The organism is Mycobacterium sp. 29Ha (genome assembly GCF_032883055.1).
Lineage (GTDB): Bacteria > Actinomycetota > Actinomycetes > Mycobacteriales > Mycobacteriaceae > Mycobacterium > Mycobacterium gallinarum.
In genome coordinates this window covers 1-56,008 of record NZ_JAMQTI010000019.1, presented here as the reverse complement: position 1 = coordinate 56,008, position 56,008 = coordinate 1, and the positions used below count along the sequence as shown (strand labels likewise).

At 66.3% G+C, this 56,008-nt stretch carries 56 protein-coding genes and 4 pseudogenes (1 of these 60 cut by a window edge); 25 read left to right on the top strand and 35 right to left on the bottom strand.

The window, feature by feature from the left end; all coding sequences use genetic code 11:
- The 3 genes in view from M1248_RS22755 to pcaH are tightly spaced (each overlapping or abutting the next) and all read right to left on the bottom strand, a layout consistent with a single transcriptional unit that may run on beyond the window.
- Positions 1 to 1,168 carry the 5' portion of a lyase family protein gene (locus M1248_RS22755; protein ID WP_317149798.1) on the bottom strand. 35 nt of this gene lie to the left of the window's left edge, so 1,168 of the gene's 1,203 nt are visible here — the first part of the coding sequence; it begins with the start codon at positions 1,166 to 1,168; its stop codon lies beyond the left edge, outside the window.
- Positions 1,165 to 1,728 carry a protocatechuate 3,4-dioxygenase subunit alpha gene (pcaG, locus tag M1248_RS22750; RefSeq protein ID WP_317149797.1) on the bottom strand — a complete coding sequence of 188 codons (564 nt, stop codon included), beginning with the start codon at positions 1,726 to 1,728 and terminating at the stop codon, positions 1,165 to 1,167. The genes M1248_RS22755 and pcaG overlap by 4 nt, the downstream gene beginning before the upstream one ends.
- Positions 1,728 to 2,516, bottom strand: a complete 789-nt coding sequence (gene pcaH / locus M1248_RS22745; RefSeq protein ID WP_163727236.1) for a protocatechuate 3,4-dioxygenase subunit beta — start codon at positions 2,514 to 2,516, stop codon at positions 1,728 to 1,730. The genes pcaG and pcaH overlap by 1 nt, the downstream gene beginning before the upstream one ends.
- Positions 2,517 to 2,586: 70 nt before the next feature.
- On the opposite strand from pcaH, the gene M1248_RS22740 reads away from it, so the two are divergent.
- On the top strand, positions 2,587 to 3,336 hold the full coding sequence (locus M1248_RS22740) for an IclR family transcriptional regulator (protein WP_163727233.1): 750 nt from the start codon (positions 2,587 to 2,589) through the stop codon (positions 3,334 to 3,336).
- 55 nt (positions 3,337 to 3,391) lie between these two features.
- On the opposite strand, the gene M1248_RS22735 is transcribed toward M1248_RS22740, so the two are convergent.
- The 3 genes from M1248_RS22735 to M1248_RS22725 form a co-directional block, all read right to left on the bottom strand.
- On the bottom strand, positions 3,392 to 4,750 hold the full coding sequence (locus M1248_RS22735; protein WP_317149796.1) for an MFS transporter: 1,359 nt from the start codon (positions 4,748 to 4,750) through the stop codon (positions 3,392 to 3,394).
- Positions 4,751 to 4,759: 9 nt separating this feature from the next.
- Positions 4,760 to 5,653 (bottom strand): shikimate dehydrogenase, encoded by an 894-nt coding sequence (locus M1248_RS22730; protein WP_163727228.1) that lies wholly within the window; start codon positions 5,651 to 5,653, stop codon positions 4,760 to 4,762.
- Between the two features lie 98 nt (positions 5,654 to 5,751).
- Positions 5,752 to 6,393, bottom strand: a complete 642-nt coding sequence (locus tag M1248_RS22725) for a TetR/AcrR family transcriptional regulator (RefSeq protein WP_163727225.1) — start codon at positions 6,391 to 6,393, stop codon at positions 5,752 to 5,754.
- 92 nt (positions 6,394 to 6,485) lie between these two features.
- On the opposite strand from M1248_RS22725, the gene M1248_RS22720 reads away from it, so the two are divergent.
- The gene (locus tag M1248_RS22720) at positions 6,486 to 8,312 is read left to right on the top strand and encodes a bifunctional sugar phosphate isomerase/epimerase/4-hydroxyphenylpyruvate dioxygenase family protein (RefSeq protein WP_317149795.1); all 1,827 of its coding nucleotides are present in this window, start codon (positions 6,486 to 6,488) and stop codon (positions 8,310 to 8,312) included.
- A gap of 6 nt (positions 8,313 to 8,318) precedes the next feature.
- On the opposite strand, the gene aroQ is transcribed toward M1248_RS22720, so the two are convergent.
- The 4 genes and pseudogenes from aroQ to aroC form a co-directional block, all read right to left on the bottom strand.
- Positions 8,319 to 8,780: a type II 3-dehydroquinate dehydratase gene (aroQ, locus tag M1248_RS22715; protein ID WP_163727220.1), complete on the bottom strand. Its 462-nt coding sequence runs from the start codon at positions 8,778 to 8,780 to the stop codon at positions 8,319 to 8,321.
- Complete coding sequence (gene aroB / locus M1248_RS22710; protein WP_163727217.1) at positions 8,777 to 9,865, bottom strand: 3-dehydroquinate synthase; 1,089 nt, start codon at positions 9,863 to 9,865, stop codon at positions 8,777 to 8,779. Before aroB ends, aroQ begins: the two co-directional genes overlap by 4 nt.
- Positions 9,866 to 10,004: 139 nt before the next feature.
- A pseudogene (locus M1248_RS22705) lies at positions 10,005 to 10,505 on the bottom strand (shikimate kinase); the annotation flags it as partial.
- The gene (aroC, locus tag M1248_RS22700) at positions 10,505 to 11,740 is read right to left on the bottom strand and encodes a chorismate synthase (RefSeq protein ID WP_317149794.1); all 1,236 of its coding nucleotides are present in this window, start codon (positions 11,738 to 11,740) and stop codon (positions 10,505 to 10,507) included. The pseudogene M1248_RS22705 and the gene aroC, both read right to left, overlap by 1 nt.
- 129 nt (positions 11,741 to 11,869) lie before the next feature.
- On the opposite strand from aroC, the gene M1248_RS22695 reads away from it, so the two are divergent.
- The 4 genes and pseudogenes from M1248_RS22695 (at position 11,870) to M1248_RS22680 (ending at position 14,018) form a co-directional block, all read left to right on the top strand.
- On the top strand, positions 11,870 to 12,382 hold the full coding sequence (locus tag M1248_RS22695) for a DUF1097 domain-containing protein (RefSeq protein ID WP_163727210.1): 513 nt from the start codon (positions 11,870 to 11,872) through the stop codon (positions 12,380 to 12,382).
- Positions 12,379 to 13,116 (top strand): nitrile hydratase subunit beta, encoded by a 738-nt coding sequence (nthB, locus tag M1248_RS22690; protein WP_163727207.1) that lies wholly within the window; start codon positions 12,379 to 12,381, stop codon positions 13,114 to 13,116. The genes M1248_RS22695 and nthB overlap by 4 nt, the downstream gene beginning before the upstream one ends.
- Entirely contained in the window at positions 13,113 to 13,733 is a 621-nt protein-coding gene (gene nthA / locus M1248_RS22685; protein WP_163727205.1) for a nitrile hydratase subunit alpha, read from the top strand. Before nthB ends, nthA begins: the two co-directional genes overlap by 4 nt.
- Positions 13,730 to 14,018 (top strand): annotated as a pseudogene (locus M1248_RS22680) (nitrile hydratase accessory protein). Before nthA ends, M1248_RS22680 begins: the two are co-directional and overlap by 4 nt.
- Before the next feature lie 13 nt (positions 14,019 to 14,031).
- Here M1248_RS22680 and M1248_RS22675 read toward each other — a convergent pair.
- From M1248_RS22675 to M1248_RS22635, 9 genes are all read right to left on the bottom strand, one after another.
- Positions 14,032 to 14,646 carry a TetR/AcrR family transcriptional regulator gene (locus tag M1248_RS22675; protein ID WP_232076086.1) on the bottom strand — a complete coding sequence of 205 codons (615 nt, stop codon included), beginning with the start codon at positions 14,644 to 14,646 and terminating at the stop codon, positions 14,032 to 14,034.
- 30 nt (positions 14,647 to 14,676) lie between these two features.
- Positions 14,677 to 15,168 (bottom strand): DUF3237 domain-containing protein, encoded by a 492-nt coding sequence (locus tag M1248_RS22670; protein WP_317149793.1) that lies wholly within the window; start codon positions 15,166 to 15,168, stop codon positions 14,677 to 14,679.
- Positions 15,165 to 15,572 (bottom strand): nuclear transport factor 2 family protein, encoded by a 408-nt coding sequence (locus M1248_RS22665; RefSeq protein ID WP_317149792.1) that lies wholly within the window; start codon positions 15,570 to 15,572, stop codon positions 15,165 to 15,167. The genes M1248_RS22670 and M1248_RS22665 overlap by 4 nt, the downstream gene beginning before the upstream one ends.
- 25 nt (positions 15,573 to 15,597) lie before the next feature.
- On the bottom strand, positions 15,598 to 16,029 hold the full coding sequence (locus M1248_RS22660; RefSeq protein ID WP_163727194.1) for a prepilin peptidase: 432 nt from the start codon (positions 16,027 to 16,029) through the stop codon (positions 15,598 to 15,600).
- Between the two features lie 16 nt (positions 16,030 to 16,045).
- Entirely contained in the window at positions 16,046 to 16,855 is an 810-nt protein-coding gene (locus M1248_RS22655; RefSeq protein WP_317149791.1) for a shikimate dehydrogenase, read from the bottom strand.
- Between the two features lie 6 nt (positions 16,856 to 16,861).
- Positions 16,862 to 18,133, bottom strand: coding sequence for an endolytic transglycosylase MltG (locus M1248_RS22650; protein ID WP_317149790.1), 1,272 nt, complete (start codon positions 18,131 to 18,133; stop codon positions 16,862 to 16,864).
- The gene (gene ruvX / locus M1248_RS22645; protein WP_317149789.1) at positions 18,126 to 18,665 is read right to left on the bottom strand and encodes a Holliday junction resolvase RuvX; all 540 of its coding nucleotides are present in this window, start codon (positions 18,663 to 18,665) and stop codon (positions 18,126 to 18,128) included. Before ruvX ends, M1248_RS22650 begins: the two co-directional genes overlap by 8 nt.
- A gap of 4 nt (positions 18,666 to 18,669) precedes the next feature.
- Positions 18,670 to 21,369, bottom strand: a complete 2,700-nt coding sequence (alaS, locus tag M1248_RS22640) for an alanine--tRNA ligase (protein WP_163727178.1) — start codon at positions 21,367 to 21,369, stop codon at positions 18,670 to 18,672.
- A gap of 139 nt (positions 21,370 to 21,508) precedes the next feature.
- Positions 21,509 to 21,910 (bottom strand): secondary thiamine-phosphate synthase enzyme YjbQ, encoded by a 402-nt coding sequence (locus M1248_RS22635; RefSeq protein WP_163727175.1) that lies wholly within the window; start codon positions 21,908 to 21,910, stop codon positions 21,509 to 21,511.
- 122 nt (positions 21,911 to 22,032) lie between these two features.
- Between M1248_RS22635 and M1248_RS22630 the strand changes: the two genes are divergently transcribed.
- Positions 22,033 to 22,341 carry a GlsB/YeaQ/YmgE family stress response membrane protein gene (locus tag M1248_RS22630; protein WP_163727172.1) on the top strand — a complete coding sequence of 103 codons (309 nt, stop codon included), beginning with the start codon at positions 22,033 to 22,035 and terminating at the stop codon, positions 22,339 to 22,341.
- Between the two features lie 63 nt (positions 22,342 to 22,404).
- Here M1248_RS22630 and M1248_RS22625 read toward each other — a convergent pair whose 3' ends face one another.
- The 4 genes from M1248_RS22625 to M1248_RS22610 form a co-directional block, all read right to left on the bottom strand.
- On the bottom strand, positions 22,405 to 22,878 hold the full coding sequence (locus tag M1248_RS22625; RefSeq protein ID WP_163727169.1) for an SRPBCC family protein: 474 nt from the start codon (positions 22,876 to 22,878) through the stop codon (positions 22,405 to 22,407).
- Positions 22,875 to 23,237, bottom strand: a complete 363-nt coding sequence (locus tag M1248_RS22620) for a metalloregulator ArsR/SmtB family transcription factor (protein WP_317149788.1) — start codon at positions 23,235 to 23,237, stop codon at positions 22,875 to 22,877. The genes M1248_RS22625 and M1248_RS22620 overlap by 4 nt, the downstream gene beginning before the upstream one ends.
- A gap of 165 nt (positions 23,238 to 23,402) precedes the next feature.
- A complete protein-coding gene (locus M1248_RS22615) occupies positions 23,403 to 24,728 on the bottom strand; it encodes a replication-associated recombination protein A (RefSeq protein ID WP_317149787.1) in 1,326 nt (441 codons plus the stop codon).
- Between the two features lie 36 nt (positions 24,729 to 24,764).
- Positions 24,765 to 25,604, bottom strand: coding sequence for a DUF3097 domain-containing protein (locus M1248_RS22610; RefSeq protein WP_317149786.1), 840 nt, complete (start codon positions 25,602 to 25,604; stop codon positions 24,765 to 24,767).
- Positions 25,605 to 25,627: 23 nt separating this feature from the next.
- Here M1248_RS22610 and M1248_RS22605 point away from each other — a divergent pair, with 23 nt between their 5' ends.
- The 4 genes from M1248_RS22605 to M1248_RS22590 are packed head-to-tail and all read left to right on the top strand — an operon-like array spanning position 25,628 to position 28,273.
- Entirely contained in the window at positions 25,628 to 26,203 is a 576-nt protein-coding gene (locus tag M1248_RS22605; RefSeq protein ID WP_317149785.1) for a hypothetical protein, read from the top strand.
- 13 nt (positions 26,204 to 26,216) lie between these two features.
- Positions 26,217 to 27,005, top strand: coding sequence for an SDR family NAD(P)-dependent oxidoreductase (locus M1248_RS22600; protein ID WP_410506721.1), 789 nt, complete (start codon positions 26,217 to 26,219; stop codon positions 27,003 to 27,005).
- Positions 27,006 to 27,020: 15 nt separating this feature from the next.
- Positions 27,021 to 27,500, top strand: a complete 480-nt coding sequence (locus M1248_RS22595) for a nuclear transport factor 2 family protein (RefSeq protein ID WP_083123517.1) — start codon at positions 27,021 to 27,023, stop codon at positions 27,498 to 27,500.
- Entirely contained in the window at positions 27,497 to 28,273 is a 777-nt protein-coding gene (locus tag M1248_RS22590; protein ID WP_317149783.1) for an SDR family oxidoreductase, read from the top strand. Before M1248_RS22595 ends, M1248_RS22590 begins: the two co-directional genes overlap by 4 nt.
- Here M1248_RS22590 and M1248_RS22585 read toward each other — a convergent pair.
- The 5 genes from M1248_RS22585 to M1248_RS22565 are packed head-to-tail and all read right to left on the bottom strand — an operon-like array spanning position 28,270 to position 37,236.
- On the bottom strand, positions 28,270 to 29,355 hold the full coding sequence (locus tag M1248_RS22585; RefSeq protein ID WP_317149782.1) for a putative zinc-binding metallopeptidase: 1,086 nt from the start codon (positions 29,353 to 29,355) through the stop codon (positions 28,270 to 28,272). The genes M1248_RS22590 and M1248_RS22585 overlap by 4 nt on opposite strands.
- On the bottom strand, positions 29,348 to 30,286 hold the full coding sequence (locus tag M1248_RS22580; RefSeq protein WP_163727141.1) for a transglutaminase N-terminal domain-containing protein: 939 nt from the start codon (positions 30,284 to 30,286) through the stop codon (positions 29,348 to 29,350). The genes M1248_RS22585 and M1248_RS22580 overlap by 8 nt, the downstream gene beginning before the upstream one ends.
- A complete protein-coding gene (locus tag M1248_RS22575; RefSeq protein ID WP_317149781.1) occupies positions 30,283 to 32,946 on the bottom strand; it encodes a circularly permuted type 2 ATP-grasp protein in 2,664 nt (887 codons plus the stop codon). Before M1248_RS22575 ends, M1248_RS22580 begins: the two co-directional genes overlap by 4 nt.
- Positions 32,946 to 36,263 (bottom strand): transglutaminase family protein, encoded by a 3,318-nt coding sequence (locus M1248_RS22570; RefSeq protein WP_317149780.1) that lies wholly within the window; start codon positions 36,261 to 36,263, stop codon positions 32,946 to 32,948. Before M1248_RS22570 ends, M1248_RS22575 begins: the two co-directional genes overlap by 1 nt.
- A gap of 43 nt (positions 36,264 to 36,306) precedes the next feature.
- The gene (locus tag M1248_RS22565; protein WP_163727135.1) at positions 36,307 to 37,236 is read right to left on the bottom strand and encodes a DUF389 domain-containing protein; all 930 of its coding nucleotides are present in this window, start codon (positions 37,234 to 37,236) and stop codon (positions 36,307 to 36,309) included.
- 31 nt (positions 37,237 to 37,267) lie between these two features.
- Between M1248_RS22565 and M1248_RS22560 the strand changes: the two are divergent.
- A pseudogene (locus M1248_RS22560) lies at positions 37,268 to 37,503 on the top strand (hypothetical protein).
- Here the strand turns inward: M1248_RS22560 and M1248_RS22555 are convergent.
- Positions 37,500 to 37,970 carry a winged helix-turn-helix transcriptional regulator gene (locus M1248_RS22555; protein ID WP_163727132.1) on the bottom strand — a complete coding sequence of 157 codons (471 nt, stop codon included), beginning with the start codon at positions 37,968 to 37,970 and terminating at the stop codon, positions 37,500 to 37,502. The pseudogene M1248_RS22560 and the gene M1248_RS22555 sit on opposite strands and share 4 nt — an antisense overlap.
- A gap of 94 nt (positions 37,971 to 38,064) precedes the next feature.
- On the opposite strand from M1248_RS22555, the gene M1248_RS22550 reads away from it, so the two are divergent.
- Complete coding sequence (locus M1248_RS22550; RefSeq protein WP_317149779.1) at positions 38,065 to 39,246, top strand: thiolase family protein; 1,182 nt, start codon at positions 38,065 to 38,067, stop codon at positions 39,244 to 39,246.
- Positions 39,247 to 39,300: 54 nt separating this feature from the next.
- Here M1248_RS22550 and M1248_RS22545 read toward each other — a convergent pair whose 3' ends face one another.
- A complete protein-coding gene (locus M1248_RS22545; RefSeq protein WP_163727127.1) occupies positions 39,301 to 39,723 on the bottom strand; it encodes a nitroreductase family deazaflavin-dependent oxidoreductase in 423 nt (140 codons plus the stop codon).
- Positions 39,724 to 39,778: 55 nt separating this feature from the next.
- Between M1248_RS22545 and M1248_RS22540 the strand changes: the two genes are divergently transcribed.
- Positions 39,779 to 40,570, top strand: coding sequence for an SDR family NAD(P)-dependent oxidoreductase (locus M1248_RS22540; RefSeq protein WP_317149778.1), 792 nt, complete (start codon positions 39,779 to 39,781; stop codon positions 40,568 to 40,570).
- Here M1248_RS22540 and aspS read toward each other — a convergent pair.
- Positions 40,567 to 42,345, bottom strand: coding sequence for an aspartate--tRNA ligase (aspS, locus tag M1248_RS22535; protein ID WP_317149777.1), 1,779 nt, complete (start codon positions 42,343 to 42,345; stop codon positions 40,567 to 40,569). The genes M1248_RS22540 and aspS overlap by 4 nt on opposite strands.
- Before the next feature lie 73 nt (positions 42,346 to 42,418).
- On the opposite strand from aspS, the gene M1248_RS22530 reads away from it, so the two are divergent.
- From M1248_RS22530 to M1248_RS22520, 3 genes are read left to right on the top strand one after another with little or no spacing between them, the layout of a single operon-like run.
- Positions 42,419 to 43,300: an oxidoreductase gene (locus M1248_RS22530; RefSeq protein ID WP_317149776.1), complete on the top strand. Its 882-nt coding sequence runs from the start codon at positions 42,419 to 42,421 to the stop codon at positions 43,298 to 43,300.
- A complete protein-coding gene (locus M1248_RS22525) occupies positions 43,186 to 43,758 on the top strand; it encodes an SRPBCC family protein (RefSeq protein WP_317149775.1) in 573 nt (190 codons plus the stop codon). Before M1248_RS22530 ends, M1248_RS22525 begins: the two co-directional genes overlap by 115 nt.
- Before the next feature lie 36 nt (positions 43,759 to 43,794).
- On the top strand, positions 43,795 to 44,295 hold the full coding sequence (locus M1248_RS22520) for an SRPBCC family protein (RefSeq protein ID WP_410506720.1): 501 nt from the start codon (positions 43,795 to 43,797) through the stop codon (positions 44,293 to 44,295).
- 3 nt (positions 44,296 to 44,298) lie between these two features.
- Here M1248_RS22520 and M1248_RS22515 read toward each other — a convergent pair whose 3' ends face one another.
- Together M1248_RS22515 and M1248_RS22510 are read right to left on the bottom strand one after the other, a co-directional pair.
- Positions 44,299 to 44,544 carry a hypothetical protein gene (locus M1248_RS22515; protein WP_317149773.1) on the bottom strand — a complete coding sequence of 82 codons (246 nt, stop codon included), beginning with the start codon at positions 44,542 to 44,544 and terminating at the stop codon, positions 44,299 to 44,301.
- A gap of 249 nt (positions 44,545 to 44,793) precedes the next feature.
- Positions 44,794 to 46,308, bottom strand: coding sequence for a carboxylesterase/lipase family protein (locus M1248_RS22510; protein ID WP_317149772.1), 1,515 nt, complete (start codon positions 46,306 to 46,308; stop codon positions 44,794 to 44,796).
- A 75-nt stretch (positions 46,309 to 46,383) separates the two neighbouring features.
- Between M1248_RS22510 and M1248_RS22505 the strand changes: the two genes are divergently transcribed.
- From M1248_RS22505 to M1248_RS22490, 4 genes are read left to right on the top strand one after another with little or no spacing between them, the layout of a single operon-like run.
- A complete protein-coding gene (locus M1248_RS22505; protein ID WP_317149771.1) occupies positions 46,384 to 47,271 on the top strand; it encodes a neutral zinc metallopeptidase in 888 nt (295 codons plus the stop codon).
- A 57-nt stretch (positions 47,272 to 47,328) separates the two neighbouring features.
- A complete protein-coding gene (locus M1248_RS22500) occupies positions 47,329 to 48,006 on the top strand; it encodes an MBL fold metallo-hydrolase (RefSeq protein WP_317149770.1) in 678 nt (225 codons plus the stop codon).
- Positions 48,006 to 48,539 (top strand): DinB family protein, encoded by a 534-nt coding sequence (locus M1248_RS22495; protein WP_174262021.1) that lies wholly within the window; start codon positions 48,006 to 48,008, stop codon positions 48,537 to 48,539. Before M1248_RS22500 ends, M1248_RS22495 begins: the two co-directional genes overlap by 1 nt.
- A complete protein-coding gene (locus tag M1248_RS22490) occupies positions 48,523 to 49,356 on the top strand; it encodes a mycofactocin-coupled SDR family oxidoreductase (RefSeq protein WP_317149769.1) in 834 nt (277 codons plus the stop codon). The genes M1248_RS22495 and M1248_RS22490 overlap by 17 nt, the downstream gene beginning before the upstream one ends.
- Here the strand turns inward: M1248_RS22490 and M1248_RS22485 are convergent.
- Positions 49,353 to 50,237, bottom strand: coding sequence for an acyl-CoA thioesterase (locus tag M1248_RS22485; RefSeq protein ID WP_317149768.1), 885 nt, complete (start codon positions 50,235 to 50,237; stop codon positions 49,353 to 49,355). The two genes, M1248_RS22490 and M1248_RS22485, sit on opposite strands and share 4 nt — an antisense overlap.
- Before the next feature lie 78 nt (positions 50,238 to 50,315).
- On the opposite strand from M1248_RS22485, the gene M1248_RS22480 reads away from it, so the two are divergent.
- The 4 genes from M1248_RS22480 (at position 50,316) to M1248_RS22465 (ending at position 54,782) form a co-directional block, all read left to right on the top strand.
- The gene (locus M1248_RS22480) at positions 50,316 to 50,981 is read left to right on the top strand and encodes a TetR/AcrR family transcriptional regulator (RefSeq protein ID WP_317149767.1); all 666 of its coding nucleotides are present in this window, start codon (positions 50,316 to 50,318) and stop codon (positions 50,979 to 50,981) included.
- Between the two features lie 111 nt (positions 50,982 to 51,092).
- Positions 51,093 to 52,313: an amidohydrolase family protein gene (locus M1248_RS22475; RefSeq protein WP_317149766.1), complete on the top strand. Its 1,221-nt coding sequence runs from the start codon at positions 51,093 to 51,095 to the stop codon at positions 52,311 to 52,313.
- 79 nt (positions 52,314 to 52,392) lie between these two features.
- Complete coding sequence (locus M1248_RS22470) at positions 52,393 to 53,529, top strand: acyl-CoA dehydrogenase family protein (protein WP_317149765.1); 1,137 nt, start codon at positions 52,393 to 52,395, stop codon at positions 53,527 to 53,529.
- On the top strand, positions 53,526 to 54,782 hold the full coding sequence (locus M1248_RS22465; RefSeq protein ID WP_163727090.1) for an acyl-CoA dehydrogenase family protein: 1,257 nt from the start codon (positions 53,526 to 53,528) through the stop codon (positions 54,780 to 54,782). Before M1248_RS22470 ends, M1248_RS22465 begins: the two co-directional genes overlap by 4 nt.
- A 92-nt stretch (positions 54,783 to 54,874) precedes the next feature.
- On the opposite strand, the pseudogene M1248_RS22460 reads toward M1248_RS22465, so the two are convergent.
- Positions 54,875 to 55,922: pseudogene (locus M1248_RS22460) on the bottom strand (Rv2578c family radical SAM protein).
- Positions 55,923 to 56,008: the final 86 nt, after the last annotated feature.

The following is a 56,008-nucleotide window of genomic DNA, read 5'->3' as shown; positions in this document are numbered from 1 at the left end:
GCAGCGCGGAGTCGACGAGCTGTTCGGCAGCGCCGACGTATTCCGCTGCCGGAGCATGTCCGGTCAAGGCCGCCATGGTCTGCTGCTCGGCTAGCACGCCGTCGCCGGCGGCGGCCAGATTCGCGGTCGCGCGGGTCGCGTCGATCTGCAGTCCGGCGAGGAGTTCGGTCGTGTGGGCGGCGGCGACGACGGTGCGCCGCGCCAACGTCCGCAGGGTGGCCCATTCGGCATGCCATGCGCCGTCGGAGCGTTCGTCGACGGACATCGCCGATGCGGTGTGCAGCGTGGCGGCCAGCGACGGTGCCGTCATCGCGGTACGGCGGATCAGGACCGAGCGCACCGGATTGTTCTTGTGGGGCATGGTCGAAGACTTGCCCCCGCCCGTCTCGGCCAGCTCACCGATCTCGGGCCGGCTGCTCGTCGCGACATCGCTGGCGATGTATCCCCACGCGTCGCAACAGCCGACCAGCCCATCGCCGATCCGGGTGATTGCAGATCGCGAGGTGTGCCATGGTGGCGCCGGAGCCAGTCCCAGCGCGCTTGCCACCGAGTCGCCCAGTCGAATCGCATTTTCCGCCGATCCGCTCAGCTCAACGGCGGCGGCCAAGGTTCCCACGGCACCCCCGACCTGGACCGGCACCCTCAATTCAGCCAGCGGTTCCGCGGCATCCAGCACCGCGCACAACCACCGGGCCAATTTGACGCCCGCGGTGCTCGGCAGCGCGGCCTGTGTGAGTGTCCTCGCGAGCATCGGTGTGGCACGGTGCTTCTCGGCGAGGTGCGATAACGTTCGCAGCTGATCGACGAGTTCCTCGCGGAGGCGAGCGAGTACATCTCGGATGCAAACCATCAGCGCGGTGTCGACGACGTCCTGGCTCGTCAAACCCCGATGTAGCCACTGCGCGGCTGGCTGGGCCGCGCGGGCCCGCAACAGCGCAACCAACGCGCCGACCGGGTTGCCGTCGACATCGGCGTCGCGCGCGAGTGGCTCGAGGTCGTCCTCGGCGACAAACCCACGGAGATCGGTCCGCGCCGACTGCGGCGCGATGTCGGCATCGACGAGCGCATCCAACCACGCGTGTTCGACCGCGACCATCGCGTCCAGCAACGCGCGATCGCTCATCAGATTTCCGGCGCGATGGTCGCCGGGCCAGAACAGGTCGGTCACGGGCGATGCCCCGGATAACTGAGGAAAACGGTCTCGCCGTCATCGCCTTGGAGGTTGATGTCGAACTTCAGACCCGTATCGTCGCGAGTCGCGATCAGGGTCTGACGGCGATGCGCGGGAAGCGAACTCAGCAGTGGATCGTTCGCGAGCCGATCACCGGGCAGGTACGCGCGGGTGAACAGGCGATTCAGCAGTCCGCGGGCAAACACCGTGACGAGAATGAACGGTGCCGAGCCCGGAGCGGACGCACCGGGCAGCACGGTGGAAAAGCTGTAGCGGCCCGCATCATCGGTGGCGGCGCGGCCCCAGCCGGTGAACGTCCAGCCGTCGCGGCGCAACGACCCGGTGGCGGAGGGAATCTCGCCGTCGGCGTCGGCCTGCCAGATCTCCAGCAGCGCATCGGGAACCGGGTTGCCGGCCCCGTCGGTTACCAGGCCGTGGAACTGGATGGCGCCGGGCGACCCAGGCGGCACAAGCTCGTTGCACCGTTCGAACGGCAGTGCATAGCCGTAGAACGGTCCGACTGTCTGTCCCGGCGTCGCGGTCAGCAGTGTCGACATCAGCGATCGGCTCCTTCGTCGACGGGCGTCCGGCTCGATCCGGTCAGCACGATGTCCCACCGGTAGCCGGTCGCCCACTCATGGGTGGTCACGTCGTGGTCATAGATGGCGACCAACCGATCGCGCGCCTTCTGATCGGTGATGGACTGATAGATGGGGTCGAGGGCGAACAGCGGATCACCGGGGAAGTACATCTGGGTGATCATGCGCTGCGTGAATTCGGTTCCGAATAAGGAGAAGTGGATGTGGGCAGGCCGCCACGCGTTGTGGTGGTTCTTCCACGGATAGGGTCCGGGTTTGATGGTGGTGAATCGGTAGTTGCCGTCGTCGTCGGTGAGGCAACGGCCTACGCCGGTGAAGTTCGGGTCGATCGGCGAAGGATGCTGGTCGCGCTTGTGGATATAGCGCCCGCCCGCGTTGGCCTGCCAGATCTCCACCAGTTGGCCGCGCACTGCCCGCCCGTCGCCGTCGACGATCCGGCCTGTCACCACGATTCGTTCGCCGATGGGCGCGCCAGTGTGCTGGATCGTCAAATCGGATTCGAGCGGATGGACGTCACGCGCACCGAAGCACGGTGTCCACAACTCGACGCCTTCGGGATCGACGTGATGCAGGTCCTTCGTCGGGTGGCGCAGCACGCTGCTCCGGTACGGCGGGTAGTCGAGTCGCGGCTGCGTCTCCTCGACACCCGACCGCTGATAGGCCGACTCGATCGCGGCGATCTCGCTGCTCACCTCGGCCTGACTCGCCGAGGCGCTGTCCGAGTTGGCGGTGGGCGTAGCTGTCATGATGCGCACACTATCCCTCCCTTTCAGTTGTCGTGAAGACTAGAATTCCGCTCAGCGGAAGGATCAGAGAATGGCAGGCAACACCTCGACACCCGGAGTGACCGTTGCTGCACGTTTGCTGTCGATCATCGCCGCGTTCGACGAGCAGCACCGCAGCCTGGCCCTCTCGGAGCTTGCTCAGCGCGCGGGCCTGCCGTTGCCCACCACGCACCGGCTCGCCGCCGAACTGGTGACCGGCGGTGCGCTCGAGCGCCGGACAGACGGTCGCTTCGAGGTCGGCAGGTTGTTGTGGAGCGCAGGTCTGCTGGCGCCCGTCGAGGGCAAGTTGCGCCAGGTTGCCGAGCCTTTTCTGCACGACGTCTACGCGGCGACCATGGCCACGGCGCACCTGGCGATTCGCGAAGGCGCAGAGGTGCTCTACCTCGAGCGGATGATGGGCCGCACGTCCGTGCCGATCGTCAGCAGCGCCGGGAGCAAGCTGCCCATGCACTGCACCGGGGTCGGGAAGGTCCTGCTCGCGCATGCGCCGAAGGAAATTCAGGATCAAGTGTTTGCCAGCCTGACCCGTGTCACTCCGTTCACGATTGTCGCTCAACCCGTCCTCGCGGGGCAGCTCGAGCGCGTCCGCCGAGACGGGGTGGCGACGACGAACGAGGAGATGTCGCTCGGTGCGTGTTCGCTGGCCGTTCCCGTGGTCCGTGCGTCGGACGGCACCGTGGCGGCGGCGATAGGCGTCGTCGTGCCGAACCTCAAACGTGATCGGCAGCGACTGCTCGGCGCCCTGCAGGTCGCCGCGCGCGGCATCGGCCGCTTGCTGTGACATTCCCGCCCAGCTTCGCCCGCCCGCTGACCCACAGGGCGCCATGACAGCACTCTCAGTGATCGACGAGTTGCCGCGCCGAATCGGGAACCTTGGTGCCCAGCAGGGCGGTCGGCACGTCCTTGGTTTCCCGCGCCGTCAGCGCGGCAGCACTGGCGATGAGGCAGACCACCGCGGTGAAGATGCTCGTCGCCACCCAGCCGCCTTCACTCACACCACCGAGTGCGGTGACGATCGCGGGCGCGAAACCCGCCACCAGGAAACCTAATTGGGTGCCGATCGCGAGTCCGGAGAAACGGACCTTCGTGGAGAACATCTCGCCATAGAACGCCGGCCAGACCGCGTTGGCTGCGGCGTAGCCGAACGAGAAGGTGGCTATCGCCAACGCGAACATCAGCACGTCGTTGCCACCGCTCATCGAGAGCAGATAGAGGGGCATCAGCGCCGCGGAGGACAGCGCACCGTAGATGAACACCGGCTTGCGCCCGATGCGGTCGGCGAGCTTTCCGAACATCGGCTGAGTGCCGAGTGCCACGATGTTCGCGACGACCACCAGCCACAGCGTTTCGTCCGCGTTCAGGCCCATCTTCTTGCCGTAGGCGATGGCGAGGTTGGCGAACACCGTCGAGACGGCGGCGATGAAGGCGCAGAAGATCACCCGCAGAACGTCGCGCCAGTGATCTCGCATCAGCGGCTTCAGCGGCATCCGGGCGATGCTGCCTGCGGCTTTGGCCTCGGTGAATTCCGGCGTCTCGTGCAGTCGGCGACGGATGAAGTAGGCGACCACCACCACAACGGCGCTGAGCCAGAACGGGACCCGCCAACCCCACGAGAGCAGGTCATCGTCGGGCAGCGCCACGATGGGGATCACCACGAGCGAGGCCAAAATCAAGCCGCCCTGTGTGCCCGTGAGAGTCCACGAGGTGAAGAAGGCCCGCTGGTTATCGGGTGAATGCTCGAGCGTCAGCGAACTTGCACCGGCCTGTTCGCCTGCGGCCGAGAACCCTTGGAGCAGGCGGCACGTCACCAGGAGTATGGGTGCGAGCACTCCGACCGACGCATACGTGGGCAGACAGCCGATCGCGAAGGTCGACGCGCCCATGAGGAGCAACGTGAACATCAACACGTTCCGGCGTCCGATCCGGTCGCCGAAGTGCCCGATCACGAACGCCCCCACCGGCCGCGCGATGTAGGCGACCCCGAGCGTGGCGAAAGACTGGGCCAGGGCGACCGTCTCGTTTCCCTCGGGGAAAAAGATCTTCGGAAAGACCAGCGCCGCAACGAAACCGAAGACGAAGAAGTCGTAGTACTCGACGGCGCTGCCCATGAAGCTGGCCAGCGCGGCCTTTTTCGGCGTGCGTTCAGGCGCGCCCGCGGGCACCCCATCGGGTGCGTTGCTGTCGATGACGCTCATGGGTTCCTCCTAGTTTCCTTCTGAAGTGGTGCTGACCGTCGGGAATTCACCGACAAGGCTTCGGAAATGACGTGACATACGAGCGGCGTCCGGGGTGATTCCGGTGATCAGCTCGAACGCGGTAGTGGCCTGGTGCACGGCCATGTGGCCACCGTCGAGCGTTTGGCAGCCGACCTCACGCGCGGCCGTCAGCAGCGCGGTGTTCAGCGGCCGATAGACGACATCGGCGACCCACAGCCCGGGGTGCAGCAGTCCCGCATCGAACGGCAGGCCCGGATGGTCGGCCATTCCCGTCGGTGTGCAGTGCACGACGCCGTCGCTCACCGGCAGCAGCACCGACAGCTTGTCGAACTCCGATGCCTCCACGCGTGCACCGGGGTGTCTGTTCGCCAACTCGCGAGCCAGGGCGGTGGCTCGCTCGACGTCGAGATCGACGATGACCAGATGCTCAGTGCCGATATCGAGGAGCGCGTGTCCCACCGCGGCACCTGCCCCGCCCGCGCCGACGAGGGTGACGCTGTCCGTGGCGGCACCGGGCAAACCCTCACCGAAGCCGGTGCCGAAGCCAGGAGCGTCGGTGTTGTAGCCGACCGTGCGGTGCGGCTCGAACACCACGGTGTTGACAGCTCCGAGTGCAGCGGCGCCGTCGTCGAGTGCGTCGAGGTGCTCGATCACCAACCGCTTACAGGGATGGGTGACGTTGAGCGCGTTGTAGCCGAGCGCGCGGGCCCACTCCAGAACCTCGCCGATGCGTTCGGGCGCGATACCGGAGGTCGTCAGATCGACGGTCCGGTACACGTAGTCGAGGCCGTTCGCGCGCGCCTCGGCCATGTGCAGCGCCGGTGTCAGCGACGGGCCGACGCCCTGACCGACGAGGCCGACGAGATATGGGCTGGAACTCACAGTGCACCGTCCTGATTAATGTACTAACTAGTACGTACGTCGAGTAGAACACTGTGGTGCGCGTCTCGTCAAGGCTCAGATGTGAGGCAGCTCGCCGATCAGCGAGCGGTCAGCCAGCCGACGACGACGTCGCCGATCATGCGGCGCAGATGCGCACGCTGCCCGACCTCGGTGAAGTCGACGTCGAAGAGGAACCCGAACGTGTATCGGTTGGCGACCTGAAAAACGCAATACGCGCTGATGACCAGATGGACGTCGAGGGCGTCCACGTCGTCGCGGAAGACGCCCTGCGCGTGGCCCCTGGCCAGGATCTGGTCAAGCAGCGAGGTGGCCGGCTGCGCGAGCGAGCGCAGCGAATCGAGGCGACTGATGAACTGGCCGCGGTGAATGTTCTCGATCGACACCAGCCGGATAAACGCCTGGTGATCGAGGTGATGATCGAAGGTCAGCTCGGCCAGTCTGCGCATCGCCACGACCGGATCCACGTGGTCGACCTGCAGTCGTTGCTCGGCTTCTCGAATGCCGCGGTAAGCATTCTCCAGCACCGCCATGTAGAGCTGTTCTTTACCGCCGAAGTAGTAGTAGATCATCCGCTTGGTCGTACGGGTGCGCTCGGCGATGTCGTCCACGCGGGCGCCCGAGTAGCCGGACTCGGCGAAAACCTCCGTCGCGACCGCGAGCAACTCCGCACGCGTACGTTCGGCATCGCGCTGCAGCTCCGGGCGGGACTCGGCGGTCACCTTCGGCAGCTTACTTGCACGTGCGCCGCATTCAGCGGAACCTCTTCCATACTAATTAACTAATTGGTACATTAGCCTCGAATGGAGGCACCATGAAGACGTCCATCGCCACCGTCTCGATCAGCGGCTCGCTCACCGAGAAATTGCATGCCTGCGCGGAGGCCGGACTCGACGGTGTGGAGATCTTCGAACCCGACCTCATCGCCAGCGATCACAGTCCCGAGGAGATCCGGAGTCTGGCCCGGCGCCTGGGCCTGTCGCTCGATCTCTACCAGCCGCTGCGCGATATCGAGGGCGTCGACGAGGCGACGTTCGCCGAGAACCTCCGTCGCGCCGAAGCCACCTTCGTCACGGCGCGACGGTTGGGCATCGAGACGGTTCTGGTGTGCAGCAATGTCGCCACCGCCACCGTCGACTCCGACGAATGCTCCGCGGACCAACTCCGCCGATTGGGTGACCTGGCGCAGACATTGGACATCAAGGTCGCGTTCGAGGCGCTGGCATGGGGGCGTTTCGTCGACGACTACCGCCGCGCCTGGCGCATCGTTGAGCTGACCGACCACCCGGCGGTCGGACTGTGTCTGGACAGCTTCCACGTCCTGTCCCGCGGTCACGACACCGCGGCGATCGAGAGCATCCCCGGCCACAAGATCTTCTATCTGCAGCTTGCCGACGCGCCGGCGTTGTCCATGGACGTGCTGTCCTGGAGCCGGCACCACCGGCTTTTCCCCGGCGAAGGCGACTTCGATCTCACGACCTTCGTATCGCGTGTGCTGGCGGCCGGATACGACGGACCGCTGTCGTTGGAGGTCTTCAACGACACGTTCCGCCAGACCGACCCCGATCGGACCGCGGTGCACGCACTTCGTTCGCTGGTGTGGCTTCAGGACAAGCTGGCCACGAAGGTGACCGCGGCGGATACCACGCGCTTGCGTTCGGTCACAGATGCCAAGCCTCCCAATGGCTTTGACTTCGTCGAGCTGAAGGCCGAGGACACCACCGAGATCGAAGTCCTGCTGGAACAGCTCGGTTTCACCCCGCGTGGCCGCCACCGGACCAAACCGGTATCCCTCTGGGTCGCAGGCGATGCGCGCGTCATCCTCAACGAGCAGCAGGCGCGGGATCTGGACCCGCAGGTCGCCGCCATCGGCCTCCAGGTGCCCGATGCCGATGCGACCACGCGGCGGGCGGAGGACCTGATGGCCGCGCCGGCCTACCGCCGCACGTACGCCTCTGAGCAGCCGATGGGCGGCGCCATCGCGCCAGACGGGTCCGAGATCTTCTGGGTCACCGCGCCACCGACTGGGCTGTCACCGGCGTGGGTCGACGAGTTCGAGGGCGGCATGCCACTCGACACCGACACGACGGTGCGTGCCATCGACCACGTGAACTTTTCACAACCCTGGCAGACCGCCGACGAAGCGGTGCTCTTCTTGACGAGCATCTTCGGGCTCACCGCCGAAGTGCCGACCGAGGTGGCCGCACCCACCGGGTTGGTGCGCAGCCAAGTCATGCGCACCGTCGACGGCGCGGTTCGATTGCCCCTCAACGTCGCCCCGCAAGTGCTGGACGACTCCGGCATGCCCCAGCACATCGCCTTCGCATGCTCTGACGTCTTCGCGGTGGCACGCCGCGCCCGTGCGCGTGGGTTGCCGTTCCTGTCGGTTCCCGACAACTACTACGACTATGTCGCAGGCCGTTTCGGCGTGGCCGCCGATGCGGTCGCAGCGCTGCGCGAACTCGACCTGCTCTACGACCGAAGCCCCGACGGCGAATTCATCCACTTCTACACCCGCACGGTCGGTTCGGTCTTCTTCGAGTTCGTCGAGCGACGCGCCAATTACGACGGCTATGGCAGCGACAATGCCCCCGTCCGGCTCGCCGCGCAGCGGGCAGGACGCTTCAGCTCGCGGCGATGACTCGGCCTACGTGGCGCCGGCGATGAAGCGCAGCGCCGCCAGGTATCCCTGAACACCCAATCCGGCGATCACTCCCGTCGCGACGGCGCTGATGTAGGAATGGTGCCGGAACTCCTCGCGGGTGTGCACATTCGTGATGTGTACCTCGATCAGCGGCGCCCGCAGCTCCGCGCACGCATCACGGAGGGCAATCGATGTGTGCGTCAGCGCACCGGCATTCAGAATGACCGGATCCCCCGCGTCGGCCGCCGCGTGGACGAAATTGAGCAGCTCTGACTCGGAGTCACTCTGTCGCACAACCGCTTTCAGACCGAGGTCCTCGGCTTCGCTTTCGATCTGCGCGACCAATTGTTCGTGGGTGGTGTTTCCGTACTTCTCCGGCTCGCGGCGGCCGAGCCTGCCGAGGTTGGGCCCGTTGAGCACGAGGACGGTCTTCGCCGGCGGCGGCGTGGCCTGTGTTTCGCTCACTGCTGCTCCCCCTTTCCGATCACCGAATAGGCGGCCGCGAGGAGCGACGGATCCGGCCCCTCCAGGCGACCCGGCTTGCCAAGTCCGTCGAGCACGACGAAACGCAACACACCGGCGCGGGTCTTCTTGTCGCCTGCCATGTATTCCAGCAGCTGAGGCAGCGCGTCGGGATCATATTCGACGGGTAGACCCAGCGCCGTCAGCACGGACTTGTGCCGGTCGGCGGTGTCGTCGTCCAGGCGGCCGGCCAGCCGGCCGAGCTCGGCGGCGAACACCAGACCCACCGATACCGCTGCGCCGTGGCGCCATTTGTAGCGCTCCCGTCGCTCGATCGCGTGAGCGAGCGTATGGCCGTAGTTGAGGATCTCGCGCAGCTGCGACTCCTTCTCGTCGGCGGCGACGACCTCGGCTTTGACGGCGACCGCACGCCGGATCAGCTCGGGGAGCACGGTGCCGGTCGGATCGACGGCGGCCCCGGGATCGGCCTCGATCAGATCGAGAATGACCGGGTCCGCAATGAAACCCGCTTTGACGATCTCGGCCATTCCAGCGACGAGTTCGTTGCGCGGCAACGTTTCCAGCGTGGCGATGTCGACGATCACCGCGGCGGGCTGATGGAACGCACCGACGAGGTTTTTTCCGGCATCGGTGTTGATACCGGTCTTGCCGCCGACCGCGGCGTCGACCATGCCGAGCAGAGTGGTGGGCACGTGCACGATGTCGATGCCGCGCAACCACGTCGCCGCGGCGAAGCCGGCGACGTCGGTGGCCGCTCCCCCGCCGAGGCTGACGATCGCGTCCCTACGGCCGACGCCGATGCGACCAAGCACTTCCCAGATGAACCCCAGAACCGGTAGATCCTTTCCCTTCTCGGCGTCGGGGATCTCGATTCGATGTGCGTCGGTTCCGTTGTCCGCCAAAGCTTTCCGGATGACCTCCGCGGTCTGAGCGAGCGTCGGCTGGTGCAGGATGGCGACCTTGTGCCGTCCCGCCAGGGTGCGTTCCAGCTCGCCGAGCAGCCCGGTCCCGATGATCACGGGATACGGCGGATCGACGTGCACGTCGACGGTTATCGGTTCACTCATGGGGACCCGCAGCTCTCTTGGCCGCCAGTTCCGCAGGCGACGGGGGCGCCTCGGTTGTCGGGGCCGGTGTCAGCGTCGTGGGACTGCGACGCCATGGTGGACGACGCCGGCGCCGGTGCTGTCGCGACGTCTCGGAATTCTCCAGCCGCTCCACGATGTAGCGCACGACCGCGCCCGGGTTGCGACGGTTGGTGTTGACCCGAATGGTCGCGACCCGTCGATAGAGCGGGACTCGCTGCTGCATAAGCGCTTTGAACTTCTCACCACGGTCTCCACCGGCCAACAGCGGCCGCACCGTGGGGCCGTTGGTGCGGCGCACTCCCTCCGCGGCGTTGATCTCTAGATAGATGACCGTGTGACCGGCCAGCGCCTCGCGCACCCCGGCGGTGGTGACCGCGCCGCCGCCAAGTGACAGCACACCGTCGTGGGTTTGGAGCGCCGACCGGATCACGTCCTCTTCGATGCGACGGAACTCAGCCTCGCCGTCGGTGGCGAAGATGTCGGCGATGGTGCGGCCGGTGGTCTCCTCGATGGCGACGTCGGTGTCCAGCAGCGCGAGATCGAGTGCCTTGGCCAGCCGACGGCCGATGGTCGACTTGCCCGACCCGGGCAACCCGATCAGCACCGCTCTAGGAGCCATCAGCCCGACGCCTGAACCGGCTGCGAGGACGGTTCGCGCTCGGCGTCCTGCAGCATTCCCCGCGTGCGCACCGCACGCAGGTAGCTGTCGACGTTGGAACGCGTCTCCGACAGCGAGTCGCCACCGAACTTCTCCAGCGTCGCCCGCGCCAACACCAGCGCCACCATGGTCTCGACGACGACACCGGCCGCGGGCACCGCACACACGTCGGAACGCTGGTGGATGGCGACGGCCTCGTCACCCGTCGCCATGTCGACTGTGGCGAGCGCCCGCGGCACGGTCGAGATCGGCTTCATCGCGGCTCGCACCCGCAGCGGCTGCCCGTTCGTCATCCCGCCTTCGAGGCCGCCGGCCCGATTGGTCGAGCGCATCACACCGTCGGCGCCGGGGTACATCTCGTCGTGGGCCACACTGCCGCGGCGGCGCGCGGTCTCGAAGCCGTCGCCGATCTCCACGCCCTTGATTGCCTGGATGCCCATGACCGCGCCGGCCAGTTGGCTGTCGAGGCGGTTGTCACCGCTGGTGAAGGAGCCCAGGCCGACGGGCAGCCCGTGGACGACCACCTCGACGATTCCCCCGAGTGTGTCACCGTCCTTCTTGGCCGCCTCGATCTCGGCGATCATGGACTCCTCGGCGTCCTTGTCGAACGCGCGCACGGGACTCTCGTCGATCCCGGTCAGATCGGAGAACTGCGGCGGCGGCCCGTCATAGGGCTTCGAGGCGCCGATCGAGATCACATGCGATAGCACCTCGACGCCCAGGGTCTCGCGAAGCAATGCCCGGGCGAAGGTGCCGGCGGCCACGCGGGCGGCCGTCTCGCGTGCGCTGGCCCGTTCCAGGACGGGCCGAGCGTCGTCGAAGCCGTACTTCAGCATGCCTGCGTAGTCGGCGTGGCCGGGCCGCGGACGGGTCAGCGGCTCGTTGCGGGCGCTGTTTTCCAGTTCGGCGGGGTCGACCGGATCGGCCGCCATCACGGTTTCCCACTTGGGCCATTCGGTGTTGCCGATCTCGATGGCGATCGGACCGCCGAGCGTGACGCCGTGCCGGACCCCGGCGAGCATCGTGACCTGGTCTTTTTCGAACTTCATCCGCGCGCCGCGGCCGTAGCCCAGCCGGCGCCTGGCCAGCTGGCCCGCGATGTCGTCGGAGGTCACGTGGATGCCGGCGATCATGCCTTCGACGACGGCCACCAGAGCGCGGCCGTGGGATTCACCAGCTGTAGTCCATCGCAACACGCGTCCCATCTTCCCATAGCTCACTGCCCGCGATTTCCACGCCGATACCGGCGCTGAGCGGGTGTTTGCGCGTGTAAATCGCAACGTGGGCGATACGCGTGGGAAACAGCACCGCGCGAACCTACTTTCATGGATTCAAGATCCGCGTTGACGCTGAGCATCGGGGTGTTGGGCGGGCTGGCGGTGGCCCTGACCGCGGAGGTCATCACCGTCCCGATTTGGGTGGTCTTCCTGACGTGGGCGTCGTTCTTCTTCGTCGGCGGCGGCGTCACCGGATGGGTGCGATCACTGTCGAGCAACCTCGTCGGGGTGCTGATCGCATCGGCAAGCTTGTACGCCGCGCACCTGATGGGCGGCAGCCTCTGGATGACCGCACTCGCCGTCGGCGTCGGCAGCGCCGTGATGGTCCAGGCGTCATGGGTGCCGCTGCTGTCGACGACACCCGCGGTCGTCGTCGGATTCGCGAGCACCGTGTCGACGGTCGCCGGAACCGGCAACACGATCACCGTGACGTCCATTTCGCATCCGGGGCTGGTTGCGGCCATGGCCTGCCTACTCGGTGCGTCGTTCGGGCTGCTGTCCGAATACGTCGCGAACGTCCTCACCCGTGAACCCGCGAAGGAAGGCAGCCCGGCGCAATGAAACTGCAGCACTATCTCGGAGGCCTCGAAGGACTCCCCGAACCTTTGAACCTCGAGAAGCGCGTGTTCGTCGAGGACTGGGAGCAACGGATCTTCGGCATTCACGTGGCGATGATGGGGTTGTCCAATCATCTCGGGGCGGCGTTGCCGCAGTATCCGATCGACGACGTGCCGACATCGTTCAAAGACGAGTGGACCTGGGCGAGTCTGCGCACCGGCGCGGAGGCGATGAATCCGTTCGACTATTTCAAGTTCCGCTACTACGAGAAGTGGCTGGGCGGTATCACCCAGTTCTTCATCGATCAGGGCTATGTCACCGAGGACGAGTTGTCTTCGCGGCAAGCCGAATTGGCGGCCGAGAAGGCACCGGCCGCTCCGGAGCCGGAAGCTGCGATCGACGATCAGGTAGTCGAATACCTGCGCAAGGGCGATAGCCCCCGCCGCGACGTCGCCCATCCGAAGTTCGCCGTCGGTGACCGCGTCCGGATCACCAATGTGCCCGCAGCCGCCCACACCCGCCTACCGGGCTATCTACGGAAACGCGAGGGCACCATCGAGCGGATATTCGAAGGCGACTACGGCTATTTCGTCCACACCGGAGACGGCATCGGCGATCCGATGCCGATCTACATCGTCGCGTTCAGTCCCGACGAACTCTTCGGCGAACGCGCCGAACCCGGAGCGCTCACCATCTACGCCGAGCTGTTCGAGGCATACCTGGAAGGAGTCCAATGAGCGACCAGTTCGCCTACCCCCCGGACCGCGAGGCCGCGAGCGCCGCCAAAGTCGCTGCGCTGGAATCACTTCTGATCGAAAAGGGCGTGATCACCGGACAGACCGTCGACAAGGTCCTTTCCTACTTCGAGTCGGAGATGACACCGCTCAACGGGCGCAAGATCGTGGTGAAGGCCTGGACGGATCCCGACTTCGCCGCTCGCGTCGTCGTCGACACCCCGTCCGCGATCGCCGAACTGGACCTGCCCGACGGCATGGCGGGCGCCGAAGGTGAGCACCTGCAGGCCGTTGCGAACACTCCTGGAATCCACAACCTCATCATCTGCACACTCTGCTCGTGCTTCCCCTGGCCGGTGCTCGGTCTGCCGCCTTACTGGTACAAGGATCCGGTGTTCCGGTCCCGGGCCGCACGCGAGCCGCGCAAGGTGCTCGGCGAGATCGGCGTCGACCTGCCCGCCGACACCGAGATCAAGGTGTGGGACAGCAGCGGGCACTCACGGTGGTTCGTCATTCCCGAACGCCCTTCCGGCACCGACGATTTCACCGATGAGATGTTGATGGACCTCGTGACGACGGAATCCATGATGGGCGTGGCGCTGGCGGGACCGGTGTCATGACGCTGCACGAGACGTGCACGACCGACCAGGCGGCCCCACAGTTCGAGCACGAATGGCAGCGGCGCGCCTTCGGGCTGGCGCTGGCGCTCTCGGAGTTCGGTCATTACGAGTGGAGCGATTTCCAGCAGAGCCTGATCGAAACGATCGGCCGGTGGGAGAACACGCCGGAGAATGAGCGTGGCGACTGGGAGTACTACGACCACTGGGGTCACCGCGCTGACCAAGGTGGTCGACGACCACCACCTGTTGACCAATCCGATGATCGCCAACGGAGACGACCACTAGCGGCGGGCCTGGTTTACCGCTGCCGTGAGGTGGTGGCGAGGCTGTCCAGGACGCGACCGATTTCAGCGACGGCCTGACGTTGCGCGATCTTCTGATCATCGGCCCGGGCGACGATCATCGCCACCTCGCAGATTGCGCCGAAGAGGAAGTGGGCGAGCGGGGCCGGCGGTCTCCGTCCGATACGGCCGGCATCGACGGCACGAGATATCGCGAGCTCCATCAAGTCCAGCAGGGGGGCCTCCAGCCGGCGGATTCCATCCCAGCCGATCGCCGCGGGCGCATCCACCAGGACGATGCGCTGTACCGCAGGGTCCAGACACTCGTCGAGGAACGCGGCGCTCGCCGCCTTGAACGCATCCCACGGGTCCTTCTTGCGCGAGTACGCCGCCACCAGCGGAGCCGTCATGCGTTCGATTTCGCGGCTGAACACGGCTTCGAACAACTGGCGCTTGCCGGCGAAATGGTGATACACGGCACCTTTCGTCACCCCCGCGCGAGCCGCGACCGCGTCAAGGGATATCGCGTCGTAGCCCTCTCGGGCGAACAGTTCGCGCGCGGCGTCAACGAGCGCGGCGGTGGTCGCCTCGGTGCGCTCCGCCTGCGTGCGTCTGGCCAGCCCTCTTGCCACGGGCCGACCATAGTCGAACATCAAGCCGGGTCACAGCACCCGATAGATGCGGTAGTCGATGTGGTTGCGAGATAGGACGTTGTAGCCGACGGTGACCAGTCCCGACAGCCAGCCATAGCGCTCGTCGGCGGTCTCGAACGTCGGCGTGGTCCGCACATACGTCTCGTCGAACCCCAGCACGTCACCGGCGGCCAGCCGATCGAGTCCATCCGCGGGCACGTTGATGACTCCGCGCGCCTCAAAGTGGATCAGCACGCCATCATGCGTCTTGAGCGTGGCGCGGACGTCGACGCGTCCGACTCCGTCGCTCCCGACGATCAGCCAATCTCCCCCGCCGGGCAAGATCTCCCCGCGCAGTTTCGGCCCGTCGATGACGCCGCCCGTCGTGATGAACGTCATCCTGGCACCGACGGGCGTCGTAATCGGTTGTGCTGGTTGAAGATCAACGTGCATGTCGAACAGGTGCTCAACCGGTAGGGCGTCGATCAACGGCAACTGATCGACCGGCGTCGCGGCGGTCACGGGGCCACCACCGCGAGGGCGGCGTTCAGTTGCACACCGTCGACGAAGGTGTCCTTGCGCGCGACGAGCCCGTCCGGCGAAACGTTCACGACGTCGAGGCAGTCGAATCGGATGTCACCCGATATCAGTGCCCAGTCGAGGATCCAATGGTCGTCGCCGAACAGCACCCGGTGGGTCTCCCACGTGAGATCTGGGAATTGGGCGAAGATTTCGGCGAAGGTGCTGCGCACCGCGTCGCGGCCGACGACGGGGTCACCACCCATGTGCATCCAGAACTGGGTGTCGGCCGTGTGCAGGGCCACGATCGCTTCCGGATCGTGGGCCGCCCACGCGGCGAAATATCTCTCCGAGATCGCCTTGAGATCGAGCTTCATCATTTGCATACCCATAGTATGCAATAACATACCGCGAGTATGCAAGGGTTTCGGATCACAACAGGACGAGAGCGGCGGCCGCGGCCGCGGCCACACACATCGAGGGGCCGTGCGGCACAGCCCGTTCCGCGCTCACGATCCGGACGATGACAGCCATACCAGCCGTCAGCAGCGGCGCCGCGACTGCGGCGAGCGACCACACATCGACACCCAAAGCACCCGTCAGTCCCCCGATACCGATCGCGAGCTTGACGTCGCCGGCACCCATGGCCGCCGGGGCGATCAGATGCATGGCGAGGTAGATCGCGAAAAGCGATACCGCGCCGGCCAGCGCAGGTGCCCCACGCCCCGTTGCCGCAGCGCACATCAGGATCGCGAGGGCGCCGGGCACCGTCAGCCAATTGGGCAGCCGTCGCTCGCGAATGTCGAACCAACTGAGCCCGGCAAACCAGGTCAGCACGCAGACGCCGACCGCCGCCACCCCCATTCATTCGAGGCTAGCGTCAGTCCAGGACGGCCCTCATCGCATCTTTGGGCGCAGGCTGACCGGTGAACTGCTCGACCTGGGCGAAGGCCTGATTCAGCAGCATTTGCAAGCCGCTGATCACGCGCCCGCCCGCAGCTTCGACCGCAGTGGCCAGCGGTGTGGGCCACGGATCGTAGATCGCGTCGAGCAGCACGGGCGCAGGCGCCAGCGTGGACACATACGGCGCCACGGCGTCTGCGGGCACGGTGTTGACCATGACGTCCACGCCGGCCACATGTGCCGCCAGCTCCGGGCCATCGATCGCGCACCATTGCGCCCTGACACCGGATTTCGTTGCCAGTTCGACGAACGGGGCTGCCCGTTGCGCATTACGCGCCACCACCGTGATGTGATGGACACCCAGTGCGGCCAGGCCGACCACCACCGCCGGGGCGGTGCCGCCCGCCCCCAAGACCATCGCTCTGCCCGACGCCTCACCCAATGCGCCGGTGACACCGTCGATATCGGTGTTGTCGGCGCGCCATCCGGTAGGTGTCCGCACCAGGGTGTTGGCCGAGCCGACCAACTCGGCGCGTGCCGTGCGTTCGTCGGCGAATTCGAGGGCGGCGAACTTGCCCGGCATCGTCACCGACACTCCCACCCACTCGGGGCCGAAACCGCCCACCAGGGAGGGCAATTGCTCGGCGGTGCACTCGATCCGCTCGTACGTCCACTCGTGCAGCCCCAACGCTCGATAAGCGGCGAGATGCAGCTGCGGCGATCGGGAATGCGCAATGGGTGACCCGAGCACCGCGGCCTTACGAGGACCGCCGCCAGCCGACCTCATGTGCGGTCACCGATTGGAGTCGAGGACACCATTGCGCATCGCGAGTTCGATGTTCGCCAGGTGCTGCTGATAGTCCCGAGTGAAAAGGGTGGTGCCCTGCAGGTCGATGGTCACGAAGTACAGCCAGTCTCCCGGCTCCGGGTTCTCCGCCGCCGCGAGCGCAGGCTGGCCGGGCGAACAGATGGGCGTCGCAGGAAGACCCGGCCGCACGTAGGTGTTCCACGGCGTGAGCTGCCCGCGGTCGCCGTCGGTGGTCGCCACTTCGATCCTGTCGAGCGGATAGTTCACCGTGGAGTCGAACTCCAGCGTGCGGTTCTGGGCCAACCGGTTGTAGATGACCCGGGCAACCTTCGCGAAGTCCTCCGGGGTGGCTTCGCGTTGCACCAGCGAGCCGACGGTCAGGATCTGATACGGCGACATGTTCATCGCTTTCGCGGTGTCGAGGATGCCGCCCGCCTCGTACTGCGCTGCGCTCGTGCTCATCAACGTCGACAGGATCTCCTGCGGCTGCGCGGACGGATCGATGTTCCACGAGCCGGGCGCGATCAATCCTTCCAGGCGGCGGTGGTCGGTGCCCATCGCGTTCACCGGGCCGACGGCCCATTCCGGCACCGAAAGCGCCGACGGTTCCGCCGTGCCCGCCATCTGCTTGAGCGCGTCCACGGCGACACAGTTGCGTTGACCGTCGAGGTCGACACACGTCGCCTTGGAGATCAGGCTGAGGATGCCGTCGGTGACGGCGTTGGTCTTGACGTCCTGAACGTCGTCGAGCTGGCGCCCTTCCGGGATCACCAGCTTGCCAACCCTGTTCGCCGGATCTGCAAGCCGCTCAACGGCGTTGGCGGCCGGGATCTCGGTGCGCACCTTGTAAAAGCCGGGCTGGATCGACGAGATGGCGGCATTTCCCTGGGCCGCCTCGACGAAGGTGGCGGAGTTCGCCACCACTTTCTCATCCTGGAGGGTGTTACCGATCGCGGTCGTGGAGTCCCCGTCGTGGACCTGGATCACCACATCGTTGACGCCGTCGCCGGTGAAATCGCTGCTCGTGCCGAACACGTTGTGCCACAGCTTAGAGCCCAGAAAGACCACACCGATGACGACGACGACCAGGATGCCGAGCGCGAGACCGCCGGCCATGCGACGCTTGCGCCGCCCGCGTGCTTCCCGCAACCGGTCCGCGCGTGTCCTTTTGCGCCGTGGGGGGCCGACCGCCATCGGCTCCACCCGTTCCCGGTGCCAGCTGGGCTCGACGCGTTCGCGGCCCCAATCGTCAGACATCCCCGACCTCGTCCCTGAAGTCACCATGTGCCGCCAACGCCGCGCGCCGCTGATCCAGCCAATTCTGCAGAATGCCGACCGCGGCAGCCTGGTCGATCATCTTTCGCTGTCCCTTGGCCCGCACCCCGGCCTCCCGCAACGACCGCTGCGCCGCAACGGTGGTCAGCCGCTCGTCGGCCAGTCGCACCGGCACCGGCGCGATGCGTGCCGCCAGTTGATCGGCGAGACCGATCGCGTCTTGGGCGGCCGAACCCGACCGGTCGGCGAGGGTGCGCGGCAACCCGACCACCGCTTCGACCGCGTGGAAGTCGTCAACCAACGTCGCCAGCCGTCGCACATGCTTCTCGCCGCCCTTGCGGCGATCCCGCAGCACCGTCTCGACCGGTGTCGCGAGAATCCCGTCCGGATCGCTGACAGCCACCCCGATACGGACGCTGCCCGCGTCGATGCCCAGCCGTCGGCCGGGTCCTGGGTCGGGCGGCTGCAGCGTGGGGCCTGGCCGGTCGGGTTGACGGTCGTCGACGCTCGCCACGCGGTCAGCTCCGGTCCAGTTCGGCACGCAACGCGGCCAACGCCGCCTCGATCCCCGCCGCACCTTTACCGGAGCCCTGTGCCAGATCGGCCTTGCCACCCCCGCGACCGTTCACCGGCGCGCCCAACTGCTTCACCAGATCGTTGGCGCTCAGTCCCAGATCCTGCGCCGCCGGATTGACCGCCACCACGTACGGCACGGAGTCATCCCCACCGTTCGGGCCTTCGGCGATCAGCGCGACGACCGCGGGGTCACCGCCCAGCTTTCCCTTGATGTCGCCGACGAGCGTGCGCAGATCCGCCGCCGACATTCCGCCGGCCATCCGCTGTGCCACGAGGTGGACCTTACCGACCCGTTCGGCACCTGCGGCGGCATTCGCGGCCGCGGCGCGCGCGTTCGCCAGGCGCATCCGGTCGAGTTCCTTCTCGGCGGCCCGTAGCCGTTCGACGAGGTTGGCCACCCGGGCCGGTACCTCGTCCGACGGCACCTTCAGTGATGACGCCAGCCCCGCCATCAGGGCGCGTTCCTTGGCCAGGTGGCGGAACGAGTCCAACCCGACGTACGCCTCGACGCGACGCACGCCTGAGCCGACCGAGGATTCGCCGAGGATCGTGACGGGCCCGATCTGTGCCGAGCTGTTGACGTGGGTGCCGCCGCAGAGTTCGAGCGAGAAGGGGCCGCCGATCTCGACGACTCGGACCTCATCGGGGTAGGCCTCGCCGAACAGGGCCATCGCGCCCATCGACTTGGCCTTCTCCAGATCGGTGGTGAAACTGTGCACTTCGAAGTTGGCTTCAACCGCCTCGTTGGTGACTTCTTCGATCTGGGTCCGCTGGTCCTCGGACAGCGCGCCCTGCCAGTTGAAGTCGAACCGCAGATAGCCGGGGCGGTTCAGCGATCCTGCCTGAACGGCGTTGGGCCCCAACACCTGCCGAAGGGCCGCGTGCACCATGTGGGTTCCGGAATGCCCCTGGGTCGCGCCATGGCGCCACCTCGGGTCGACGGCGGCCACCACAGTGTCGCCCTCCACGAACTCGCCGGACTCGACGTTGATTCGGTGTGCCCACAGGGTTTTGGCGATCTTCTGGACGTCGGTCACCGCGGCCTTGGCCGCTGCGGACGCACCCGCGCCGGTGATCGTGCCCTCGTCGGCGATCTGCCCGCCGGACTCCGCGTAGAAGGGGCTGCGATCGAGAACGAGTTCCACGCGGTCGGCGTCGTGCGTCCCGTGCCCGATGACGGGTACCCGCTTGCCGTCGACGAAGATGCCGAGAATCCTTGCCTCGGTGGTCAACTCGTCGAAACCGGTGAACTCGGTGGGGGCAGTGTCGACGAGTTCGCGGTATGCCGACAGATCGGAGTGCGCCTGCTTGCGTGCCGCCGCGTCTGCCTTGGCGCGCCGGCGCTGCTCGGCCATCAACCCGCGGAAGCCCTCTTCGTCGACGCTCAGGTCGGCTTCGGCGGCCATCTCCAGCGTCAGTTCCAGCGGGAAGCCGTACGTGTCGTGCAGGGTGAATGCATCGGTTCCGGAGATGGTCGACTTGCCCGAGCGCTTGGTCGTGGCGGCCGCCTCGTCGAACAGCCGGGACCCTGACGCCAGCGTCCGGTTGAAGGCGGTCTCCTCTGCGACGGCGATGCGCTGGATGCGATCGAAGTCGGTGACCAGTTCCGGATACGACGGGCCCATCGCGTCGCGAACCGTGGTCATCAACTCGGCGACGATCGGTTGCTCGACGCCCAGCAGCTTCGCCGCGCGGATGATCCTGCGCAGCAACCGGCGCAGGACGTAGCCGCGGCCCTCGTTTCCGGGACTGACGCCGTCGCCGATGATGATCGCGGCGGTACGACTGTGGTCGGCGATGATGCGGTACCGGACGTCGTCTCCGTGGTTGCCTTGGCCGTACCCCCGTGGGGCGACGGCGGCGACCAGGTCGATCACCGGACGCAGCAGATCAGTCTCGTAGACGTTGTCGACATCCTGCAGCAGGCACGCGACCCGCTCGACGCCCATGCCGGTGTCGATGTTCTTGCGCGGCAGCGGGCCGAGGATCTCGAAGTTCTCCTTCGATGTGCCCTCGCCGCGTTCGTTCTGCATGAACACGAGATTCCAGATCTCGATGTAGCGGTCCTCGTTGGCCTCGGGTCCACCCTCGATGCCGTACTCCGGCCCGCGGTCGTAGTAGATCTCCGATGAGGGCCCGCACGGTCCGGGGATACCCATCGACCAGTAGTTGTCGGCCATGCCGCGGCGCTGGATGCGCTCCAGGGGCAGTCCGGCGACTTCCTGCCACAGCCGGATCGCTTCGTCGTCATCGAGATACACGGTCGCCCAGATTCTTTCGGGGTCCATGCCGTACCCGCCCTGCTCGACGGGGTTCGTCAGCAGGCTCCATGCGAACTCGATGGCGCCCTTCTTGAAGTAGTCGCCGAAGCTGAAATTGCCCGCCATCTGGAAGAAGGTGTTGTGACGGGTGGTGATGCCGACCTCGTCGATGTCCGGGGTGCGGATGCACTTCTGAACACTCACCGCGCGATCCCAGGGCGGTCGGCGCTGCCCGAGGAAGTAGGGCACGAACTGCACCATGCCGGCGTTGACGAACAGCAGGTTGGGGTCGTCGAGGATCACCGAGGCGCTGGGGACCTCGGTATGGCCCGCCTTCACGAAGTGATCAAGGAAGCGCTTCCTGATCTCGTGTGTCTGCACGTTCTTTCTGTTCCTTGTTCTATCGGGTGGCCCTATGGGTGGCTTCCGCAATTACCTGCGACTATTCGACCGCACCACAGTACCGGTCGCAGTTGTGGCGCCTGAAAGGCCAACGAACCGGCACCGCGTCAGGTGCCGGTTAGGCGCCGATAAAGCTCAACCGAACCTTGCGCTGCGGATTGTCGCTGTTCAGATCCACCAGCACGACGCTCTGCCACGTGCCGAGCAGCGGCTTTCCGCCCTGCACGGGCACCGTCACCGATGGCGAGACCAGCGCGGGCAGCACATGGTCGGCGCCGTGCCCCGGGGCGCCGTGGGCATGGCGATAGCGGTCATCGCGAGGCAGCAGGCGTTCCAGCGTGTCCAGCAGGTCGTCATCGGACCCGGCACCGGTCTCGATGATCGCGACACCGGCCGTCGCGTGCGGGACAAAGACATTGCACAAGCCGTCTTGGTGCGCACTGCAGAACGCGCGCACCTCATCGGTGAGGTCGACGATGCGGCGCCTGGCGGTGTCGATATCGAGTACATCCGTGTCCACGTCGTCGAGCCTACGAGCAATCGGCGGGATTGACGCGAGCGTTTATTTCGCCGGAGGCAGGGGTATCGCTGCTTGACCAGGGTGATCTACGAACGGCCCTGCCACTAGTCATCGGAGGCATCGTGACCATCACCGGCATCATCACCGCAATACTCATCGGCATCGTCATCGGCGTACTGGCCAGGCTGCTGCTACCGGGTAAGCAGCCCATTGGGATGCTCGTAACGATCCTGGTCGGCATCGTCGCCGCGTTGATCGGTACTTGGCTTGCCCAGGCGCTCGGCATTTCCACCACAACGCCCGGCGTCGACTGGGGGGAGCTGCTCGTTCAGCTCGTCGTGGCCGTGATCGGAGTGGCGCTCGTGTCGGCGCTCATGGGACGTGGTCGCACCGGCATGACGGGCCGCCGGCGCTCGGGCTTGATGCGCTGACGCGTACCACCCGAATAGCGATCCCGGCTGGACCCCTGCAGCCGGGATCGCTCCTTCTCGAGGTCAGAGGCTCTTGAGTAAGGCGTCGAGCTTCTCGTAGCCCTCGGTCATTCCGCCTTCCATGCCGGAAGAAAGCAGTGCGTCTCGCGCCTCGGTGTTGGGGCAGATCGACCGGCCCCGCAGCCGGGAACGGCCGTTGCCGAGGTCCTCGAACCACATGTACTCGATGTTCACCATGTCCGGCGCACCTTCGAATTCGAAGGTCTGCAGGATGAACTCGTTGTCTCGCACGGTGTGGAACGTGCCGTTGAAGCCGAACGTCCCTTCGTCGTTTGAGTGCGTATAGCGGTACCCGCCATGGCTTTTGAAGTCCCACTCGGTGATCTCCATCTCCAGACCATGCGGGCCGAGCCACTGCTTCATCAGCTCGGGCTCGGCATGCGCCCGGAACAGCGCTTCGACCGGAGCGTCGAACTCGCGGGTGAACTCCATGGCCAGGGTGTCGACCGGGGCGTTGAGGTCCAATGCGTTCGTCATGTGGTGCGTCCTTTCTCCTGGGTGTCGGGCATGCCGGCCAGCAGGGCGTCCAGCCGGCGGTAACTGCGCTCGGCGTCGAGCCGATATCGGTCGATCCATGCGGTCAGCCGCTCCAGCGCGGCGGCGTCGAGGTGAACCGGCCGTCGCTGTGCGTCGCGGGTCCGCGTGACGAGACCCGCATGCTCGAGCACCTGAATGTGCTTGGACACCGCCTGTTTGGTGATGTCGAACGGTGCGGCCAGCTCGTTGACCGTGGCCGGCCCCCTGGACAGTCGCGCGACGATCGCACGTCGAACCGGGTCGGCCAGCGCCAGGAAGGCGCGATCGAGCTGCGCATCCGCATCGCCATCACTCCCCATTATCAACCTTGCGTTTGATCAATGCTTCGGTTGAATACCAACGTAGGACGGTGTGCGGTGCGTGTCAAGGGGTGGCGATTTTTCGCCGAGACTGCAAGCAGATCGCCATCTGGGCCGAAATCGCGATCTGTCCGCAGTCTCGGCGGGAATGAGGCGTCGAAACCGTCAGCGCTTCTTGCGGATGATCGCGCGCAGCTTGTCCAGGCGCGTCGCGATCTCACGTTCGGCTCCGTGGGTGGTCGGCTGGTAATAGTCGACGCCGACCAGCTCATCGGGCGGATATTGCTGGGGCACAACGCCATCGGGATCGTCGTGCGCGTACTTGTAGCCGATCGCGTTTCCCAGTTTCTCGGCGCCGGAGTAGTGGCCGTCGCGCAGATGGGTCGGCACCTGACCGGCCTTGCCCGCCCTGATGTCAGCCATCGCGGCTCCCAGGGCGGTGGTGACGGCATTCGACTTGGGTGCGGTCGCCAGGTGAACGGTCGCGTGGGCCAGCGTGAGCTGCCCCTCCGGCATTCCGATGAGCTGCACGGTCTGAGCTGCGGCGACGGCCGTCTGCAGGGCCGTCGGATCGGCCATGCCGATGTCTTCGCTGGCGAGAATCATGAGTCGTCTGGCGATGAACCGTGGGTCCTCCCCCGCGACCAGCATTCGGGACAGGTAGTGCAGCGCGGCATCGACGTCGGAACCGCGGACCGACTTGATGAACGCGCTGATGACGTCGTAGTGCTGATCGCCGTCGCGGTCATAGCGGACGGCGGCCTTGTCCAGCGACTGCTCGATCACCTCGACCGTCACGTCGCCGGCCTCGGCCGCGACCTCGAGGGCCGTCAGCGCGCGACGGGCATCGCCTGCCGACAGCTGCACCAGTAACTCGACGGCATCGTCGGTGACCGTGACCTTGCCACCGAGGCCACGTTCGTCGTCGATCGCGCGCCGCACGAGTTCGCGCACCGCGTCGGCGCCGAGGGGGTGCAGTTGCAGGATCAGTGACCGCGAAAGCAGCGGTGCGACGACGGAGAACGACGGGTTCTCGGTGGTGGCCGCGACCAGCAGCACCACTCGATTCTCGACGGCGGACAGCAGCGCGTCCTGTTGCGTCTTGGAGAACCGGTGCACCTCATCGATGAACAGCACGGTCTGCTCACCGTGTGCGGCCGCCCGCCGCGCGGTATCGATGACGGCGCGGACCTCTTTCACGCCGGCCGACAACGCCGAAAGCGCCTCGAAACGGCGGCCGGTCGCCCCCGAGATCAGCGATGCGAGTGTCGTCTTACCGGTGCCGGGCGGACCGTAGAGAATGACCGACGCCGCTCCCGAACCCTCGACCATCCGGCGCAGCGGCGAACCCGGCTGCAGCAGGTGGTCCTGTCCGACGACCTCGTCGAGGGTGGCGGGCCGCATCCGCACCGCAAGCGGGGTGGACGCGCCGACGGGGGCGACCCCCGACGACCGCTCTTCGCCGGGCACGTCAAACAGACCGTCGGCCACGCTCTCTGCTTACCACGAGGCGATGACGCGACGCGTTCACGACTCCGCTGGTTGTGTCACGAAGTCGATCAGCTCCTCGACGCGGCCGATGAGCGCGGGCTCGAGGTCGTTCCAGTCGCGCACGCGGCCCCGGATCCGCTGCCACGCTCTCGCGATGTCGGCCTGTTGGGCGCACGGCCAGCCCAGCTTGTCGCACACGCCCTTCTTCCAGTCCGTGCCCTTGGGGATGACGGGCCACTCCTGCACCCCGATCCGGCCGGGTTTGACCGCCTGCCAGATGTCGATGAACGGATGTCCGACGACGAGCGTGTGCGCGCCGCCGGGACCCCGGCGGACCGCATCGGCGATTCGCGCCTCCTTCGAGCCGGCCACGAGATGGTCGACGAGCACACCAAGCCGTCGTCCGGGTGCCGGCCGGAACTCTTCGACGATCGCGGCGAGATCGTCGACGCCCCCGAGATATTCGACGACGACCCCCTCGACGCGAAGATCGTCACCCCACACCTGCTCGACGAGCTCCGCGTCATGGCGGCCCTCGACGTAGATGCGACTCGCCAACGCCACTTTCGCGCGCGCGCCGGCCACGGCCACCGATCCCGACGCGGTCCTCGACGTCTGCGGTGCCGAGCGCTTCGGCGGAGTCAGGATGACGGGCCGGCCGTCGACGAGATAACCGGGACCGACCGGAAACGGTTTCTTGCGGCCGTTGCGATCCTCGAGTTCCATCCGGCCGTACTCGACGCGCATCACCGCGCCGACGAAGCCGGTTTGAGCGTCCTCGACGACCATGCCGATCTCGACCGGCAGCTCAACCGAACGGGGACGTTTCCGGTGCGGGTTCGATGCGAGGACGTCAGAGCCATAGCGATCAGCCACCGCGTGATCGTAGGGTCAGCACCGTGCTGCTGAACCGCGACACGGCGGAGGGAATCGCTAACGGCAGCATCACACTTGTGCTCCGCCGCTGGGACGCGCCGAGGGTCAAGGCAGGCGGCACGCAGCGCACCATGGCGGGCACGATTCGCATCGACGACGTCGCCGAATTCCCCGGACACCACCGGGTGACCGCTGCGCAGGCCCGGGCGGCCGGTTACCCGGATGCCGCGACCGCCCAGAAAGACCTGAACCGCAGGCAGGCCCGGCACACCTATGCGATCGCGGTCTCCTTCCTGGCACCCGACGAACGGCCCGCGCTTGCCGCCGAGGACCGGCTGTCACCCGCCGATGTGGCTGCGATCACGGCGCGCCTGGACCGCTGGGACGCAGCCACCGAGCCGTGGACGAGGCAGTACCTGCAATTGATCGGCGCCAACGAGGCGGTGCGCGCACCCGATCTCGCCGACCGCGTCGGGATGGACGTACCCCGGTTCAAACGCCGCGTCCGCCAACTCAAGGGGCTGGGCCTGACAATCAGCCTGGACGTGGGTTACCGCCTATCGGGACGCGGCAGAGCCTTCCTGCGACTGTCGGGGTAAAGATGAACCCGTGATGGAGCTATCGAAGTATGGGCCGTGGGCCGTCGTGGCTGGCGGCTCCGAGGGCGTCGGCGCGGAATTCGCGCGGCAGTTGGCTGCCGCGGGAATCAACCTCGTCCTGATCGCCCGAAAGCCCGATCCCCTGGCCGAGACCGCGGAAACGTGTCGTGCCCTGGGCGTCGAAGTACGAACACTCGCTGTGGATTTGGTGTCGGCCGACGCGGTGACTCGCATCGCGGATGCCACTTCCGACCTCGAGGTGGGTCTGCTCATCTACAACGCGGGCGCGAACACCTGCAGCGAGCACTTCCTGGATGGTGCGCTGAGCGACTTCGGCGGGGTGATCGACCTCAACATCGGCACCATGCTGGCACTGGTGCAGCACTTCGGCAGGCCGATGCGGGATCGCCGGCGTGGCGGCATCCTGATGGTCGGCTCGATGGCCGGCTACCTCGGCTCGGTGCGGCACACCGTATACGGGGGTGTGAAGGCCTTCGGGCGCATCTTCGCCGAAGGGCTGTGGCTCGAGCTTCGCGAGTACGGCGTCGACGTGCTGGAGTTGGTGCTCGGAGTCACCCGCACCCCGGCCATGGAGCGCGTCGGGCTGAACTTCGACGTCCCGGGCATGCGCGTCGCCGACCCGGCGGACGTCGCCCGCGAGGGGCTCGAACAACTCCCCCACGGCCCGATCCATATCGCAGGAGGCAATGGGGATGACATCGCTCGTCGAAACGATCCCGACCGCGTGAAAGTGGTTCTCGGTACGCACAAGTTCATGGAAAAACTCATGGGATCCGGTTAGTTGAAAGGAATTTCGTTGAACGACGAGCGGGTTTTCGAACTGGAACGACGGCTCGAACGCATCGAGGAAGAGCGCGCGATCGAGCGGTTGATCGCCTCGTACGGACCGCTGGTCGACGCCGGTGAAGCCGACGCCGCGGCACAGTTGTGGGCCACCGACGGGAGCTACGACGTGGAGGGCTGGTCGATGCGCAGCCGCGAGGACGTGGCCGCCATGGTGCGCTCCGACGCCCATCAGGGGCTGATCCACCGGGGCTGCAGTCATTTCCTGGGCCCGGCGGTGGTGACCGTCGATGGCATGGACGCGGTGGCGGTGTGCGAGTCGGTCCTGTTGGTTCATCGCGGCGAGGGGTTCGTCGTCGCGCGCGCAGGAGTCAACCACTTCCGGCTACGGCTCATCGACGACCGTTGGCAGATCGTCGAACGCACGACGCGGACGCTGGACGGCAAATCGGAGGCACGCGATCTTCTGGCCTCGGGGATCGCAGGCTCATGAGCGGACAACTCGATGGCAAGGTGGCGCTGGTGACCGGCGCAGGCGCGGGCATCGGCGAGGGCATCGTCCGACGCTTCGACGATGAGGGTGCCAGGGTGGTGGTCGCCGAGATCGACTCGGCGGCAGGCGAAGCCGTCGCCCAGTCGATAGGCGGAACGTATGTCGGCACGGACGTGTCCGACCGCGAGCAGGTCGAGAACGCGGTGCAGACCGCGCTGTCGGCGTACGGGTCCATCGACATCGTGGTGAACAACGCCTGGGGCGGCGGCGGGATCGGCCGGGTCGAGAAGAAGACCGACGAACAACTGTCGCAGGGCATCGCCGTCGGCTACTACGGTCCCTTCTGGGCGATGCGCGCTGCGTTCCCGCACATGAAGGAGCGCGGTTGGGGTCGGGTCATCAACATGTGCAGCCTCAATGGCGTCAATGCCCACATGGGCTCATTGGAGTACAACGCGGCCAAAGAGGCGCTGCGCGCCCTCACCCGCACCGCGGCACGGGAGTGGGCGCCCACGGGCGTCACCGTCAACGCGATCTGCCCGGCGGCCAAGAGCCAGGCCTTCTTTCGCGCGATCGGCGAGTACCCCGAACTGGAGTCGGTGGCCGATGCGGCGAACCCGATGGGACGCATGGGCGACCCCTATGACGACATCGCGCCCGTTGCGGTGTTCCTGGCCGGCGAGGGCTCGCGTTACCTGACGGGCAATACGCTGTTCGTCGACGGCGGCGGTCACATCAACGGCACACCGTGGGCCCCTGATCTCGGCGACTAGCCCAACTGCGTCTGCTGATCCTCCGCCGGGGCGCCGATCTCGGCGAGCTTCACCGGATTCGAGGTGATCTCGTCGATCACCGTGTGGATGAACCGCATCTTCTCGAGCACCGGGCCGCGTAGAACGAAGGGATAGAGATCGTCCTTGCCCATCGAGCGGTTCACCATGTTCAGTGCCCACGACAGCGGCAGCCAGAGGTCAATGATCGTGTCGAAACCGCTGGGCCCCAACGTGCGTCGTTCGAAGGTGGCACCGGCGGGTGCGAACCCGAAGGCGGCGGCGGTGTCCAGGGTGTCGCGGATATGCAGGTAATGGGCGAAGGTCTCCGCCCAATCCTCGGCCGGATGCATCGTGGCGTAGGACGACACGTAATCCTTTTGCCAGCCGGCAGGCGCACCCTCGCTGTAGTGGCGATCCAGCGCCGCCTGATAGTCGAGGTCGGGATCGCCGAACAGCTCGTTGAACCGCTCCAGGTAGTCCGACGACGTCCCGATGAGACGGTAGAAGTAGTAGTGCCCGATCTCGTGACGGAAGTGTCCGAGCAGGGTGCGGTACGGCTCGTCCATCGAGATGCGCAGCTGCTCGCGGTGCACGTCGTCACCCTCGGCCAGGTCCAGCGTGATGACCCCGTTGGCATGACCGGTGAAGACCTTCTCGAATTGACTGGACAGCAGGTCGAACGCGAGCCCGTACTCCGGATCAGCGTCGCGGCCCACGATGGGCAGCTTGAGCTCGTACAGCTCGGCGATCATCCGCCGCTTGGCCCGTTCCGCCGTCGCGAACGCGGCCAGCGCGACCGCGTCGGCATCGTTGGGCCTCAAGCGGGTCAGCGCGCACGATGCGCACAGCTTGGCGATCGGCCCTTTCTCCACCAGCCAGTTGCATTCTGCGAGATGCAGATTCGCACATAGCCGGTACTCGCTGGAGTCCACGGCGCCGGCATGCTCTGACTCGGGGCCCGGCGCGATGACCAGCAGCGCCATGTCGTCCAGCGAAAAGCCGATCCTGCTGCGACAGGACAGGCAGACCGAATTCTCGAATGCCAGCCGCTGGCCGCAGTTGGGACAGGTGAAGTCACGCATGAAGCACACCGCCGTCGCAGGGCGCAACGTCGACCGCGACGTCGATCTTGCTGCGTTCGGAGTCGGTGTAGATGATGCCGCGCAGCGGCGGAACGTCCGCGTAGTCGCGCCCGAAACCGACGGTGATGTAGCGCTCGTCGACCATCTGGGCGTTAGTGGGATCGAAACCGAGCCACTGGTTTTGCGGCGTCCACACAGACGCCCATGCGTGCGTGGCGTCGATTCCCACCATGCGTTCCTTTCCCGGAGGTGGGTCGGTGGCCAGATAACCGGATACGTAGCTGGCTGCCAACCCGTTGGCACGCAGGCAGGCGATGGCAAGCCGCGCGAAGTCCTGACATACCCCTTCCCGGGCAGTCAAAACCTCGCTCACCCGAGTCGACACCGTCGTCGAGCCGGAGCGGTAGGTGAAATCTGTGTAGATCCGCGAATTCAGGTCGCGCAGCACCTCGATGAGCGGGCGCCCCGGCTCGAAACTCGGTGCGGCATAGTCACGTAGCCCGTCGGTGATTTCGGCCGAACGCAGGTCGAGGGTGAACTCCATGGCCAGTGCGCCGTCCGTTCCGACGGGCCTGGAGATCTCCCACGGCGCGCGCGCCGATCCGCCGTCATAGAGGTCGGCGGGCGGCGGATCCACCTCGACCACCGAGCGGCTCGTGATCGACAGCGTCTCGTGCCGCTCGGTGACGTGGAAGTACGAACTGATGTTGCCGTAGGCGTCGCGGCTGGTGGAGCTGTCCGCTGCCGTCGGTTCGATCTCGAGCGAGTGCGAAAGGCACCGCTGCCGCGCGGAGTCGCGCGGGGTCAGGAAGCCGCGACCGTAGCTACTGGTCACGACATCCGAGTAGCGGTACACCGTGCGGTGCGACACCTGATAGCACCGGCTCGATCCTGAGGTCGTGGGCCCATCGTTTTCCCGAGGGCCTGTCACGGCATCACCCTGCGCTCATCGGGGCCCCACAGCGGCTGCATTTCGCCTGGCAAAGACAGATGGGTCGCGGTGATGACGGTGGACAGTTCGCGCAGATCGGCGTGGGTGTCGTTGAGCAACGACGCTAGGTCTGCACGGCGACCCTCGGCCGTCACCTCGTCGAGGTCGGCAGGCTCGATGCGGCGCAACCGGGCATTGATCTCCTCGACCAGCCGCTCAGGCCGCGATGAACCCGACGACCCGGGCAACGCCTTCAGTGCGATACGAAGCCGCTCGAGCTGGAAAGCCAGCGAGCGTGGATTCTCGGCGTCCATCAAGACCAGATCGGCCACGGCGGCAACACTAACCATTCCGGGGTTGCGTCTCCGATAAATGACCGCCGATTCACATGCCACCAGCGTGGATTCGGTGATGGTCTGCTCAGCACCTGGATTGCGGACCGTGATGAGAGTGGCCCGCAGGAGTGCCGTGAGACCCAGCCCACGTTCGATCCGCTTGCCGATGTCCATCATGGTCCAGCCCACGTCATGCACCATGGACTCGGCGGCGACGCCCGACAGCGCCAGCATGCCCGACAGCGTCAGACTGGTCGTCGAGGACAAGAACGCCTCGCCCTCGGCCTTGGACTCCGGTGGCTCGTCGGCGGGCCGACCGAACGGCTGAGCCGGGGCGTGCAGCAGCGCGCGCTCGACGGCCGCCAACACCATCCAGGTGTCGTTGGACATCTGGTCGCGAACCGCACGCGCGGCGAGACCAAGACGTTCGACCGACTGCGCGAGGGAGCCGGGACGATGCCGGTCGGCCGTCAGCGACCACAACGTCGTCGGCGCCGTCGCCACTATCTCGGCGTAATCACCGTCACCGATGCTGGTTCCGGTGATCGAACCGAGCGCGGTGAGCAGCACCGGGACGCACTCGCTGCCGGCCAGCTCCCGGCGGTAACGGAATTCGTGATAGCGCTCGCGAGTCACGGTGAGCAGGCGCGCCATGTTCTCCGCGCGTTCGGCGTAGCGGCCCATCCAGAACAGATCGGACAACACACGCGGCGAGCTGACCGCCCGAGTGGGACTGGGCATGATCGCCGGCAGCTCCACCGGCGGTGCGGTCGGGGTCCGCTCCGCGGTCACCCGCGTCGGTGTGCGAACCCAGATATCCTTGGCTGCAACGGTATTCAGTCGATACGCCGCGTGTCCGGGTGCGACGAGGTAGCCGAGTCCGCCGATCATCGGCGCGTAACCACTTCGCTGCGAGACCGTGAACAAACGCATGCCTACGTTGGCCGCCGACAGTCCACCGGTGTAGTAGTCGGTGGGAGCCGAGGAGAACTGCGGCAGCTGCTGGCCCACCCATTGCCACGGCGTGGTTTCGATGCGCACGCCGAGTTCCCGACGCTGCGCAGACGACAGGGCCGGCCCGACAATCGCCTGGCCCCCGGTGACCGGTCGGATCAGCAGCGACGCCAGGTTACTCAACAAATGTGAGCGTTCGGTGTTGATGCCGCCCCAATACATCTCCGCCGTCCGTAACAGCGGCGTCTCCCCCAGTAGGCGTTCGGCGAGTTCAGGTAGAAAACGAAGCAGTCCAGGGCTTTCCAGGATGCCGCTGCCGAGCGAGTTGACAACGCTGACCGCGCCGCGACGCAACACCTCGACCAACCCGACGACGCCCAGGCGCGAATCCGGCCGTAGGTCAAGCGGATCCGCGTAATCGGCGTCGACGCGGCGCAGCACCACGTCGACGCGCTTCAGCGTGCCCATCGATCGCATCCACAGCTTGCCGTCACGCACCACCAGATCGGCACTCTCCACCAGTGGGAAGCCGAGCACGCTCGCCAGGTAGGCCTGATCAAAGGCCGTCTCGGAGTGGATTCCGGGACTGAGCACCACGACAACGGGTTCTTCGGCGGACTCGGGCGCGACGTCGATCAGTGCGAGGCGCAGCGCTTGGGCCCACGGCGAGGCTGGACGCGGCCCGATGCGCTCGTACAGATCGGGAAATGCGTGCGCCACCACCCGACGGTCGGCCAATGCGTATCCCGCGCCCGACGGCGCCTGCGTCCAGTCCGCGTTGACCAGGAAGCTGCCATCATGTCCGCGGCTGATGTCGCAGCCGTGCATGAACAGCTGGTGGCGGCCAGGCACCTCGATCCCGCGTGCTGCGCGAATGTAGCCGGGGTGCGCGAAGAGTAATTGCGGGGGCAACACCCCACTGGTCACCGACTCGCGTGCGCCGTAGAGATCGGTCAGGATTGCGTCGAGCAACCGCGAACGCTGCAGCAGGCCGGCTTCCAGGATGTCCCAGTCGGACGACGAGATCACCAACGGCAACGCGTCGAGCTGCCATGGCCCGGGGTCGGCCGCCCCGTTTCCGTTGGTGACGGCGTCGCCGTTGCGGTCGACCTGGACGTAGGTGATGCCGTCGTTGTCGACCAAGCCGCGCACCGTCGACCGAAGCTGGTTGAGGCCGATACGGCCACGCTCGCCGACGCATTCGGCGAGCTCCTGCCAGGCCGGCCGGATATTGCCTGCGGGATCGACGAATTCGTCGTACCCGCCGACCGCACTCCCGCGTACGTCGAACAGCGCCTGCTGGGCTCGCGCACCGCGATAACGCGACAGCAGGTTGTCGATGTCGTGGGGAGTCGTTGCGGGTAGGGCCATCACTGCAGAACGGTACGCACCCGGCGCAGATCCAAGATTCCCGGCGCGCCCACATCGGTGGATTGGCGGGCCTGCTTCTCCCGGATGTCGGCCATGTCGACCTTGCCGGGGGTGAAGCCGGTGGTCTCGAATCGTCGGCCGCGTCGCGACTCGGCTTCCACGGCGTTGACGGGCGGACGGTCATAAGCCCGGCCGCCGGGATGCGACACGTGATACGTGCAGCCGCCGCGTGACATGCCGGTCGCGGTGTCCACGAGTTCGAACCGCAACGGCCCGTCCACAGTGATCGTCGGATGCAGCGCGCTCGGGGGCTGCCACGCGCGGAACCTCAAGCCACCCACCTGGACATCGGGGTTGTCGGTGGCGAGCAGCGGTATCGGGTAGCCGTTGGCGGTCACGATGTAGCGTTGACGGTCCGCGCCGATGAGCCGGACCTGAATGCGCTCGATCGATGAGTCGACGTAGCGTGCCGTGCCACCTCCGGCCGACTCCTCCCCCAGCACATTCCACGGCTCGATCGCCCCGCGCAGCTCGATCTCCACTCCGTCGAACACGGCCGTGCCGATGCGCGGGAACCGGAACTCCGTAAACGGGTCGAGCCAGCTGGTGTCGAAGTTGATGCCGTGCGCACGCAGGTCTGCGGCCACGCCGGCGATGTCGTGAATCAGGAAGTGCGGCAACAGGTATCGGCCGTGCAGGTTGGCGCCGTGTCGGATGAGCGGCGCTCTCAGCGGTTCGTCCCAGAACCATGCGACCAGCGACCGCACCAGCAGGGACTGCACCATCGCCATCTGGTAGTGCGGCGGCATCTCGAACCCGCGCAGCTCCAGCAGGCCGAGTCGACCGCGTGGACCGTCGGGGCTGTACAGCTTGTCGATGCAGAACTCGGCGCGGTGGGTATTGCCGGTGATGTCGCTCAGCAGGTGCCGCAACGCCCGGTCGACGATCCACGGCCGTGGTCCGCCCTCGCCGGCGGATAGTCGCGCGATCTCGGCGAATGCGATCTCGAGTTCGTACAGCGACTCCGCGCGCCCTTCGTCCACCCGGGGCGCCTGCGATGTCGTGCCGATGAACCGTCCCGCGAACAGGTAGGACAGCGACGGATGCCGCTGCCAATACGTCAGCATCGACACCAGCAGGTCGGGCCGGCGCAACAGCGGTGAGTCCGCGGGGGTGATGCCGCCCAGCGTGATGTGGTTGCCCCCGCCGGTGCCGCCGTGGCTGCCGTCGACCTCGAATGACTCGGTCGACAGCCGGGCCAGCCGGGCCTCGCTGTACAGCGTTTCCAGCTGTTGGCGCTGCTCGGCGAAACTGGCTGTGGGTGCCACGTTGACCTCGATGACGCCGGGGTCGGGGGTGACGGTCATCGAGGTGATCCGCGGGTCCGGCGGCGGCCCGTAACCCTCGAGGACGATCGGACAGCCGGCCTTGGCCGCCGCGGCCTCCACGCGGCGAATGAGGTCGACGAAATGGTCCGCGTCGTCGGTCGGCGGGAGATAGATGTAGAGCAGCCCTTCGCGGATCTCGGCGACGACGGCAGTCGTCGGCGTAGCGTCGACATCCACGACTTCCGCGTCGTCCGAGCGGGATTCGACGGACAACGCCCCGCGGCGCACCAGGGGATCGGCAGCATAGGTTGGCTGAGGCGGACGCCAGCTGATGGACTTCAGCGGCAGCCGCAGCCCCGCGGGTGAGTCGCCGTCGAGCAGGACGATGCGCCCGCGCCGCAGCCGCCAGTCCGCACTGGCCCAGCCGGACCCGTCGTCGGCGCGGTGCAACGGCAGCACGTAGGCCGCCGGTTCGGTGACCGACTCCTCCAGCCGTGCGACCAGCGCCGCCCGCGCCTCGGCGGTGTCCGCTTCCAGATCGTCTGTCGCATCGACGGGTTCGCCCGCCGGCAGGCGCACCGCGGCGCCGAGTCGGTTCAACGCATCCTCGTACGCGGGCCGAATCTGAGAAGGGGGCAGCCCAAGTCCGTCGGCGAGCGCACCGAGCACCCGCAGTCCGGCGTCGGGCGCGACCTCGATCCTCTCCGGCGTCGACGGCCACGGATCGGCGAGCAACGTCTCATCGCGCCACAGCGGTTCGCCGTCGGTGCGCCAGAACAGTCCGATCTGCCAGCGCGGCAACGGTTCTCCCGGATACCACTTACCCTGGTTGCGGTGAACCAGGCCCTGTGGCGCCCACACCTTCTTCAACCGCGCGGCGAGGTCGGAGGCCAGTCGGCGTTTGTGCGGCCCGTCGGCGTCGGTCGTCCACTCGGGATCGACCTGGTTGTCGATGGAGACGAACGTCGGCTCGCCGCCAATCGTCAGACGGACGTCGCCCGCGGCAAGTCGCTCGTCGACGCGGCCGCCGAGCTCACAGATGGCCCCCCAGGCCGCCTCGGTGTAAGGGAGCGTGACCCGCGGGTCCTCGTGCACGCGCGTCACGGCGTTGGTGAAATCCAGCGTCGACTCGCACGGTTCGACGGCTCCTGTGATCGGCGCGGCCGAGTCCGGATGCGGTGTCGCTGACAGCGGGATATGGCCCTCGCCCGCGAATAGCCCCGACGTCGGGTCCAGCCCGATCCAGCCCGCACCGGGGATGTACACCTCGGCCCAGGCGTGCAGATCGGTGAAGTCGGCGGCCGGGCCGGACGGACCATCGAGCGCCTCGACGTCGGAGGTGAGCTGGACGAGGTAACCGGAGACGAACCGGGCGGCCAGCCCGAGCTGACGCAGGATCGACACGAGCAACCAGGCCGAGTCGCGACACGAGCCGATGCCGGTGCGCAGCGTGTGGTCCGGCGTCTGCACACCGGGTTCCATCCGAACGCTGTAACCGACGTCGACGTTGACCGCGCGGTTGAGCGCGACAAGGTAATCGATGGTGCGGGTGTCCGGCGCGACGGAGAAGTTCTTCACCCACGCCTGGACGAGGTCGCCGGGCCCACTGCCCTCATCGCCCTCGTCGACCGGCCGCAGGTAGGGCTTGAGGTCCTCGGCGAGAGCCTTGGGATAGGTGAAGCCGACCTTTTCCGCGTATTCCTCGATGAAGAAGTCGAACGGGTTGATCACCTTCAGGTCGGCGATCAGGCCGACGGTGATCGTGAGGCCGCGAGCGCGGGACGGGAAAACCAGCCGGGCAAGGAAATTGCCGAATGCGTCCTGCTGCCAGTTGACGAAGTGGTCGGCGGGCTCGACGGTCAGCGAGTAGGCCTCGATCGGCGTGCGCGAGTGCGGGGCCGGGCGCAGCCGGACGACGTGGGGATGCACCTGCACGAGTCGGTCGAATGTGTAGCTGGTGCGATGCTCCAGCGCCACCTTGATGCCCATCGCAAGATCCCATCACAAGGTAGGAGGGTGCGCAGTGCGGCGCTCAGGTCTGTGCCACGCGCGGAATGAGTGTGCCCTTTGGGCGCAGCACGAGAACGAGCACCCCGGCAATGACGATGCCGACGAGGTTCACCGCCAGCTGCAGCGCCGATTTCGCGGCGACATCCCAGTCGCCGAGGATCGCTGCCACCACCGAGAATCCCGCCGCAGGCACGGTCGTCACCGATATGAACACTCCCACCAGCGCGGCCGACTTTGCAGAAATCAGCGACAACATTCCTGCCGCACCCGCGAGCAGCGCCACGACGAACGACAGCGGACCGACCTGGAAGATGAAATCCACTTCGCTGAGCTGCTTGACGCTGTCCAGGCTGAGCCACCCGGCAGCTTGAGCGCCCAGCGTTCCGACTGCCGTGATCGCCATGGCCAGCGGAAACCCGATCAACAATGCCAATGACGCGCGCCGCGCCAGGTCGAGTCTGCGGCGCACCAACGCCACCGAAAGCGCAGCCAGCGGCCCGAATTCGGGGCCCACCACCATCGCGCCCACCACGGTGACCGTGGAATCGGTGACCACACCCACGGAGGCCAGTAGGCACGCCAACGTCAAGAACAGCAGGAAAGTGACGCTGAGCGTGGCTTCTTCGCGGGTCCGGCCGATCAGTTCATCCCAGACCACCGCGTCGGCGGGATCGCCCTCGGCCGCGTCTTCTGCCTTGTGCGCCCTCGTTGACAGGACGGTGTCGAGCACCTCGAGGGTGATCGCGCCCCGATGTTGCACGTCGATGTCCTTGAGCTCCTTGATGACGCTGTTGGCGCATTCGCGCGCGATGTCGGCGGTGATCTCGTCGCCGACCGGTTCAAGGGCCGCTCCCGGATACAGCACGATGTTCGCGACGCCGACCTCGCGGCGGAGCACGCCGATGACGTCTTCGCGCATCTCCTCAGGCACAATCACCCGCAAATGCAGCACTGGTGAACCCTAACCGCGCACAATCGTGCGCGTGGCCACCTGGAAGGACGTCGGCCGAATCGCCGGCCAGTTGCCGGAAACCGCCGAAGCCTCGCCACGAAACTGGCGGGTTCGCAAGAAGCTCATGGTCTGGGAGCGGCCGCTGCGGAAGGCCGACTACGCCGCGCTCATCGGCGACGACCCGATCTCACCGAACTGGCCACCGAGGCGTGGCTGACCCAGGCGCCCAAGACATTGGTGAAGGCATATCTCGCGCAGCAGCGCTAGCCTCTGACGGCCTTGACGACAAGTTCGTCGGGTGGCACGAGATGCCCTTTTTCACAACGGATCTCGACAGTGGCTTCAGCGCCGCAGTCGGCGTGCGCCAACCGCAGCGGGGCCCGGTTGGGCAGGTGGCGCCGCCCCCATTCGAACATCGCCCACACCACAGGCATGAAGTCGATCCCTGCGTCGGTCGGCACGTACTCGTCGCGGCTGCGCTGCCCGGGTTCCTGGTACGGCCTGCGCTCGAGAAGGCCGGCGTCGACGAGTTCCGACAGCCGCGCGGCGGCAGCGGCCTTGGTCACGCCGACGCGGCGCCAGAAGTCGTCGAACCGGGTCGTGCCGTAGTACGCCTCGCGCATGATCAGCATCGCGGTCTTGGTCCCGAGCAGTGCCATCGTCTTCTCGACCGGGCATTCCCCCACCGCCGACCAGGCGTCGCGGTCGGCCAGCCGGCCCTGCAGCACTGTCATGGAAGTCACTCCTCATCTGGGTTGTTCCAAGTATACCCAGGTGTTATAGCTGGGTATAGGAAGCATTACTCAGTGACGAGTCAGGAGGCTGGAAATGGCTGAATTTGCGGGCCGGGATGCGGTGATCGTCGAGGCGGTACGCACCCCGATCGGAAAGGGCAAGGCCAACGGCGCATTACATGACGTACTGCCCGTCGACCTGCTGGCGCACAGCCTCACCGAGCTGGTGAACCGCGCGGGCATCGACCCGGCGCTTGTCGACGACGTCATCACCGGCGCCGTCTCACAGATCGGCGATCAGGCCGTCAACATCGGACGCAACGCGCTGCTGGCCGCGGGCTTCCCCGAGACCGTGCCGGGCACCACCGTCGACCGCCAGTGCGGCAGCAGCCAGCAGGCGATCGCGTTCGCGGCGCAGGGCGTGATCGCGGGGGCGTACGACATCGTCGTCGCCGCCGGTGTGGAGTCGATGTCACGGGTACCGATGGGGTCGAGCGTGCTGCCGGGCAGCGACCCGTTCGGCGCCATGGCGCAGCGCTATCCGGAAGGGTTGGTGCCGCAGGGCATCAGCGCCGAACTGATCGCGGCGAAGTGGGGCTTCTCACGTCAGCAACTCGACGAGTTCTCCGCGGGTAGTCACGAGAAGGCCGCGCAGGCAACGAAAGAGGGCCGCTTCGACAACGAGCTGATCCCGATCGCCGGGCTCACCACCGACGAGATCATTCGCCCCGGCACCACGGTGGAGACGCTGGCGGGTCTGAAACCCGCGTTCTACACCCCGGCCTATGAAGCTCGGTTCCCGCAGACCAAGTGGGAGATCACGCCGGGCAACTCGTCGCCGTTGTCAGACGGCAGCGCGGCGGTGCTGATCACCACGACCGAGACCGCCAAGCGGCTGGGCCTGCGTCCACTGGCGCGAATCCACACCTCGACCGTGGTGGGATCGGATCCGCTCTACATGCTGACCGGCGTCATCCCCGCGACCGAGAAGGTGTTGCAGCGAGCCGGACTGACCCTCTCTGATATCGACCTGTTCGAGGTCAACGAGGCGTTCGCGCCGGTGGTGCTGGCGTGGGCACATGACGTCGGGGCCGACCTGTCGAAGACGAACGTCAACGGCGGTGCCATCGCGATCGGTCACCCGCTGGGCGCATCCGGTGCACGCATCATGACCACTCTGGTCAACGCGCTGGAGCAGCGCGGCGGGCGCTATGCGTTGCAGACGATGTGTGAGGGCGGCGGTATGGCGAACGCCACGATCATCGAGCGGCTCTAGTCCCTGCGATTTGTGCACGTTTGGGCGCGCTCACCGCTCCAAAACGTGCACAAATCACGCCTTTTGCAGCTCGATGAGCGGGATGACGCGGCTGGTCTTCTGCTGGTACTCACCGAAGACCGGCGACTGCTCGACCAGCTTCGGGTAGAGGACATCCCGTTCCGCGGAGGGCAGTTCGCGGGCGATCACGTCGTACGCGGAGGTTCCCACCTCGATGTGTGCCCGCGGGTTCTTCCGCAGGTTGTGCACCCACGCGGGATCGATGTCAGCACCGGCATACGAGCCGACGACGATGATCTTGTCGTCGACGGTGAAGTACGCGAGTGGTGAGAGGCGCGGCTCACCGGACTTCGCGCCCGTCGTGGTCAGAAGTAGCAGGTTGCCGCCCTCGAACGGGCCACCGACCTTGCCGCCGTTGGCGCGAAACTCGTCGACGATGCCGGCGTTGAACGCCTTGATGTCAGGGATCTCGGTCATGCCCCATCACAGCCCGTGTCTGGCCGCATCTATTCCGTGCGCATAATTCTCAGTCATGCGGGTGATCGTCACGGGCGGCAACAGCGGTGTGGGCGCGGCGACGGCGACGGCGCTCGCCGCGCAGGGCCACAGCGTCATGATCGCCTGCCGCAGCGTCGACAAAGCCCAGCGCGTCGCCGCGGAGATGCCCGGCGACGTCGAAGTGGGTTCGCTCGATCTCGCTGACCTCGCCAGCGTGCGGGCGTTCGCCGATTCGGTGGAGACCGTAGATGTGCTGGTGAACAACGCCGGGGTGATGGGCATGCCGTTGACCCGCACCGTCGACGGTTTCGAGGCGCATATGGGCACGAACCATCTCGGGCACTTCGCATTGACGTGTCTGCTGGGCGACCGGATCAAAGACCGCGTGGTGTCGGTCGCGAGTGCCACCTACCTGTTCACCCACCTCGACCTGGCCGACCTCAACTGGCACACCCGCAAGTACTCGAAGTTCGCGGCCTACGGGCAGTCCAAGCTGGCCAACCTGCTTTTCGTGCGCGAGCTCGCCGCGCGCGGGGTACGCGCCTACGCGTCCGATCCGGGTGCGACCGACACCGACATCACCAGGACCATGAGCATGGGCGAGCACCGTGGCATGCGCAAGCTGCTGCACACACCGGTCCAGGGTGCGCGGGCCAGCCTGCAGGCGGTGTCGACGGATCTGCCCAGCGGCACCTATCTGGCGCCGCGGTTCAACCAGTTCGGTCCGCCGAAGGTGACCAAGCCCCGGCCCAAAGCGGTAGATCCCGTGATGGCCCGGCGGCTATGGGAGCTGTCTGCGGAGCTGACGGGCTGCGACTGGCCTTAGCCGGCCTTGGGATTGGCATCCGGTTTGAAGTCGATGCCCGATTCCTTACGCTGCTGCGCGGTGATCGGCGCGGGCGCATCGGTCAACGGATCGACACCACCGCCGGACTTGGGGAACGCGATGACCTCACGGATCGAATCCAACCCGGCGAGCAGCGCGGTGATGCGGTCCCAGCCGAACGCGATGCCGCCGTGCGGCGGGGCGCCAAACGTGAACGCGTCCAACAGGAATCCGAACTTCTCCTGGGCTTCGTCGTGATCGATGCCCATCATGGCGAACACCCGCTCCTGGACGTCGCGACGGTGGATACGGATCGACCCGCCGCCGATCTCGTTCCCGTTGCACACGATGTCGTAGGCATTGGCCAGCGCGGCGCCCGGATCGGTGTCGAACGTGGCCTCCGATTCCGGCTTCGGCGACGTGAACGCGTGGTGCACTGCCGTCCACGCGCCGGACCCGACCGCGACATCGCCTGCGGCACTGGCCTCGTCGGCGGCCTCGAACAGCGGCCAGTCCACCACCCAGGTGAACGCCCAGGCATCCGGGTCGATCATGTCGAGACGCTTGGCGATCTCGATACGGGTCGCCCCGAGCAGCGCACGCGCCGCCTTCGTCGGGCCTGCGGAGAAGAAGATGCAGTCCCCCGGCTTCGCCCCGACATGCGCAGCGAGCCCGTCACGTTCGGCATCGGTGAGGTTCTTGGCGACCGGCCCGCCGAGGGTGCCGTCCTCGGCGACGAGAACGTAGGCCAGCCCTTTGTGCCCGCGTTGCTTGGCGAATTCCTGCCAGCCATCGAGTGTGCGCCGCGGTTGCGAGGCGCCCCCGGGCATGACGACAGCCCCGACATACGGCGCCTGGAACACCCGAAAAGTGGTGTCGGAGAAGTACTCCGTGCACTCGACGAGTTCGACGGCGAATCGAAGGTCGGGTTTGTCGGACCCGAACCGGCGCATCGCGTCCGCGTAGTTGATCCGCGGGAGCGGGGTCGGCAGGTCATAACCGATCAACGCCCACAGCGCCTTGAGAACCTCCTCGGACACCGCGATGACGTCATCGGCGTCGACGAAGCTCATCTCCATGTCGAGCTGGGTGAACTCGGGCTGGCGGTCGGCGCGGAAGTCCTCGTCGCGGTAGCAGCGCGCGATTTGGTAGTAACGCTCCATGCCCGCCACCATGAGCAGCTGCTTGAACAGCTGCGGGCTCTGCGGCAGGGCATAGAAGCTCCCCGGCTGCAGCCGGGCGGGCACCAGGAAGTCCCGCGCCCCTTCGGGCGTGGACCGCGTCATCGTCGGCGTCTCGATCTCGACGAAGTCGTGGCGCGCCAGCACGTCGCGGGCCGCCGCATTCACCTTGGACCGCAAGCGAATCGCGTTGCCCGGGCCTTCGCGGCGCAGATCGAGGTAGCGGTACTTGAGCCGAGCTTCCTCGCCGGCCTGCTCGTCGAGTTGGAAGGGCAGCGGGGCGCTCTCGCCCAGCACCGTCAGCGACGTCGCGTTGATTTCGATGTCACCCGTGGGGATTTCGGGGTTCGCGTTACCTTCTGGGCGGATTTCGACGACGCCTTCGACGGCGATGCAGTACTCCGCGCGCAGCCGGTGCGCATTGGCGAGCACGTCCGCTTCACGAAACACGACCTGCGATACGCCGGACGAATCACGAAGGTCGATGAAGATGACACCGCCGTGGTCGCGGCGGCGCGCGACCCAGCCGGCCAGCGTCACCTGCTGACCGGCGTCGGTGGACCGCAACGAACCAGCGGCATGACTGCGCAGCACGAAAACTCCTCGCAAATGGGTGTGGATCGACTGCACAGTCTAGAGGTGTGTCTCCGCGGGTAATTTGGCCAGCGTGAGGATCGCAGTGATAGGCCCGGGTGCCATCGGCACGACGGTCGCAGCCCTGGTCTACGCCGCTGGTCACGAGGTGGTCGTCTGCGGGCGCACGGCGCGGTCGTCATTGGAGCTGCGCCCCGACGACGGCGACCCGATCGTGGTGCCGCACCCCGTCCATACCGACCCCTCGGAGGTCCAAGGACCGTTCGACGTCGTGCTGCTAGCTGTCAAGGACACCCAGAACGCGCAGGCCGCGGCCTGGCTGGCCCGAGTGTGCGACCAGAACACGGTGGTTTGTGCTCTGCAGAACGGCGTAGAGCAGGTTGAACGCGTCGGAAGGTTCTGCCCCGAGTCGACCGTCGTCCCGTGCGTGGTGTGGTTCTCTGCCGAGATGCAGCCCGACGGCTGGGTGCGGCTACGCACGCCGGTACGACTGGTGCTCCCCGAAACACCTGCCGCGACGAGACTCGCCGACGTGTTGCGCGGTCCCCGGTTGTCGGTCGACACCGATCCCGATTTTGTCACGGCGACCTGGCACAAGCTGCTGGTCAACGCCGTCGCAGGGCTCATGGTCCTGACCGGACGAAAATCGGGGATGTTCCGCCGGGACGACGTTGCTGCCATGGCTCGTGCCTACGTGGCCGAGTGCCTGGCGGTTGCGCGCGCAGAGGGTGCCGGCCTCGGCGACGAGATGGTCGACCAGACGGTGCGGCTCTTCACCGAGGTGCCCGAGGACATGACGACGTCGATCCTGACCGACCGCGAACACGGCAGCCCGCTGGAATGGGACATCCGCAACGGAGTGATCAGCCGCAAGGCCGCCGAGCACGGCCTGGAGACCCCGATCAGCGACGTGCTCGTGCCGCTGCTGGCGGCAGCGAGCGACGGGCCCGGATAATCTCAGCGCGTGTCCGCGCCGCAGACTCCGTAGACCTGCCCATCACCCCCGGCCAACTCTGGCAGGTGCTCGAGGAAGCAGAGGCCTGGCCGCCGTGGTCCTACGTGACCCGTATGACGTGGACGGGTCCCGGACCCTTAGGAGTCGGCTCCACCCGCGCCGTCGAGACGCGCAGTGGAGGGCGTGTCATCGATGAGGTCATCGCGTGGCATCCGCAGATGCACATGGCTTTTCGCGTGAATGCCGTGTCTGTGCCCACCGAAGGCGCATCGGTTGAGGAGTTTCGCATCGAGCCGACTCCGCGAGGGTGCCGGCTGACGTGGACGCTGGCGCACGATCCGAAGCAGGCTTCGTTGGGGGTGAAGCTCATCGCGAGGCCCGTGATGAATGCCAAACACCGCCAATACATGGCCAAGCTGGGCAAGTACACCGAGCAACGGTTCGGCATTTCGATCTAGAACCCGGCTAGACACTGTCCGTTATCGTGTATGGCCATGCACGCCTGTGAGCTGGTTGAGCTGGACTTCATCGACAGCGCGCCGTTTCGGTTCGTCAGCACAGTGGACCTGAAGATCACGCCCGAGCAACTGTTCGAGGTGCTCGCCGACGCGGAGTCGTGGCCCCAATGGGCGACGGCGATCACCAAGGTCACCTGGACAAGCCCCGAACCGCGCGGTATCGGTACGACGCGCACCGTACACATGCGCGGCGGCATCGTCGGTGACGAGGAGTTCCTGGCCTGGGAACCGTTCACCCACATGGCATTTCGATTCAACGAAGCGTCCAGTAGTTCCATCTCGGCGTTCGCCGAGGACTACCGCGTGGTGCCAACGGCCGAAGGCTGCCACCTGACATGGGTGATGGCGATGAAGCCCAAGGGCCTATCAGGTCACATCGGCATGACACTGGGCAAACCGCTTATGGCACGCACGTTCCAGAAGTTCCTGTACAACCTGCGCGATTACTCCGACAAGCGGTTCGCTGTCGCGGGTTAGCCGCTACTTCTTGTTGTTTCCGGCGTCGAAGTCCGTCAACTTCACTTCGGTGACGCTGGCGCCGGCGAAAGTCGCCCGACGGCGCTCCAACTGGTCGTCCCCTTCGGGGCCGCCGTGGGACGCGTCGGCAGTCGGACCCAATGTCGGGGTACCCGGATCCGCCGACGCCACCGCGCTCGCGTTGACGATCGCGGCACCCAGTCCCACGGCCGCCACGAACGCGGCGATCCAATTCGTCGTGGTGTTCATGGCTCAATGGTCGTGCTCAGCGAGGCGCCACGTAATCGCCGCAGAGTCACAGTCTGCTAGTGCAACGGAAGACTTTCCTGTCCCCCAGGAAAGGCCGCGTGCACGAGGCGCCGGGGACGTGGAGATCCATGTGCCTCGCGACGTGACGTTCCCGTCCCTGTATGCCCGGCATCAAGCGCGAGATCCGAGTTGTTGCGGGCTTTTTAGTCCACATTCGTACCGGAACCTGATTTCGCCGGTTGAGCGCGCCTAGGACAGCCCGGCCCACGCTTTCCGGCGCTCCGCATCCGGGTCCTCGGTGACGGTGTCGCGCGCAGTCATGATGATGCGCGTGACGCGGCGCTCGGTGTCGTAGACCGGCCAGTCGTGCCCGTTCGACCACTCGATCTCACCGGTATCCCACCCCTTGGCCGCGAAGTCCAGCCACGCTCGCTGCATCCGCCTGCCGACGGGCGGCTGCATCTGGCGTCCGAGCGGATGCAGTTTGCGCCCGATGAACGACGCGTAGCTGTGCTGGACGTGCACGATCTCGCTGCCGTGAGTGGCGCCCAGCCCCAGCAGCCGCAGGCTCCAGCCGACGTGGTCGAACCGGTACATGTGCGTCGGCGCGACAGCGCTGTAGGCGTCGGCGAACGCCCATGCCGGTCCACCGAACATCACGTCGGAGCCGAACGCGATCAGGGCCCGCCGCCGCGGATAGTCCGGGTAGGCGGCCAGCACCGCATCCTTGGCGTCCGGTGCGACGCGGTCGAGGTAGGCGTCGATCGACGCCGTCGTGGTCGGCAACATCGGCGGTTTCGTCCACGCGAACATCGACGCCTCGTGACTGTTGGTGCCGATGATCAGCGGCATCCGCTCGAGCGCACCATCGCGGCCGGCGTCCACCGGATGCCTCGGCAGCAGGTCCACTCCGTAGGTCAATCCGTACGCGAGGTTCGGTGTGTTGGACGCGCTCTTGAGCTGAAGCACGCCCGCGACCCGGCGCAGCTGGCGCTGCGGCAGCATCTTGACCTCGGCCACATCGACGCCCAACCGCTTGACGAACTCGTGCGCCTGCCGGGCCCGGCTCTCGCGTTCGCCGATCAAGGGCAGCGCCGGACTCTGGGCGATCGCACGGCTGAACAGACCCTTGGACGCGGGACTCGCCAGCAGTGCCAGCACCGACGTCGCACCCGCCGATTCGCCGAAGACGGTCACCCGATCGGGGTCGCCGCCGAACGCGGCGATGTGATCGCGGATCCAGCCCAGCGCCGCCATCTGATCGCGCAATGCGAGATTGTCATCGAATCCGTCTCCGAGGTCGCTGAGCTCGAACCCGCCGAACACTCCGATGCGGTAGGTGATGTTGACGACCACCACATTGCCGTTGGCGGCCAGCCTCGAACCGTTGTAGAGCTGAAACTGCCCCGCGCCGTAGACAAAAGCGCCACCGGGAATCCACACCATCACCGGAAGCGACGCGCTGGTGTCCGGCGACCATACCGTCAGCGTCAGGCAAGCTTCGTCGCGCACCTTCGGATCGTCGCGGCCACCGCCGACGAACGACTTGCTCTGCGGCGGCAACGGACCGTGTTCGAGTGCGTCGAGCAGCCCGGTCCACGGCTGCGCCGGAGCGGGGGCCAGGAATCGTCTGTCCCCCACCGGCTGCACTGCGTACGGTACGCCGCGCCAGACACCGACGCCGCCTTCGGTCGTTCCGCGAATGTCCCCGAGCTCGGTGTGCGCGACCGGCGAAGGCCCCGAATGTCCGAGAACGACTGCCACGCCTGAATCGTAGTGTGCAAAGGTGAATGCAAACCCGTGCGACGGCGTGGACATGGACGCGAATGAGGTAGGGCAATGACGTTCAACGAGGGCATGCAGATCGACACGAGCACCACGTCCACCAGTGGCGGCGGTCGTGGTCCCGGCCGTGGCATCGCCGTCGGCGGCGGAATCGGCGGCCTCCTCATCCTCGTCGTCGCGGTGTTCCTCGGAGTCGATCCCAGTACGGTCGTGCCGCCGCAGCAGTACGACACCGGAGGCGTCGAGACACCCGGCTTCGATCTCAGCCAATGCAAGACCGGCGAGGACGCGAACAACATCGTGCAGTGCCGCGTGGTCGCGACGGGCAACTCGGTGGACGCCGTGTGGCAGCAGTTGCTGCCCGGCTACGAGCGGCCGCGGATGGAAATCTTCACCGATCAGGTCCAGACCGCCTGTGGACCTGCGACCAGCGACGTCGGCCCCTTCTACTGCCCGGGCGATCGAACGGCGTACTTCGATGTCGGCTTCTTCGACGTGTTGCGCGACCAGTTCGGTTCCAGCGGCGGCCCGCTGGCTCAGGAGTATGTGGTCGCTCATGAGTACGGCCACCACGTCCAGAACCTCGAGGGCTCGCTGGTCCGTGCCCAGCAGGATCCGGAGGGCGCCACCGGCGGCGGCGTGCGTACTGAATTACAGGCCGACTGCTATGCGGGCATCTGGGCGCACTACGCGACCATTACCAAGCAAGAAAGCACCGGGGTGCCGTTCTTGGAGCCTTTGAGCGACAAAGACATTGCCGACGCGCTGTCGGCCGCGGCATCGGTTGGTGACGATCGCATCCAGCAGGCCGCCACCGGACGCGTCAACCCCGAGGCGTGGACGCACGGATCCTCCGAACAACGCCAGAAGTGGTTCACCGAGGGATATCGCACCGGCGACATCAACAGCTGTGACACGTATTCCGCCACCGATTTGGGCTAGATTTCGCCGCTAGCTGATCCGGTGCGATCGCCGCGCGCGAGATCTAGCGTCGATCATATGGACACCGTCACCGTCACACCCGAACTCACCATGCTCGTCGTGCGCGGATGGCAGGTCTACGTGTGGCGCGACGGCGATTCGGTCACCCTCATCGACACCGGCGCTCCCGGTTCGGGTGACGAGATCCTGGCAGCAGTGCCGCGGATAGACCGGATCGTGCTGACCCATGGCCACGTCGACCACTGCGGTTCGGCGGCCGAGCTGCAAGACGCCACGGGTGCAACCGTTTTCGCCGGTGCCGGCGACGCCACGGAGATCCGGAACGGTACCGCCATGCCGCCGCCGGTCTTCGAGGACTGGGAAATCCCCATTCACCAACGTGTTTCAGCCGGCCTGCCCGAGGCGGCACCACCGGTACCCGGTCTGCGCGAACTGCACGACGGCGACGTGCTGGACTTCGGTGGCGCCGCGGAGGTCCTGGCCATCCCCGGCCACACCGACGGCAGCATCGCGATCCACCTGCCCAGCCGTGGCGTGTTGTTCACCGGCGACACCATCGCCAACGTCGGGACGGTCATGCTCGGTACGTTCAACCAGGACCGGGCGCAGACCGTCACAGCGTTCAAACGACTGGCGGAACTCGATGTCGAAACGGCCTGCTTCGGCCACGGCGAACCGATCGTCTCGGCCGCCCGCACCCGCATCCGCGACACGGCTGCCACACTGACCGGGTGATGCCCGAGCACGATCCCATCGCGCCCGACACCAAGGACTGGACTTGGGTGTTGTCGCAATCCTGCCCCGAATGCGGCTTTGCCCCGCACGCCGTGCACCACACCGAGGTCGCCGACCGCATCCGCGCCGACGCCGCCGACTGGGTGTCGCGACTGGCCCAGGCCGGCGTCAGGGAGCGGCCGGCACCGACCGTGTGGTCAAAGTTGGAGTACGGCTGCCATATCCGCGACGTGCACCGCATCTTCGATCACCGCGTCCGGTTGATGCTCGGCGAAGACGAACCGCTGTTCCCCAATTGGGATCAAGACGAGACGGCGCGGTCCGACAACTACGGCGCACAGGACCCGGCCACGGTCGCCACCGAGTTGTTCGACGCCGCCGACATCGTCGCCGACACTTACACACGCGTACCGGCCGACGCGTGGTCGCGGCGGGGGCTGCGCAGCAATGGCAGTGAGTTCACGGTTGCATCAATTGCGATCTACCACTTGCACGACATCGTCCATCACGCGCACGATGTCGGGCATGGCTGAAGACACACCGCTGGCGGGCAAGGTCGCCTACGTCACGGGAGCGGCGCGCGGACAAGGACGTTCACACTGCATTCGACTGGCTCGAGCCGGTGCTGACATCGTTGCGATCGATGCCTGCGGGCCGGTCGCCGAGCACAACGGCTATCCCCCGGCGCTACCCGAGGATCTGGCCGAGACGGTGAGCCTGGTCGAGGGCGAGGGGCGCAAGATCCGCGCGGAAGAGGTCGACGTGCGCGACCTCGACGGCCAGCAGCGTGTGGTCGCCGACACGATCGAACAGTTCGGCCGGCTCGACATCGTCGTCGCGAACGCCGGTGTGCTGAATTGGGGCCGACTGTGGGAGATTTCGGCACAACAGTTCCAAGAGGTCGTGGACACCAACCTGACGGGGGTGTGGAACACCATCAAGGCGGTGGTGCCCGCGATGATCGAGGCAGGCAACGGCGGGTCCATCATCAACATCAGCTCGGCGGCCGGCATCAAGGCCGTTCCGGGTTGCGGGCACTACTGCGCGAGCAAGTTCGGCGTTGTTGCACTGACCAACTCGCTCGCGGTGGAGCTGGGCGAGTTCGGGATTCGCGTGAACTCCGTCCATCCCTACGGCACCGACACCCCGATGGGGAACGACGCCTCGATGTGGCAGATGTTCGCCGATCACCAGAACTTCATCCACAGCTTCTCCCCCGGCGCGCTGCCTACGGATTCGCTTGCCGCACCCGACTTGGTGTCCGACATCGTGCTGTGGTTGGCCAGCGACGCGTCGTCGCTCGTGACCGCCGCCCAGATCCCCGCGGACAAGGGCTATCTCAAGGTCTAGAGCCGCGACTGCTTCTTGATACTCGTGTCGGTGGTGCGCAGCGGGCGGATCAAGGCGTCCTGGGCGAACGAGGCGATGAGCTCACCGCTTTCGGTGTGGACGACCCCGCGGACATAAGACATGCCCGCGCCCACCTGGGTGCTCTCGTGCGTGTAGAGCAGCCAGCCGTCCCACGAGAACGGTTCGTGGAAGCTGACCGTGATCGTCATCGGCGCCGTCGATACGGTCAGATGCGCCTGCGCGGTCCCGATGCCTTCGTGTGCGCGCATCGTCGTCGAAATGCCAAGGTGTCCGGTGAAATACGCGATCAGCGCCTTGGCGAGGTCGTCGCGGGCGGGAATCGGATCGTAGTGCAGCCAGGCATACAGCTCGGGTGGTCCGACCTCGTCGGGGCTGTTCACGTCGACGACGTCGACCAGACGTAGTTGGCGTCCGGTCATCGGCATCTCCGACACGTGCGCGTCTTCGGGACCCGTGACGTCGGGCCGCGGCAGGTGGTGGCGGATGACGTCGGGGGTGGGCACGTCGGTCAGCACGGTCGCCGTGATGCACCGCTTGCCGTTCTGCTTGGCGGCGACGATCGCGGTCGCCGTCGACCGGCCTTCGTTGACCACGTCCAGCTCCAGCTCGACCGGACCCGCGCCGACCATGACCGCGCGGGCGAACACCGCCGACACCGATCGCACGGACTTCTCCGGAAAGCGTTTGGCCACAGCGACAATAGCCTGCGCAAGGACCTGCGTACCCTCGACCACCTGGCGGTCGTCCTGGCCTGCCGGGCCCGTCTCGGCGATGAATCTGTTCTCGCCGTCCGGCCGCACGTCGAACAATTCGAGCAGGCTCTCAACGGTCCAGGGTGTCTGCGCCGAGTCTGTGGTCATGGGAGGGAACACTAACCGAGCCGGGGCAAAAGCGGTAACGTCATTACCGACATTCACGCGCACAACCGGGGAGGTGTCATGGCGAAGCGTGGCGGTCGGCCGTCGAGCGGAGGCGCCCGCGCAGCGGCGTCGGACGACGTCGTGGATCTGGACCCGGAATCGCGCCCGAAGCGATTCATGAAGTCGGCGTTGGCAATTCTCGGCGAGACCGGCCGCACGGACTTCACGGTGCTCGAGGTCGTCGAACGGTCCAAGACCTCCCTGCGATCCTTCTATCAGCACTTCTCCACCAAGGACGAGTTGTTGCTGGCACTGGTCGACAAGATCATGTCGGAGTCGACGCGAAAGTGGCGCGAGGACACCGCCGGACTGCCCGCAGCCGACGCTTTGCGAATACTCATTGATCGCATCTGCACGCCCGCGGAGACGACCACGCAGGACAAGGTCAACCGCGGCCTGACGTTCTACAACGACCGGTTGGCCGAGGCGCTGCCAAGCGAGTACGCCCGTGTTCTGTCTCCGGTGCACGAGCTGATCAAGGACATCATCCGGAGCGGCATCGACGAGGGCGCATTCCGTGCCGACATCGACGTCGACGCGACAGCGGCCCTGATCATGCAGTCGGCGCTGGGGGCGATGCGTCTGCGGGTGCTCGGCGCAGAACTCACCGGAGTTCCGGTCGACGCCGACCACATCTACGACTTCTGCCTCAGCAGCCTCGCCGGACGCCGCGACCCCGCCTGACCTGCACCGCAAAGATGTGAAAACGCCTCAACCTGGGGTGGTGTTTTCGCTGGTCCAGACGTGGTAATGTCATTACCATCACAGCCAAGTCAGTCTTAAGGAGGCGCAACTATGACCCGCGAACTCCCCTATCCGGTGTTCGACGCCGACAACCACTTCTACGAGCCCAAAGAAGCCCTGACCCAGTTCCTGCCGGATCACCGCAAGGGCGTCATCGACTACATCGACGTCCGCGGACGCACCAAGATCATGGTGCGCAACGTCGTCAGCGATTACATCCCGAACCCGACGTTCGAGGTGGTCGCGCGTCCCGGCGCCCAGGAGGAGTACTTCCGGCACGGCAGTGGCGGCAAGAGCTTCCGCGAGGTCATGGGTAAGCCGATGAAGTCCATTCCGGCGTTCCGCAACCCCGAAGCCCGCCTCGAGGTGATGGACAGCCTCGGCCTGGACTACTCCCTGATGTTCCCGACGCTGGCCAGCCTGGTCGAGGAGCGACTGAAGGACGATCCGGACCTCATCCTCGACATCGTTCACGCGCTGAACCAGTGGATGTACGAGACCTGGCAGTTCAACTACGAGGACCGCATCTTCTCCACCCCGGTGATCAACCTGGGCAACGTCCATCGCGCACTCGAGGAACTCGACTGGTGCCTGGAGCGCGGTGCAAAGACCGTGTTGGTGCGCCCCGCCCCGGTGCCCGGCTACCGCGGAACCCGCTCGCTGGGTGTCGAGGAGTTCGACCCATTCTGGGACGCCTGTGTCAAGGCCGGCATCCCCGTCTCGATGCACGCCTCGGACAGCGGATACTCCGAGTACCTCAACGACTGGGAGCCCGGCGACGAGTTCAAACCGTTCGCGCCCACCGCGTTCCGGATGGTTGCGATGGGCAAGCGGCCTATCGAGGACACCATGGCGGCGTTGGTGTGCCACGGTGCGCTGACCCGCAACCCGGATCTGCGTGTGCTGTCCATCGAGAACGGCGCCGACTGGGTGCCCTACCTGTTCAAGCAGTTCAAGCAGGTCTACTCGAAGATGCCGCAGGGCTTCCTGGAGGATCCGATCGAGGCGTTCCACCGCTGCGTGTACGTCGCCCCGTTCTGGGAGGACGACTTCGCCCAGATGGCCGACCTGCTGGGCATCGACCGCGTGATCTTCGGTTCCGACTGGCCGCACCCCGAGGGCTTGTCGCAGCCGACGCATCTGGTCGACGATCTCCAGGGACTCGATGCCGAAGGGCAGCGAAAGGTCATGGGTGGCAACATGATCGATCTGTTCAAGGTCCCGAACGAGATCGTCCACAAGCCGGGTGTCCCCGCATTGGAATTCGCCTGATCCCAACGGCATCCATCGTGACGTGCGTGTCGGTGCTCCGGCACGCACGTTCACGCGTCAGCGAAAGTGAGTTCGCGCCGTGACCGACGTCGCAAACCCAGAACGGCTACTCTTCGCCTCGACCACCCAGTCGTTCCTCGAGAAGGGCGCGTCGCTGGGCCGGCTGCGTGAACTCCACGACGCGGGAAAGTCCTTCGAGATGGACTGGTGGCAGCGCGCCGCCGAACTCGGCTGGACCAGCTTGCTGGTGCCCGAAGAACTCGGCGGCGGCAACGTGTCAGGCGACGGCGTCGCCGACCTCGCTCTGGTCGCGGAATTGTCCGGCCGCAGCGTGGCACCGGGTCCGCTGCATCCGGTCAGCATCGTCCTGGCGGGTTTGGCCGAGGCCCCCGAGAACCACGAGCAGACAATCGAATCGCTGATCTCAGGCGAGATCGTCGCCTCGTGGGCGGCCTACGAGCCGGGCAAGCAGTGGCAGCCGCTCGATGCTGCGGTGACCGCGACGCGCACCGACACCGGATATCGCATCGACGGCGCGAAGGACCGCGTCGAGGCGGCCGGCGACAGTACGGTGCTGCTGGTGGTGGCCCGCTGCGACGACGCGGTGCGACAGTTCCTGGTTCCGACCGACGCGGCGGGTGTCACCGTGGCAGCGCAACGGTCGCTCGACATGGTGAAGACCTTTGCCCGAGTGCAATTCGACGGTGTCGAGGTGGATGCCACCGCGGCCGTCGGCTCTGCGGAGCAGACGCCGGCGCTCATCGAGCGGCAGAGCCAGATCGCGGCGATCCTTCAGTGCGCCGAGATCGTCGGCATCCTGGAGACGGTGCTGGACTTCACCATCCAATGGGGATTCGACCGGCATTCGTTCGGCAGGCCGATCGGCTCGTATCAGGCGCTGAAACACAAGTACGCCGACCTGAAGATCTGGTTCGAGTCGTGCCGGGCGACGACGAACGCCGCGGTCGCCGAGGTGGCCGCGCGCTCGGCCGGCGCCGAGATGGCGGTCAGCGTCGCGAAATCCTATGTGGGCGAACATGCTCCGGGCATGCTGCAGGACTGCATTCAGCTGCACGGCGGCATCGGTGTCACCTGGGAGCACGACCTGCATATCTTCCTGCGGCGGGCCACGCTGTACCGCTCGCTGTTCGGCACGCCGGAAGACCACAATCTGCGCGTGTATGCGCTCACCAAGAATCTGGAAAACGCCTCATGACCGACACCGCATCGGCAGCGACTGAAACGACCGAGTCTGTCGAAGAGTTCGCCACGCGTGCCCGCACCTGGTTGGCGGAGAACATGCCGCCCATCGACCCGGCCAACCCGCCCGAGCACGACAGGGGCGAAGAGGCACCCTGGCACCGCGCCCGGGAGTTGCAGAAGAAGCTGTACGAGGGCGGGTTCGCCGGCATCTGCTTCCCCCGCGAATACGGCGGCCTCGGGCTACCGATTGCCTACCAGAAGGCGTTCAACAACGAGTCGCGCTGTTACGAGCTTCCGGTCATCCTGAACACCCCGACGTTCACGATATGCGCCGCGACCATCCTGGACACTGGATCAGAAGAGCAGAAGCAGCAACACATCTCGGCCGCGCTGCGGGGCGACGAGGTGCTCGTGCAGCTGCTGTCGGAGCCTAGCGGCGGGTCCGATCTGGCCGGCGTCATCACCCGCGCCGACCGTAAAGGCGACAAATGGGTGATCAACGGCGCCAAGACCTGGAGCACCAGTGCGTTCGCCGCGGACTATGGGCTGATGCTCGCGCGCACCGACTGGGATGTGCCCAAGCACGAAGGCCTGACGATGTTCCTGGTGCCCATCAACAGCCCGGGGATCACACTGCGGCGCATCAAGCAGGTCAACGGGTCGGTCGAGTTCTGTGAGGAGTTCTTCGACAACCTCGAGCTCGGTGACGATGCCGTCGTCGGAGAAGTCAATGGCGGCTGGCACGTGGCGTCCCGGCAGCTGTACCACGAGCGCCGGGCGGTCGGAGGCGGCTCTGAGTTCGCGAGTGGCATTGGCGCCGAAGGCAAGTCGGATGTTCCGATCGATTACGTCGCGCTGCTGGAAGCGACCGGGCAGGCCGACAGTGAGCGAGCGCAGGAAATGGCGGGTCGCGCGCTGGTGCACCGCGCGGTACGCGAGCAGCTGATCGATCACGTGTATCACGGCGTTCTCGACGGCTCGCTGCCGCCGGCCGCGGGTTCGATCATCCGGGTGACCCACGCCGAGGTACATCACCTGGAGTTCGACACTGTGCTGTCGCTGACCGGCAGTTCGGGCGTCGTGGATGTCGGTGACGACATGATCCGCTACGGCGAACGCTATCTGTCGCGGCAGGCGGCGGCGCTCGGCGGCGGTACCACCGAGATCGCCCGCAACATCATCGGTGAACGCGTCCTGGGCTTTCCGCGTGAGCATGCCGCAGACCGAGGCGTGCCGTTCAATCAGGTCAAGCGGAACAAGGGCTAGGCAATATCGCCGAGACTGCTAGGAGATCGCAAATCCCGCTCAAATCGCGATCTGTCAGGGCCCACGCGAAGCCGGGGACAGTTTCGACGGAGCTAGAACAGCGTCGGCTGCAGGACTTCCGCGCAATCGACGGCGGGTGCCGCCGAGGCTCGGAACGAGCGGCGGTCGGGTGCCAGACCATGCTTGGCGATCAGCGGTGTCACCCTGTCGTGCAGCGTTTTCCTGTAGTCCGACGGCAAATACGCTCCGCGCTTGTACAACTCGCGATACTTCGACACCAGCTTCGGGATGCGACCGCGCCAGCCACGCCATGAACCACCCACGCGTTGAACCCCGCAGATGCAGACCGAAGGCCGTCACCCCCGTCGCTCCCGCTTCTGCGATCTGAGCCAAGAGCGCATCCAGATGGTCCGCCGAATCCGTCAGGTGGGGAAGAACCGGCGCCACCATCACATGGCAGTCCAGGCCCGCTTCGCGGACCGCGGAGATGAGCCCGAGACGGGCTTGCGGTGACGGCGTCCCCGGCTCGACATCCTTGTGCAGTTGGGGATCGCCGACGGCCAGTGAGATCGCGACGCTGACGTCGACGCGTCGCGCTGCCTCTGCGATCAACGGTAAGTCTCGGCGCAACAGCGTGCCCTTGGTCAGGATCGAAAATGGCGTTCCGGAATCGGTCAGCGCGCCAATGATTCCCGGCATCAATGCATAGCGACCCTCGGCACGCTGATATGGGTCGGTGTTGGTGCCGAGTGCAACTGTCTCTCGTTGCCACGAACGTCGCGACAGCTCACGCCGCAGGACGTCGGCGACGTTGGTCTTCACGACGACCTGCGAGTCGAAATCAGCGCCGGAGTCGAAGTCCAGATACTCGTGCGTGGGCCGTGCGAAACAGTAGCGGCAGGCGTGCGAACAACCGCGATAGCCGTTGACCGTGTAATTGAAAGGGAGCATCGACGGAGCCGGGCGGCCGGAGACATTGGGCCGGGCGTTGGGCACCTTGTTCAACGCGGATTTACAGAGGATTTCGTGAAACGTCATGCCCTCGAACTGAGGCGAACGCACGCTCCGGACAAATCCGATCCGCTGCAGGCCGGGCAATGCACCGTCGTCGACGCTGACGCCCTGACCATCCCACCGCACCGGTCTATTCGAACCTATGTTCGATGCGATGTCAAGGTAACTACCGCGTTGACTCATCAGAAATGCGCGCGAAACGGTGATTCGTT

Coding starts and splice junctions, on each gene's coding strand:
- pcaG (WP_317149797.1), bottom strand. CDS start 1,728: ATGTCGACACTGCTGACCGCGACGCCGGGACAGACAGTCGGACCGTTC.
- pcaH (WP_163727236.1), bottom strand. CDS start 2,516: ATGACAGCTACGCCCACCGCCAACTCGGACAGCGCCTCGGCGAGTCAG.
- M1248_RS22740 (WP_163727233.1), top strand. CDS start 2,587: ATGGCAGGCAACACCTCGACACCCGGAGTGACCGTTGCTGCACGTTTG.
- M1248_RS22735 (WP_317149796.1), bottom strand. CDS start 4,750: ATGAGCGTCATCGACAGCAACGCACCCGATGGGGTGCCCGCGGGCGCG.
- M1248_RS22720 (WP_317149795.1), top strand. CDS start 6,486: ATGAAGACGTCCATCGCCACCGTCTCGATCAGCGGCTCGCTCACCGAG.
- aroB (WP_163727217.1), bottom strand. CDS start 9,865: ATGAGTGAACCGATAACCGTCGACGTGCACGTCGATCCGCCGTATCCC.
- M1248_RS22695 (WP_163727210.1), top strand. CDS start 11,870: ATGGATTCAAGATCCGCGTTGACGCTGAGCATCGGGGTGTTGGGCGGG.
- nthB (WP_163727207.1), top strand. CDS start 12,379: ATGAAACTGCAGCACTATCTCGGAGGCCTCGAAGGACTCCCCGAACCT.
- nthA (WP_163727205.1), top strand. CDS start 13,113: ATGAGCGACCAGTTCGCCTACCCCCCGGACCGCGAGGCCGCGAGCGCC.
- M1248_RS22665 (WP_317149792.1), bottom strand. CDS start 15,572: ATGTTATTGCATACTATGGGTATGCAAATGATGAAGCTCGATCTCAAG.
- M1248_RS22660 (WP_163727194.1), bottom strand. CDS start 16,029: ATGGGGGTGGCGGCGGTCGGCGTCTGCGTGCTGACCTGGTTTGCCGGG.
- M1248_RS22655 (WP_317149791.1), bottom strand. CDS start 16,855: ATGAGGTCGGCTGGCGGCGGTCCTCGTAAGGCCGCGGTGCTCGGGTCA.
- M1248_RS22650 (WP_317149790.1), bottom strand. CDS start 18,133: ATGTCTGACGATTGGGGCCGCGAACGCGTCGAGCCCAGCTGGCACCGG.
- M1248_RS22625 (WP_163727169.1), bottom strand. CDS start 22,878: ATGACGAACGCATTGGACCTCAACGCCCCGGTCGACACCCTGGCCATG.
- M1248_RS22620 (WP_317149788.1), bottom strand. CDS start 23,237: ATGGGGAGTGATGGCGATGCGGATGCGCAGCTCGATCGCGCCTTCCTG.
- M1248_RS22600 (WP_410506721.1), top strand. CDS start 26,217: ATGGAGCTATCGAAGTATGGGCCGTGGGCCGTCGTGGCTGGCGGCTCC.
- M1248_RS22590 (WP_317149783.1), top strand. CDS start 27,497: ATGAGCGGACAACTCGATGGCAAGGTGGCGCTGGTGACCGGCGCAGGC.
- M1248_RS22585 (WP_317149782.1), bottom strand. CDS start 29,355: ATGCGTGACTTCACCTGTCCCAACTGCGGCCAGCGGCTGGCATTCGAG.
- M1248_RS22575 (WP_317149781.1), bottom strand. CDS start 32,946: ATGGCCCTACCCGCAACGACTCCCCACGACATCGACAACCTGCTGTCG.
- M1248_RS22570 (WP_317149780.1), bottom strand. CDS start 36,263: ATGGGCATCAAGGTGGCGCTGGAGCATCGCACCAGCTACACATTCGAC.
- M1248_RS22555 (WP_163727132.1), bottom strand. CDS start 37,970: ATGACAGTGCTGCAGGGCCGGCTGGCCGACCGCGACGCCTGGTCGGCG.
- M1248_RS22550 (WP_317149779.1), top strand. CDS start 38,065: ATGGCTGAATTTGCGGGCCGGGATGCGGTGATCGTCGAGGCGGTACGC.
- M1248_RS22545 (WP_163727127.1), bottom strand. CDS start 39,723: ATGACCGAGATCCCTGACATCAAGGCGTTCAACGCCGGCATCGTCGAC.
- M1248_RS22540 (WP_317149778.1), top strand. CDS start 39,779: ATGCGGGTGATCGTCACGGGCGGCAACAGCGGTGTGGGCGCGGCGACG.
- M1248_RS22525 (WP_317149775.1), top strand. CDS start 43,186: ATGGGACATCCGCAACGGAGTGATCAGCCGCAAGGCCGCCGAGCACGG.
- M1248_RS22520 (WP_410506720.1), top strand. CDS start 43,795: ATGCACGCCTGTGAGCTGGTTGAGCTGGACTTCATCGACAGCGCGCCG.
- M1248_RS22515 (WP_317149773.1), bottom strand. CDS start 44,544: ATGAACACCACGACGAATTGGATCGCCGCGTTCGTGGCGGCCGTGGGA.
- M1248_RS22505 (WP_317149771.1), top strand. CDS start 46,384: ATGACGTTCAACGAGGGCATGCAGATCGACACGAGCACCACGTCCACC.
- M1248_RS22500 (WP_317149770.1), top strand. CDS start 47,329: ATGGACACCGTCACCGTCACACCCGAACTCACCATGCTCGTCGTGCGC.
- M1248_RS22495 (WP_174262021.1), top strand. CDS start 48,006: ATGCCCGAGCACGATCCCATCGCGCCCGACACCAAGGACTGGACTTGG.
- M1248_RS22490 (WP_317149769.1), top strand. CDS start 48,523: ATGTCGGGCATGGCTGAAGACACACCGCTGGCGGGCAAGGTCGCCTAC.
- M1248_RS22485 (WP_317149768.1), bottom strand. CDS start 50,237: ATGACCACAGACTCGGCGCAGACACCCTGGACCGTTGAGAGCCTGCTC.
- M1248_RS22480 (WP_317149767.1), top strand. CDS start 50,316: ATGGCGAAGCGTGGCGGTCGGCCGTCGAGCGGAGGCGCCCGCGCAGCG.
- M1248_RS22475 (WP_317149766.1), top strand. CDS start 51,093: ATGACCCGCGAACTCCCCTATCCGGTGTTCGACGCCGACAACCACTTC.
- M1248_RS22465 (WP_163727090.1), top strand. CDS start 53,526: ATGACCGACACCGCATCGGCAGCGACTGAAACGACCGAGTCTGTCGAA.